The organism is Brenneria tiliae (assembly GCF_023347575.1).
Classification (GTDB): domain Bacteria; phylum Pseudomonadota; class Gammaproteobacteria; order Enterobacterales; family Enterobacteriaceae; genus Brenneria; species Brenneria corticis.
The window spans coordinates 57453-114455 of sequence record NZ_JAKPCB010000095.1 but is presented as its reverse complement, the minus strand read 5'-3'; the positions used below and the strand labels follow the sequence as shown (position 1 = coordinate 114455).

Annotated in this window: 55 protein-coding genes and 1 pseudogene (2 of these 56 running past the window's edge); 14 read left to right on the top strand and 42 right to left on the bottom strand. The window is 57.8% G+C overall.

The window, feature by feature from the left end; translation table 11 throughout:
- From MFP24_RS09170 to MFP24_RS09160, 3 genes are all read right to left on the bottom strand, one after another.
- Positions 1-223, bottom strand: the start of a protein-coding gene (locus tag MFP24_RS09170; protein ID WP_249230093.1) for an AAA family ATPase. It extends 869 nt beyond the left edge of the window; the window shows 223 of its 1092 coding nt (coding positions 1-223); it begins with the start codon at positions 221-223; the stop codon falls past the left edge of the window.
- A 225-nt stretch (positions 224-448) separates the two neighbouring features.
- Positions 449-916 carry a thioredoxin-dependent thiol peroxidase gene (gene bcp, locus MFP24_RS09165; RefSeq protein ID WP_249230094.1) on the bottom strand — a complete coding sequence of 156 codons (468 nt, stop codon included), beginning with the start codon at positions 914-916 and terminating at the stop codon, positions 449-451.
- Positions 894-1487, bottom strand: coding sequence for a glycine cleavage system transcriptional repressor (locus tag MFP24_RS09160; protein WP_249230095.1), 594 nt, complete (start codon positions 1485-1487; stop codon positions 894-896). The genes bcp and MFP24_RS09160 overlap by 23 nt, the downstream gene beginning before the upstream one ends.
- A 331-nt stretch (positions 1488-1818) precedes the next feature.
- On the opposite strand from MFP24_RS09160, the gene dapA reads away from it, so the two are divergent.
- The 5 genes from dapA (at position 1819) to MFP24_RS09135 (ending at position 7275) form a co-directional block, all read left to right on the top strand.
- Positions 1819-2697 (top strand): 4-hydroxy-tetrahydrodipicolinate synthase, encoded by an 879-nt coding sequence (gene dapA, locus MFP24_RS09155; RefSeq protein WP_136165324.1) that lies wholly within the window; start codon positions 1819-1821, stop codon positions 2695-2697.
- A gap of 16 nt (positions 2698-2713) precedes the next feature.
- Positions 2714-3751, top strand: a complete 1038-nt coding sequence (gene bamC, locus MFP24_RS09150) for an outer membrane protein assembly factor BamC (RefSeq protein WP_249230096.1) — start codon at positions 2714-2716, stop codon at positions 3749-3751.
- Between the two features lie 101 nt (positions 3752-3852).
- On the top strand, positions 3853-4566 hold the full coding sequence (purC, locus tag MFP24_RS09145) for a phosphoribosylaminoimidazolesuccinocarboxamide synthase (protein WP_249230097.1): 714 nt from the start codon (positions 3853-3855) through the stop codon (positions 4564-4566).
- Positions 4567-4735: 169 nt separating this feature from the next.
- Positions 4736-5188: a DUF441 domain-containing protein gene (locus MFP24_RS09140; RefSeq protein ID WP_136165327.1), complete on the top strand. Its 453-nt coding sequence runs from the start codon at positions 4736-4738 to the stop codon at positions 5186-5188.
- A gap of 11 nt (positions 5189-5199) precedes the next feature.
- On the top strand, positions 5200-7275 hold the full coding sequence (locus MFP24_RS09135) for a tRNA(Met) cytidine acetyltransferase TmcA (protein WP_249230098.1): 2076 nt from the start codon (positions 5200-5202) through the stop codon (positions 7273-7275).
- A gap of 1 nt (position 7276) precedes the next feature.
- On the opposite strand, the gene trxA is transcribed toward MFP24_RS09135, so the two are convergent.
- The 8 genes from trxA to MFP24_RS09095 all read right to left on the bottom strand — a co-directional run bounded on the left by trxA (position 7277) and on the right by MFP24_RS09095 (position 15813).
- Entirely contained in the window at positions 7277-8542 is a 1266-nt protein-coding gene (gene trxA / locus MFP24_RS09130) for a thioredoxin (protein ID WP_249230099.1), read from the bottom strand.
- 52 nt (positions 8543-8594) lie between these two features.
- Positions 8595-10040, bottom strand: a complete 1446-nt coding sequence (gene tldD / locus MFP24_RS09125) for a metalloprotease TldD (protein ID WP_249230100.1) — start codon at positions 10038-10040, stop codon at positions 8595-8597.
- Between the two features lie 32 nt (positions 10041-10072).
- Positions 10073-11440, bottom strand: coding sequence for a TldD/PmbA family protein (locus MFP24_RS09120; protein ID WP_249230101.1), 1368 nt, complete (start codon positions 11438-11440; stop codon positions 10073-10075).
- 626 nt (positions 11441-12066) lie between these two features.
- Complete coding sequence (locus tag MFP24_RS09115) at positions 12067-12489, bottom strand: ExbD/TolR family protein (RefSeq protein WP_249230102.1); 423 nt, start codon at positions 12487-12489, stop codon at positions 12067-12069.
- 13 nt (positions 12490-12502) lie between these two features.
- Complete coding sequence (locus tag MFP24_RS09110; RefSeq protein WP_249230103.1) at positions 12503-13243, bottom strand: MotA/TolQ/ExbB proton channel family protein; 741 nt, start codon at positions 13241-13243, stop codon at positions 12503-12505.
- An 87-nt stretch (positions 13244-13330) separates the two neighbouring features.
- Positions 13331-14188 carry an energy transducer TonB gene (locus tag MFP24_RS09105; protein WP_249230104.1) on the bottom strand — a complete coding sequence of 286 codons (858 nt, stop codon included), beginning with the start codon at positions 14186-14188 and terminating at the stop codon, positions 13331-13333.
- Positions 14189-14316: 128 nt separating this feature from the next.
- On the bottom strand, positions 14317-15282 hold the full coding sequence (locus MFP24_RS09100) for a FecR family protein (RefSeq protein WP_249230105.1): 966 nt from the start codon (positions 15280-15282) through the stop codon (positions 14317-14319).
- 12 nt (positions 15283-15294) lie between these two features.
- Positions 15295-15813, bottom strand: a complete 519-nt coding sequence (locus MFP24_RS09095) for a sigma-70 family RNA polymerase sigma factor (protein WP_249230106.1) — start codon at positions 15811-15813, stop codon at positions 15295-15297.
- A 449-nt stretch (positions 15814-16262) separates the two neighbouring features.
- Here MFP24_RS09095 and MFP24_RS09090 point away from each other — a divergent pair, with 449 nt between their 5' ends.
- The 3 genes from MFP24_RS09090 (at position 16263) to MFP24_RS09080 (ending at position 22953) form a co-directional block, all read left to right on the top strand.
- Positions 16263-18650, top strand: a complete 2388-nt coding sequence (locus MFP24_RS09090) for a TonB-dependent siderophore receptor (protein ID WP_249230107.1) — start codon at positions 16263-16265, stop codon at positions 18648-18650.
- Positions 18651-18893: 243 nt separating this feature from the next.
- Positions 18894-20705 (top strand): ABC transporter ATP-binding protein/permease, encoded by a 1812-nt coding sequence (locus MFP24_RS09085; RefSeq protein ID WP_249230108.1) that lies wholly within the window; start codon positions 18894-18896, stop codon positions 20703-20705.
- Positions 20617-22953, top strand: coding sequence for a S9 family peptidase (locus tag MFP24_RS09080; RefSeq protein WP_249230109.1), 2337 nt, complete (start codon positions 20617-20619; stop codon positions 22951-22953). The genes MFP24_RS09085 and MFP24_RS09080 overlap by 89 nt, the downstream gene beginning before the upstream one ends.
- Before the next feature lie 684 nt (positions 22954-23637).
- On the opposite strand, the gene MFP24_RS09075 is transcribed toward MFP24_RS09080, so the two are convergent.
- Complete coding sequence (locus MFP24_RS09075; RefSeq protein ID WP_249230110.1) at positions 23638-23994, bottom strand: hypothetical protein; 357 nt, start codon at positions 23992-23994, stop codon at positions 23638-23640.
- 252 nt (positions 23995-24246) lie between these two features.
- Positions 24247-27228 (bottom strand): autotransporter domain-containing protein, encoded by a 2982-nt coding sequence (locus MFP24_RS09070; RefSeq protein ID WP_249230111.1) that lies wholly within the window; start codon positions 27226-27228, stop codon positions 24247-24249.
- Between the two features lie 376 nt (positions 27229-27604).
- Between MFP24_RS09070 and ypfH the strand changes: the two genes are divergently transcribed.
- Positions 27605-28234, top strand: coding sequence for an esterase (gene ypfH / locus MFP24_RS09065; RefSeq protein WP_249230112.1), 630 nt, complete (start codon positions 27605-27607; stop codon positions 28232-28234).
- A gap of 62 nt (positions 28235-28296) precedes the next feature.
- Here ypfH and MFP24_RS09060 read toward each other — a convergent pair whose 3' ends face one another.
- The 6 genes from MFP24_RS09060 to MFP24_RS09035 form a co-directional block, all read right to left on the bottom strand.
- Complete coding sequence (locus MFP24_RS09060) at positions 28297-29475, bottom strand: acetyl-CoA C-acetyltransferase (RefSeq protein ID WP_249230113.1); 1179 nt, start codon at positions 29473-29475, stop codon at positions 28297-28299.
- 11 nt (positions 29476-29486) lie between these two features.
- Entirely contained in the window at positions 29487-30134 is a 648-nt protein-coding gene (locus MFP24_RS09055) for a 3-oxoacid CoA-transferase subunit B (protein WP_249230114.1), read from the bottom strand.
- On the bottom strand, positions 30134-30790 hold the full coding sequence (atoD, locus tag MFP24_RS09050; protein WP_249230115.1) for an acetate CoA-transferase subunit alpha: 657 nt from the start codon (positions 30788-30790) through the stop codon (positions 30134-30136). The genes MFP24_RS09055 and atoD overlap by 1 nt, the downstream gene beginning before the upstream one ends.
- A gap of 85 nt (positions 30791-30875) precedes the next feature.
- A complete protein-coding gene (locus tag MFP24_RS09045; protein ID WP_249230116.1) occupies positions 30876-31175 on the bottom strand; it encodes an AtuA-related protein in 300 nt (99 codons plus the stop codon).
- On the bottom strand, positions 31175-32515 hold the full coding sequence (locus tag MFP24_RS09040; RefSeq protein WP_249230117.1) for an acyclic terpene utilization AtuA family protein: 1341 nt from the start codon (positions 32513-32515) through the stop codon (positions 31175-31177). Before MFP24_RS09040 ends, MFP24_RS09045 begins: the two co-directional genes overlap by 1 nt.
- Before the next feature lie 67 nt (positions 32516-32582).
- On the bottom strand, positions 32583-33905 hold the full coding sequence (locus tag MFP24_RS09035) for a CitMHS family transporter (protein ID WP_249230118.1): 1323 nt from the start codon (positions 33903-33905) through the stop codon (positions 32583-32585).
- A 473-nt stretch (positions 33906-34378) separates the two neighbouring features.
- On the opposite strand from MFP24_RS09035, the gene MFP24_RS09030 reads away from it, so the two are divergent.
- Positions 34379-35278 (top strand): LysR family transcriptional regulator, encoded by a 900-nt coding sequence (locus MFP24_RS09030; RefSeq protein WP_249230119.1) that lies wholly within the window; start codon positions 34379-34381, stop codon positions 35276-35278.
- A gap of 36 nt (positions 35279-35314) precedes the next feature.
- On the opposite strand, the gene MFP24_RS09025 is transcribed toward MFP24_RS09030, so the two are convergent.
- From MFP24_RS09025 to MFP24_RS09010, 4 genes are read right to left on the bottom strand one after another with little or no spacing between them, the layout of a single operon-like run.
- Entirely contained in the window at positions 35315-35503 is a 189-nt protein-coding gene (locus tag MFP24_RS09025) for a YpfN family protein (RefSeq protein ID WP_249230120.1), read from the bottom strand.
- A 2-nt stretch (positions 35504-35505) separates the two neighbouring features.
- Positions 35506-36180 (bottom strand): M15 family metallopeptidase, encoded by a 675-nt coding sequence (locus MFP24_RS09020; protein ID WP_249230121.1) that lies wholly within the window; start codon positions 36178-36180, stop codon positions 35506-35508.
- Positions 36177-37304: a succinyl-diaminopimelate desuccinylase gene (gene dapE, locus MFP24_RS09015; protein ID WP_249230122.1), complete on the bottom strand. Its 1128-nt coding sequence runs from the start codon at positions 37302-37304 to the stop codon at positions 36177-36179. The genes MFP24_RS09020 and dapE overlap by 4 nt, the downstream gene beginning before the upstream one ends.
- A 1-nt stretch (position 37305) precedes the next feature.
- On the bottom strand, positions 37306-37668 hold the full coding sequence (locus MFP24_RS09010) for an ArsC family reductase (RefSeq protein WP_249230123.1): 363 nt from the start codon (positions 37666-37668) through the stop codon (positions 37306-37308).
- 233 nt (positions 37669-37901) lie between these two features.
- Between MFP24_RS09010 and ypfM the strand changes: the two genes are divergently transcribed.
- Positions 37902-37961, top strand: coding sequence for a protein YpfM (ypfM, locus tag MFP24_RS24240; protein WP_137739240.1), 60 nt, complete (start codon positions 37902-37904; stop codon positions 37959-37961).
- Positions 37962-38139: 178 nt separating this feature from the next.
- Here ypfM and MFP24_RS09005 read toward each other — a convergent pair.
- Positions 38140-38490, bottom strand: a pseudogene (locus MFP24_RS09005) (amino acid racemase); the annotation flags it as partial.
- Positions 38491-38715: 225 nt separating this feature from the next.
- Between MFP24_RS09005 and cspE the strand changes: the two are divergent.
- Complete coding sequence (gene cspE / locus MFP24_RS09000) at positions 38716-38925, top strand: transcription antiterminator/RNA stability regulator CspE (RefSeq protein WP_009113827.1); 210 nt, start codon at positions 38716-38718, stop codon at positions 38923-38925.
- An 86-nt stretch (positions 38926-39011) separates the two neighbouring features.
- Here cspE and crcB read toward each other — a convergent pair whose 3' ends face one another.
- Positions 39012-39395: a fluoride efflux transporter CrcB gene (gene crcB, locus MFP24_RS08995; protein WP_249230124.1), complete on the bottom strand. Its 384-nt coding sequence runs from the start codon at positions 39393-39395 to the stop codon at positions 39012-39014.
- Positions 39396-39606: 211 nt separating this feature from the next.
- Here crcB and tatE point away from each other — a divergent pair, with 211 nt between their 5' ends.
- On the top strand, positions 39607-39813 hold the full coding sequence (tatE, locus tag MFP24_RS08990) for a twin-arginine translocase subunit TatE (protein ID WP_249230125.1): 207 nt from the start codon (positions 39607-39609) through the stop codon (positions 39811-39813).
- Positions 39814-39890: 77 nt separating this feature from the next.
- Here the strand turns inward: tatE and lipA are convergent, their stop codons facing one another.
- The 13 genes from lipA to leuS form a co-directional block, all read right to left on the bottom strand.
- Positions 39891-40856, bottom strand: coding sequence for a lipoyl synthase (gene lipA / locus MFP24_RS08985; RefSeq protein ID WP_249230126.1), 966 nt, complete (start codon positions 40854-40856; stop codon positions 39891-39893).
- A 257-nt stretch (positions 40857-41113) separates the two neighbouring features.
- Entirely contained in the window at positions 41114-41794 is a 681-nt protein-coding gene (lipB, locus tag MFP24_RS08980) for a lipoyl(octanoyl) transferase LipB (protein ID WP_249230127.1), read from the bottom strand.
- A gap of 27 nt (positions 41795-41821) precedes the next feature.
- The gene (ybeD, locus tag MFP24_RS08975; RefSeq protein WP_136165356.1) at positions 41822-42085 is read right to left on the bottom strand and encodes a DUF493 family protein YbeD; all 264 of its coding nucleotides are present in this window, start codon (positions 42083-42085) and stop codon (positions 41822-41824) included.
- Between the two features lie 71 nt (positions 42086-42156).
- Positions 42157-43368, bottom strand: coding sequence for a D-alanyl-D-alanine carboxypeptidase DacA (gene dacA, locus MFP24_RS08970; protein ID WP_249230128.1), 1212 nt, complete (start codon positions 43366-43368; stop codon positions 42157-42159).
- 218 nt (positions 43369-43586) lie between these two features.
- Positions 43587-44648 (bottom strand): endolytic peptidoglycan transglycosylase RlpA, encoded by a 1062-nt coding sequence (rlpA, locus tag MFP24_RS08965; protein WP_249230129.1) that lies wholly within the window; start codon positions 44646-44648, stop codon positions 43587-43589.
- Positions 44649-44661: 13 nt separating this feature from the next.
- Positions 44662-45774 carry a peptidoglycan glycosyltransferase MrdB gene (gene mrdB / locus MFP24_RS08960; protein ID WP_249230130.1) on the bottom strand — a complete coding sequence of 371 codons (1113 nt, stop codon included), beginning with the start codon at positions 45772-45774 and terminating at the stop codon, positions 44662-44664.
- A 9-nt stretch (positions 45775-45783) separates the two neighbouring features.
- Positions 45784-47688, bottom strand: a complete 1905-nt coding sequence (gene mrdA / locus MFP24_RS08955; RefSeq protein WP_249230131.1) for a peptidoglycan DD-transpeptidase MrdA — start codon at positions 47686-47688, stop codon at positions 45784-45786.
- Positions 47689-47723: 35 nt separating this feature from the next.
- A complete protein-coding gene (gene rlmH / locus MFP24_RS08950) occupies positions 47724-48194 on the bottom strand; it encodes a 23S rRNA (pseudouridine(1915)-N(3))-methyltransferase RlmH (protein ID WP_249230132.1) in 471 nt (156 codons plus the stop codon).
- Between the two features lies 1 nt (position 48195).
- Entirely contained in the window at positions 48196-48513 is a 318-nt protein-coding gene (gene rsfS, locus MFP24_RS08945; RefSeq protein ID WP_249230133.1) for a ribosome silencing factor, read from the bottom strand.
- Positions 48514-48689: 176 nt separating this feature from the next.
- Positions 48690-49379 carry a nicotinate-nucleotide adenylyltransferase gene (gene nadD, locus MFP24_RS08940; protein ID WP_249230134.1) on the bottom strand — a complete coding sequence of 230 codons (690 nt, stop codon included), beginning with the start codon at positions 49377-49379 and terminating at the stop codon, positions 48690-48692.
- Positions 49369-50403: a DNA polymerase III subunit delta gene (gene holA / locus MFP24_RS08935; RefSeq protein WP_249230135.1), complete on the bottom strand. Its 1035-nt coding sequence runs from the start codon at positions 50401-50403 to the stop codon at positions 49369-49371. Before holA ends, nadD begins: the two co-directional genes overlap by 11 nt.
- The gene (gene lptE, locus MFP24_RS08930; RefSeq protein ID WP_249230136.1) at positions 50400-50957 is read right to left on the bottom strand and encodes an LPS assembly lipoprotein LptE; all 558 of its coding nucleotides are present in this window, start codon (positions 50955-50957) and stop codon (positions 50400-50402) included. The genes holA and lptE overlap by 4 nt, the downstream gene beginning before the upstream one ends.
- 14 nt (positions 50958-50971) lie before the next feature.
- Positions 50972-53554, bottom strand: a complete 2583-nt coding sequence (leuS, locus tag MFP24_RS08925) for a leucine--tRNA ligase (protein ID WP_249230137.1) — start codon at positions 53552-53554, stop codon at positions 50972-50974.
- Between the two features lie 332 nt (positions 53555-53886).
- Here leuS and MFP24_RS08920 point away from each other — a divergent pair, with 332 nt between their 5' ends.
- On the top strand, positions 53887-54369 hold the full coding sequence (locus tag MFP24_RS08920; protein WP_249230138.1) for a zinc ribbon-containing protein: 483 nt from the start codon (positions 53887-53889) through the stop codon (positions 54367-54369).
- Between the two features lie 44 nt (positions 54370-54413).
- Here the strand turns inward: MFP24_RS08920 and MFP24_RS08915 are convergent, their stop codons facing one another.
- The 4 genes from MFP24_RS08915 to MFP24_RS08900 all read right to left on the bottom strand — a co-directional run.
- Positions 54414-55139, bottom strand: coding sequence for an amino acid ABC transporter ATP-binding protein (locus MFP24_RS08915; RefSeq protein ID WP_009113811.1), 726 nt, complete (start codon positions 55137-55139; stop codon positions 54414-54416).
- Positions 55139-55813: a glutamate/aspartate ABC transporter permease GltK gene (gene gltK / locus MFP24_RS08910; protein ID WP_249230139.1), complete on the bottom strand. Its 675-nt coding sequence runs from the start codon at positions 55811-55813 to the stop codon at positions 55139-55141. The genes MFP24_RS08915 and gltK overlap by 1 nt, the downstream gene beginning before the upstream one ends.
- A 3-nt stretch (positions 55814-55816) precedes the next feature.
- Positions 55817-56557 carry an amino acid ABC transporter permease gene (locus tag MFP24_RS08905; protein ID WP_009113809.1) on the bottom strand — a complete coding sequence of 247 codons (741 nt, stop codon included), beginning with the start codon at positions 56555-56557 and terminating at the stop codon, positions 55817-55819.
- Positions 56558-56835: 278 nt separating this feature from the next.
- A protein-coding gene (locus tag MFP24_RS08900) for an amino acid ABC transporter substrate-binding protein (protein WP_249230140.1) crosses the window boundary here: on the bottom strand, positions 56836-57003 show its end. Its footprint extends 732 nt past the window's final position; only the last 168 of its 900 coding nucleotides appear in the window; its start codon lies beyond the right edge, outside the window — the gene reads right to left on this strand; it ends in the stop codon at positions 56836-56838.

Here is a 57003-nt window from a genome sequence, read left to right as displayed (position 1 = left end):
GCAACAGGACGTCTGGTCCTCCTGCTTTGCTGACCAGCGTTTGCAGACGGTGATCCAGTAAGGTTGCAATAAGGCGAAAGAAACTGATGAAATTGGATTTACCCGCACCGTTGGCCCCAATCAGCACGTTCAGACAACCCATTTGTAGATCACAGCTAGCAATTGATTTATAACCACTAATTATGATGTGGCTTAGGTGGTCGCTATTGGTTACCGTTTTCATAATCTGCGTTAGCTACCTTACTCTTGGTTGGGCCTTGTCATGTTTTTTGGGCTTAACAGATACCATTCAGTGTCGGTGATATCATCTTAAATGGACGATCGATTAAATTCATTCTAATCGATGTATAAATGCGTGCATTCTTCCATAAATGAATCAAGAAAATCGATTGGTTTGCAGAACCGGCGCCTTATGCAAGGCGCCGGTATATCGCCGGAACGGGAGCGTTCAGGCGGTTTTCAGGTAGTCCAGCACGATGTCATGGTGGTTGCTGGTTTTGAAATCGTCAAAGACCTTTTCCACCTTGCCGTTTTCATCAAGCAGGAAGCTGATGCGGTGAATGCCGTCATAGGTTTTGCCCATAAAGGTTTTTTCGCCCCAGACGCCGAAGGCTTGCGAAACCTGATGATCTTCGTCGGACAGCAGGGTGAAATTCAATAACTCTTTTTCGACGAAGCGGGACAGTTTCTCCGGTTTGTCGGTGCTGATCCCCAGAACCTCAACGCCATATTGTTTCAGATCGTCCATGTTATCGCGCAGACCGCAGGCCTGAACGGTACACCCTGGCGTCATGGCTTTGGGGTAGAAATAGACCAACACCTTCTGTCCCTGGAAGTCGGTTAAATTTATCTGCTCGCCGTCCTGGTCGGGCAAGCTAAATTTCGGCGCGATATCACCGGCTTTCAGTGTATTCATCACTACTCTCCGTCTTTTCTTCATGCTGTGGATAGTTCACGACGCTAATACTGCCTTGTGCGCGCAGTTCTGTACATAGCTGATAAAAGGCTGGCTCAATAACTGAACCATCCAACGCGGCGGGACTGTGCGCGGTGATTTGAATATACAGCTGCGGCGGTTGCCCTCCCTCGGCGGGCCGGGTCTTCGAGACCAGTTCGGCAATGTTCATCTGATGGGAGTCAAACAGATCGGTAAAGCGCTCGATGATGTGCGGCGAATCCGCCACATCCACTTTGACCCAAACGGTGGACGGCATGGGCGGCCGCGCCTGCGATTCCGTTCGTTTCATCACGATCAGCAAATCCATCTCCGCCCCCTTCAGCGGTAGGGTGGATTCAATCTGCGCAATGGCGTTCCAGCTTCCGGAAAGCAACATGATAAAGGTAAATTCTTCGCCCAGCATGGCAAGACGGCTATCTTCGATATTACAGCCGCAACTGCTGACGTGGCGGGTGATGGCGTTAACAATGCCTGAGCGGTCGGCCCCCACGGCGGTGATAACCAGATAGTGTTCTTGTGGACTCGGCAAAATGATGCTTCCTGTGCGTTTTCCGGATATTCACATGGTAACCATAAAAAATTGCCGGGAGCAATTTTTAACGCCGCTTGCGGCGGCCCGCAGGGTGGCGTGCAGGGACAGCCCGCCATAAAAAAGCCGGGAGCAATTTTTAACGCCGCTTGCGGCGGCCCGCAGGGTGGCGTGCAGGGACAGCCCGCCGTAAAAAACTCAGAAGCGTTGTTAATGCTGCTGGCGGTATCATAAAAAAACCTGTGCCGGACGCCTACAATGCCGTTGCGCGCTTGCTTTTGCATAGAACTCAAAAGTACCATGAGGCACTTGTTTGTGGAGGGGACGGCCAATGTTTACGGGAAGTATTGTTGCGCTGGTTACGCCGATGGACGCCAAAGGCGCCGTCGACCGCGCCAGCCTGAAAAAACTGATTGATTATCATGTCGCCAGCGGCACATCGGCGATTGTCTCTGTTGGAACGACCGGGGAGTCCGCCACGCTGAGCCATGAGGAACACGGCGACGTGGTGATGAGCACCCTGGAGCTGAGCGACGGCCGCATCCCGGTGATCGCCGGAACCGGCGCCAACGCCACCGCGGAAGCCGTTTCTCTGACCAAACGCTTTCACGGCACCGGGGTCGCCGGCTGCCTGTCGGTTACGCCGTACTACAATCGGCCGACGCAGGAAGGGCTGTATCAGCACTTCAAAGCCATCGCCGAGCATACCGACCTGCCGCAAATCCTGTATAACGTTCCCTCGCGCACCGGTTGCGATCTGCTGCCGGAAACCGTGGCGCGGCTGTCCGAAATTAAAAATATTGTCGCGATTAAAGAGGCGACGGGGAACTTAAGCCGGGTAAGTCAGATCCAAGAGCTGGTTAGTGAAGACTTCATCCTGCTGAGCGGCAATGACGATATCGGGCTGGACTTTATGCAGCTCGGCGGCAAAGGGGTGATTTCCGTGACGGCGAACGTGGCCGCGCGTGAAATGGCGGAGCTTTGCCGGCTGGCGGCGCAGGGCAACTTTGTTGAAGCGCGCCGTTTAAATCAGCGCCTGATGCCGTTGCATCAGAAATTATTTATTGAACCCAATCCGATTCCGGTGAAGTGGGCCTGTAAGGAGTTGGGACTTGTGGCGACCGATACGCTTCGCCTGCCCATGACGCCGCTGACCGATTCAGGTCGCACGGCGGTGGCGCGCGCATTGAAGCATGCGGGTTTGCTGTAACCGTTAGGGAGATTGAATGACTGATTCACTGCAAAAGTCGATGGTGGCGAAAGTTGTCGGCGTATCTTTAGTGATGCTGTTGGCGGCTTGTTCCAGCGACCAGCGCTATAAGCGGCAGGTTAGCGGCGATGAATCCTATCTGCAGACGCCGACGCAAAAAGCGCTGAACACGCCGGCCGGTATGATTTTACCGTTGCAGAACGGAGAATATGATATCCCGCCGGTAACGCAGAATGGCGCGGTAGGCAAAGAACTGGACATTCGTCCGCCGGTGCAGCCGTTGGCTTTGCTGAGTGGTTCGCGCACCCAGATCTCGGGGGAGACGGCGACGCTGTTATTGGAAAACAGCGCGCAAAACAGCCAGCTTTGGTCCCAGGTGGTGCGTATTCTACAGGATAAAAATTTCACCATCGCCAGCCGCCAGGACGCTCAGCAGACGCTGACCACGGACTGGATCACCTGGACGCGCCAGGATGAAGATCTGCAATATCAGGGCCGCTATCAGATAACCGTTCAGCAGCAAGGGTATCAGATAGCGCTGGTGGTTAAACTGCTGGCATTGCAGCAGCAGAACAATCCGGTCGCCGAGCCGGCGCAAATCCAACGCTACGCGGGCTTGATGCTGAATACCATCAGCGAGTCCTTGGACAGCCAGGCCACCGCGCGTGAAAACGCGCTGGCGCAGCGAACCAGCGGTTCGCTGGACGTGCAGAGCGGAGCGGACGATACCGGCCTGCCGCTGCTGGTGGTGCGCGGGCCTTATACCCTGGTATGGGATCGTTTGCCGGCGGCCCTGGACAGCATAGGGATGAAGGTTAGCGATCGCAGCCGTCCTCAGGGTTCGGTTTCCGTCACCTACCGTGCGCCGGGCAGCAGCGCCTGGGAGGCGTTAGGGGCGAAAGATCCTGAACTGCCCAACGGCGATTACAAATTGCAGGTCGGCGATCTCGGTAACCGCAGCAGTTTGCAATTTATCGACTCCAAAGGACATACGCTGAGTCAGTCGCAAAACGATGCGCTGGTGGCGGTATTCCAGGCGGCATTCAGTAAGTAACTCGCAAGGGTCGGATTATCCGGCCCTTCTTCATTAAACAATCTAGGCGTTAAATTCTCGGGCCCGGTGCGCCTGGCCCTCACTGTGTGGAGTAATTAAAGATGCAAAAGCTAGCTGAGTTGTATCGTGGGAAGGCGAAAACCGTCTACACCACCGAAGATCCCGACCTGCTGGTGCTGGAGTTTCGCAATGATACGTCAGCAGGGGATGGCGCTCGCATTGAGCAGTTTGATCGCAAAGGGATGGTGAACAACAAGTTCAATCATTTCATTATGAGCAAACTGGAACAAGCCGGGATCCCGACGCAAATGGTGAGCCTGCTTTCCGATACCGAAGTGCTGGTGAAAAAGCTGGATATGGTGCCGGTGGAGTGCGTGGTGCGTAACCGCGCCGCCGGGTCGCTGGTAAAACGTCTGGGCGTAGAAGAGGGTATCGAACTGAACCCGCCGCTGTTTGACCTGTTTCTGAAAAACGACGCCCTTCACGACCCCATGGTGAACGAGTCTTACTGCAAGACCTTTGGCTGGGTGAGCGAAGAGAACCTGGCGCGCATGAAAGAACTGAGCTACCAGGCGAATGAGGTGCTGAGCAAACTGTTCGGCGACGCCGGTCTGATTCTGGTGGATTTCAAACTGGAGTTCGGCTTGTTTAAAGGCGACGTGGTGCTGGGCGATGAGTTCTCTCCGGACGGCAGCCGCCTGTGGGATAAGGCCACGCTGAACAAAATGGACAAAGACCGTTTCCGCCAGAGCCTCGGCGGCCTGATTGAAGCCTATGAAGAAGTCGCCCACCGTATCGGCGTAAAATTGGACTAGCTGCGCAATCGTTTCCGTTCCGGGTTGTCGGATGCCGGTCAGGTCTGACAACCTTGCTGAACCCTTGGCCTTTCATCCTGCGCCGACGATTTATTAGTGCTATTATTGCCCGCCTTGGCGCAAGCCGCTCACTCATCATTTTTTTCTGTTATGCGGGCAAGGATTTTTCATGGCCTATTTTGATCCCACGCTGTTGATCCTGCTGGTTCTGGCCGGACTGGGTATTATCAGTCACAACATGACCGTTACGCTGGCTATTCTGATTTTATTGGCCGTTCGCATTACCCCGCTGAATAATTATTTCCCGTGGATAGAAAAGTACGGTCTGACGATTGGGATTGTCATTCTCACTATTGGCGTGATGACGCCGATCGCCAGCGGGAAAATTACCGCGGCGGACGTCATTAACTCTTTTCTGAGCTGGAAATCGCTGCTGGCGATTGTCATCGGCGTCGTCGTGTCCTGGCTGGGGGGGCGAGGAGTTTCCCTGATGAGCAGCCAGCCTTCGGTGGTCGCCGGGCTGCTGGTCGGTACGGTTCTGGGGGTAGCGCTGTTCCGCGGCGTGCCTGTCGGGCCGTTGATTGCCGCCGGCATCCTCTCTTTACTGATCGGCAAAACCTGATCGTCTTTGTCATGACCGGCCTCTTCTCCGCTTTCGTCAACGGCCAGCGCCGACAGCGGCACAGCCGCGTGCGGCGCCTGATGGTGCTGAGCGGGGAACCTGACTGGTGTGAAATCCAGGCGTTGACGCTGCGCCGTCAACTGGAGGGCGACTGGCTGTGGATCGGTGCGCATGCGCCGCCGGGCGTGACGTCGTTAGCCGCCGCTAAGGTGCGAACTTTGCTCGGGCGGGAGTTCACCCATGCGATATTTGATGCCCGCCAGGGGCTGGACGTGGAAGCCTGGGCGATGCTGGCGGGCACGCTGCGCGCCGGCAGCTGGCTGATCCTGCTGGCGCCGGAATGGCAGTCGTGGGTGAATCAGCCGGATGAAGACAGCCTGCGCTGGAGTGAGCTTCTCCAGCCGATCCCCACGCCCCATTTTGTTCGCCATCTTCAGCGGCATTTACTGGCGGATGATGAAGTCGTCGTCTGGCGTCAGGGTGAGACGCCGGCAATCCGCCCGCTGCATTCGCGGCCTGAGCGACAGCCCGCCGACGGCGAACCGACGGCGCAGCAGCGGCATATCTTGCAGCAGCTCGGCGCGGCGTCGCCGGGCGTCTATGTGGTCATAGCGCCGCGCGGCCGGGGCAAGTCGGCGCTGGCCGGCATGTTGGCCCGAGGCCGCGCGGGAGCGTGCTGGGCTACCGCGCCTTCCCGCTCGGCCACCGACGTCCTGCAACGGCATGCCCGCGACGATACCCGCTTCTGGGCGCCCGATGCGCTGCTGGAGCATTGCCGCCTCAATCCGCGCCCCGCGGTTGATTGGTTATTGATCGATGAAGCGGCGGCGATCCCCTCTTCGGTGCTGACGGCGCTGCTGCCCTATTTCCCGCGTATTTTGATGACCACCACCGTGCAGGGATATGAAGGCACCGGACGCGGTTTCCTGCTCAAGTTTTGCGCCTCGCTGCCGCACTGCCGGGTTTTTACCCTAGGTGAACCGCTGCGCTGGGCCGACGACGATCCGCTGGAACGCCTGTTGGATAATGCGCTGCTGTTTGCGGAACCCGTCCTGATAGCGAACGAGGGCCAGTCGGCGCCGGCAGGCGCCGCCCCCGAGCCGCGTGAAGAAAGCGCCGCCGACTGGCTGCGGCGGCCGCAGCGTTTACAGCAATGCTATGCGTTGTTATGCAGCGCGCACTACCGCACCTCGCCCCTTGATTTGCGTCGTCTGCTGGATGCGCCCGGCATGCACATCTACAGCGCCGATATCTCCGGCGAGCCGTGCGGCGTGCTGTGGATGGTGGATGAAGGGGGCTTGTCCCGTGAACTGGCGCATCAGGTCTGGGCCGGGCGGCGCCGTCCGCGCGGCAATCTGGTGGCGCAATCGCTGGCCGCGCACGGCGGGCAATGGAGCGCGCCGACGCTGCGTTCGCGCCGAGTCAGCCGTATCGCCGTCGCCGCCGCTCGCCGGCGCGGGGGCATCGGCCGGGCGTTGGTCGACTATCAGCAGGGCGAGGCGCAGTCTCAGGGATTGGATTATCTGTCGGTCAGTTTCGGCTACCAGCCGGATCTGTGGGCCTTCTGGCGTTCATGCGGTTTTCAACTGGCGCGAATCGGCAGCCATCTTGAGGCCAGCAGCGGCTGTTACAGCGCCATGGCGTTATTGCCCCTGAGTGCCGCAGGCCGTTTACTGGTCGAGCAGGCGACCCGGCAACTGGCGCGGGATTGGTTCTGGCTACGCCGTCTTATTCCGCTGGCTTTGCCTGTAGCGCTGAACGACGATAACGAACTGGACCAGGAAGACTGGCGCGCGCTGGCGGGGTTTGCGTTCGCCAGCCGGCCGATGGAGGCCAGTTTCGCCGCGCTGTCCCGGCTGGTTTCCCGTTCATCCCTGGCGCTGCCGGCATTGCGTTTGCTGGTGGAACAAGCGCTCGATCCGGCATCGGCGGTGAAAACTCTCGGCCTGGCGGGGAAAAAGGCGCTGCTGCAACGGTGGCGCGAGGAGACGGCGGCGGCATTGCATAACCAGGATCCGCTCGCCTGCCTGCATTGGCGCAACTGGGCGCAGGCGGGCGATGGCATTGAATTCCCCACATCGGCGTGATTCACTCCAGCGGGGCGCGAAAGCGCGGCGCGTTATGGAGCAGCGACCACCATTGCTCCTCCAGCGGCGCCCTGAGCGTCGCCATATGTGACGGGTAGCGGCGATAGAACTCATCTTCTTTGGCGGAAAATTGCGGATTCTCCTCCAGCCACCGGGCGCGTAACTCGACGAGTTGCTGATCCGTCAGCTGGTTTCCTGCGGCGGCGGCTTCCTGTGCTTTGAACCATGCGTTGCGTTGCGCGGGGATTGCCCGCTCCGCATGGCTCCAGCCCGCCTGAATTTGCACCAGCTGCGCCAGCGCAAAGTTGAGCTGTATGCTAATGGCGCGCCAGCTTTGGGCGTCGGCGGCATCCGGCGGCGGCGAGAGCAGGGCGATCAGGGCGGCGATATATTTTTCCAGTTCCTGACCGTCGTCGGCGCTTTGCAGCAGTGCCGTCGCCTGCTGATGCAGCGCCGCCCAGGCGGTTTCCTCTACCGGCGCGCCGGCAAGATGCCGGCCGGCGTGCTCCAGCCACTGACGGCGCAAACCGTCCAGCGCCGGTTCCGCCAGCCACTCCGTCCACGGATAAAACCTGTCGCCCAGCCACATGTGCAGCCACCGTAACGGCACGTCTCCGACGTCCTTGCCGGGAAGCAGGGCGTTCGCCAGCGCATCCACCTGCGTCGGCGTGGCGGCGGGTAAATTTTCCAGCAGACAGGCGACGGCGGCGGGCAGGCCGGTAACCCGTTCGAAGACTTCAATCTGCGCGCTGTGCGCCAGCGCCGCCGAGGTCGTGCCTTTATTATCCTGCCAGTAGGGGGAGAATGCCTTTTCGATGCGGCCGTCCGCGGCATGGCGCCTCAGGCGCTGAAACAGGAATTCGTGCAGCGACGGGTCGCCATAGAATGATCCCCAGCGCCGGGAAGCGTTGGCGGGCAGCGGCGCATGCTGCTCCAGGGCGATCTGGTATGACGCCAGCCAGCCCCGCAGTTGAGCCAGGGTTTTCATGCCGATTTGCCGCGAGATTTCCTCTCCGTTGCGGAACAGCAGCAGGGTGGGGATGCTGCGCACGCTAAAACGCCGCATCACCGCCGGGTATTGTTCGACGTCCAGTTTCGCCACGGTCAACTGCTGGTCGGCGTTTTCAGCCAGCGTTTCCAGCAGCGGCGACAGCGCTTTGCAGGGCTGGCACCAGGGCGCCCACAGATCGAGCAATATCGGCGTGTCGCTATTATTGAGCAAGCTATCCAGCGAGGCGTCGCTGGCGGTGATAATGACGTCGGACATGGTATCTCCATAACAGAAAAAGGGAGCTAAAAGCGCTGACGCGGCGCGGGCATTATTGCGAGCCGCCCACCGTCATATTGTCGATGCGCAGCGTCGGCTGGCCGACGCTGACCGGCAGGGTCTGGCCTTCCTTGCTGCAGGTGATATTGCCCTCGTCCAACGCCAGATTATCGCCGACCATCGAAACGTGCAGCAGCGCCTCCGGCCCGTGGCCGATCAGCGTCGCCCCCTTGACCGGGCGGGTAATTTTCCCATTTTCAATCAGATAGGCTTCGGTGGTTGCAAACACATACTTGCCGCTGCTGATATCGACCTGTCCGCCGCCAAAGCCGGCGGCATACAGCCCGTTTTTTACCGAGGCGATAATCTCGTCGGCGGGATACTGCCCCGCCAGCATATAGGTGTTGGTCATGCGCGGCAGCGGCAGCGAGGCGTAGGAAGCCCGGCGGGCGTTGCCCGTCAGTGCGGCGTTCATCAGCCGGGCGTTCAGGCTGTCCTGCAGGTAGCCGCGCAGCAGGCCGTTTTCAATTAGCGTGGTGGCCTGGGTGGGGGTGCCTTCGTCATCCATATGGAGCGAGCCGCGGCGTGCGGCCAGCGTGCCGTCATCCACCACGGTAATGCCTTTGGCCGCAACGCGTTCTCCCAGCAGGTTGGAAAATGCCGAGCTGCCTTTACGGTTGAAATCCCCTTCCAGTCCGTGCCCGATGGCTTCATGCAGCAGGATGCCGGGAGATCCGGCCCCCAGCACCACGCTGTAGGTTCCGGCGGGAGCGGGAACGGCGTCCAGATTATTCAGCGCCTGATCGACGGCCTGACGCACCCACAGCGCCACGCTTTCGTCGTCGAAGAAACGGTAGTCGAGGCGTCTGCCCCCGCCGCTGGAGCCGGTTTCTCTGCGGCCTTGCTGTTCCACCATCACGCTGATAAACAGATTGACCAGCGGACGCGCATCGGCGGCCAGTTTGCCGTCGTGACGGGCGACGATCACGGTTTCGTACGCGGCGTTAAGATAGGCGGAGACCTGCGTTACGCGCGGATCGCGGGCTCTGGCCTGACGATCGATTGAGGTCAGCAATTGGTGCTTTTGCTTTTCGGAGAGGGAGGTCAGCGGATTATCCGCCGGATAAAGCGGCGCGGCGCCGTGCGGCAGCGCCGCGGGCAGCGCAACGCTGGCGTGTTGCCCCTGTCGGGTAATGTCCCTGACCGTATCGGCCGCCTGCAATAAGGCGCCGGCGGAAATGTCATTGCTATAGGAGAAAGCGGTTTTTTCGCCGCTGACGGCGCGAACGCCCACGCCGCGATCGCGGCTGAAGCCGGTCGGACGGACAATGCCGTTTTCCAATTGCCAGCTCTCCTGCAGGCGGCTCTGGAAATAGAGGTCGGCGTAGTCCACCCGGCGCTGCATAATATGGCTCAAGGCGCGGCTGAGGGCGGTTGTCTCCAGTGAAAACTCGCTCAGCGCGGGAGAAAGCGAAGCATCCGTAGCGTGCGTTACCATTCTGATTATCCTGTTACTGTAAAGAGGCGGCGTTACCGGCCGGCGATCTGCATGTCTGCAATCAGCAGCGATCCGCACGTCAGGTAGCCCTGGGTATGCGCATCGGCGCCCAGCGCAACGCACTGCCGCAGCATGGTTTTCAGGTTGCCGGCGATGGTTATCTCCTCCACCGGGTACTGAATTTCGCCGTTTTCCACCCAGAAGCCGGACACCCCCTGCGAGTAGTCGCCGGTCATCGGATTCAGGCCCTGTCCCAGCAGCGCGGTGACCAGCAGCCCGTTATGCATGTTGCGCAGCAGGCCGGGCAGGATATCGTCGGGACGGCTCAGGCTGCTGGCGACGGTGAGGTTGCAGGCGCCGCCGGCGTTGCCGGTGGTGTCCAGCCCCAGCCGACGCGCGCTATAGCTGGAGAGAAAGTAGCCCTGCGCCACCCCGTCCTCAATCACATGGCGCGCCGAGGCCGCCACGCCTTCCGCGTCGAAACGGGCGCTGGCCGGCGCGCCGGGAATAAACGGGTCTTCATACAGGCTCAGATGGGGGGCGATAATGCTTTCCCCCGCGCACAGTCCCAAAAAGGAGGCGGAGCGGTACAGCGAGCCGCCGCTCAGCGCGTTAACCAGATGATGAATCAGACTGTGCGCCGCCGGCGCTTCAAACAGCACCGGGCAGCGCCGGGTGGCGAGTTTTTGCGCCCCCAACTGCGCCAGCGCCCGCTCGGCGGCGATACGGCCGATGGTTTCCGGCTGGTCCAGTTGGACGAGGGCGCGCCGGGTCAGGCTCCAGTGGCCCCGTTGCCGCTGGCCGGCGTTGCGCGCCAGCGCCTGGCTCCACAGCGTATGGCTGGAGGAGGGATAGCCCGCACAGAATCCGCTGGAGTTAGCCAGAATAAACCGCCCCTGATACGACGCGATCGCCGCGCTTTCGCTGTGACAGCCTCCGGGATCGGCTTCATTGGCCGCCTGCTCGGCCCGCAGCGCCAGTGCCAGCGCCTGTTCGACGCTTAGCGCTGAGGCGTCATACAGCTCGAGATCGCGGATATCGGTCGCCAGCCGGTGTTGGTCCGGCAGTCCGCCGTAGGGATCTTCATCGCCATATTTTGCCAGCGTACAGGCGGACTCCACCGCTTCCCGCAGCGCATCCGGGCTGAACTGGGTAGACGAGACGGAGCCTGACCGCTGACCGAAATAGACCGTGACCGACAGATGCCGGCCGTGATTTTGCGTCAGGGTGTCGATATCGCCGTTTCTGACCTTGATAGTGCGGCGGTTGCCCTGGGAGACGTTGACCGCGGTTTGCGTCGCGCCTTTGGCGCAGGCCAGCGTCAGAACCTGCTCGGCCACTGATTGCAGCGCGTCGCTCTGAGGTAGATCAGCCGCGGGCGTTGGGTGAAGAGAAAACATCGTTCGATATCCGCATAAGACAGGGTTCTAACGGGTATGTGCAATCCGGCGGATAAAGTGTCACCCGCGGATGGGGTTTTCTTTGCCGGCGGGGTGGAAGAAAGCACGGAGAGCTAAAAGGGGGAGGTTTTCGCGGGGGAAACGACCCCCTCCCGGCCTCCCCCTTGTCACTGTCTCTTATACACAAATCCAAGGAACCTCTAGAGGCCATGTGTATTCTGGTCTTGGGTTCATTCTTGGTTCTTTGTTTTTTGCTTTTCGTCGGCGTAAGAAATCACGCTGAGGTGGACGCCCCCGCGAATGCGCCGCAGGGAAGCGGCGCAAGCCAGTGCCGCGTCGGGAACGCGTCACTGGCGGTTCGGGAAAGGGGGCGACCGCCGAAGGCATCGCGTCAGCGACGTGATTTCAGCCACAGCCCGGGTCCGGAGGGTGGTGGCGCTTGAACCACCCTGCGTCGGGCGCGTGCTGCGATATAGCAGAGAAATGACGGCCTTCTAGCGCACGAAATAGCGCTGAACTCACATATACCGTTAACAGTATATATGTGACTAAGAGACAGCCCTTGTCAGGGGGAGGATCTAAACTCCCTCCCCTGCGAAGGGGAGGGTTGGGGTGGGGTTGCAGCCTCAGGGATTTTTAACCGGCTGCAGCACAAAATCAATTTTGCTCAGGCCGCGCTGCTGGGCGCTGGTCATCACGTAGGCCACCCGTCCGTACTCCACCGCCTGGTCGGCGGACAGCCGGATATTGGGACGGATTTCCTGCGCGGCGGCGCTGTCCAGCCGCTCGGCGAGCTGGGCGTCGTCCACGGCTTCCTTATTCCAGTTGATCTGCCCGCTGGCGGTAATCGCGATATCCACCGCCTGCGGATCTTTCTTGATTTTCTCAACGTTGGCCCGCGGCAATTCCACTTTTACCGCGTGATTGATCACCGGCAGGGTGATCATAAACACAATCAGCAGCACCAGCATCACGTCGATAAACGGCGTCATATTGATGTCGTTGAGCAGCGCGTCGTCCTGATTTTCAAACGGAGATGACATACTCATGGCAATTTCCTCGTCAGGCGGAGCGTTCAACCGCGACCGGGCGATCCTGACCGTCCGGCGTATGGGCGTCGGCGCTCGCCGTGTCGACGCGGGCGCCGGTAAGCAAATAGGCGTGGAGATCGTGGGCGAACCGATTCATGGCGTGCAGCACCACGCGGTTGCGGCGGTTGATGGCGTTAAATCCCAATACGGCGGGGATGGCGACAAACAGGCCGAAGGCGGTCATGATCAGCGCTTCGCCCACCGGGCCCGCCACCTGCGCCAGGTCGGGCTGGCCGATGGAACTGATGGTTTGCAGCGCATGGAAGATGCCCCATACCGTCCCCAGCAGGCCGATAAACGGCGCCGTGCTGCCGATGGACGCCAGCGTACCCAATCCTGACTGCAATTTCTCGGCGTTGGTATCTCGCGTATTGCTCAATCCCCGGACCAGCCAGTCGCTGAGATCGACGTGGCCGCCGAGCGTCGAAGAGAACTTGTGCGGGTGCTTCAGCAGGGCGTGCCCCTCGATAACCAGGTCGCGAAACGGGTTAAAGCCGGCGCGGCCGAACGGTACCAGGCTCTCCTGCAGCGTCGACGCCTGCCAGAAAGCGTGTCTGCTGTAATTCACGCTTTTGTTCAGCGCCAGTAATTGCAGCGCCTTCAAAAGCATAACGGTCCAGGAAAGCAGGGACATCGCCAGCAGGATAATGGCCACGGAATGGGTTACCGCATCGCCCTGTTGCCAAAAATGGTAAATATCTAACGTGTTCATGTGTTACCTCTTATCAATAACCCTGTTCAGACGCCGTCGGACGGAGGGCGAACGTTTTGCCGCCGACGCGCGTCAGTCTGTTGACTGTTAACGCGATAGCTTGAAATTCACCGGCTGCAGCGTCATCACGCTAATCGCCTGGCCGTTTTCACGGTACGGGGTACAGCGCGCCTGCGCCACCGCGGACATCGCCGCCTGATCCAGCGCCTCATATCCGCTGCCGCGGGCGATTTCATGTTTTAATAAACGGCCATCCGGACCGATCACCAGACGAATCAGCACTTCTCCTTCCTGTTGCAGCCGCCGGGCGCGGCGCGGGTATTCCGGCTGCGGTACGGCGCATCCCACCGAGGCGACATTTTTGGGTATCGCCCCCGGATTGTTCTGCATCATATCGCCTCTGCTATTGCCGGGCGTCAGCTCGGTGGCGGTCGCCGGTGAGGCCGAGGCCGGCGCCGACGGACGCTCTATACGGGCGACCGGCTGCGGTGGCGTAACGGTTTTCGGCTGTACCGGTCGCGGTTTAACCTGCGGTTTGGGCGGCGCTTTTACTTCGCGCTTAACCGGCGGCGGCAAGGGTTCGGGCGGCGTCGGCTGTTTTTCCACGATGGGCGCAATCTCGCGTTCGCCCTGATCTGAGGTCAGCACCGGCGGTTCGGGTTCTATTTCAGCCACCGGTTCCGGCTCAGGTTCTTCAACCATGGTGGCCTGAATGGTGACGCTTTCCGCGGGATTAACCAGATTAAGCGGCGTATATTCCGTGGTCCGGGTGATAAGCAACGCCACCGCCGCCGTATGCAGCAATACCACCGCCAGGAAACTGATGACGGTTTTTCTGCCTTCTCCCCGAAGCGGCGTCTTTATGCCGTGGCGCGGCGCGGGCTTGTCGTACTGCCATGAGGGGTGACCGGCCCCGACGCGCTGTTTCAATAATGCCTGTTGCACCTACTACCCCTGCTGTTGCTGCTCTGTCGGTTATCGATTAAGCGAGAACGCTATGCCCTCTAACAGTTATGTGCGGCGAAACGGAAAAAGCGTCACCAGCGGCGGTGAATTTTTTCTCCGCCCTACCGTCACAGGCTGGCGGCCCGGATATGTATCCAGTAATCGGTGGTGTGCACGATGGCGATAGGCATGGTTTGCGCCAGTGAGTCCAGCGTGTAGTTGATATCGTCCAGCGGGAAGTTTCCGCTGACGCGCAAATCGGCGACGGCGGGGTCCAGGCGGATCACGCCGGGCGTGTAGTCGCGTAGTGAACGGACGACGGAAGCCAGCGAACGATCGCGAACTTCCAGCCGGCCTTGCAGCCAGGCGGTTTCCGCTTGCGGGGTGATGGCGGTGTTATAGAGCGTGGTGTTATCGAACCAGACGCCGTGGCCGGCGTTAATCCGTACGCTTTGGCCGAGCCGGTTGGTGATCTTGGCGATATTGTCCAGCACCCCGACGTGTACGCCGCCGTCCTCATAGCGCACGTTGACGTTGGCCTGCAACGCCACGATGTCGCCCATGGCGGTGGAAATCATAAACGGGCGTTGGGGATCCTGAGCGATATTGGCCAGCACGCCGCCGCTGTGCAGCGCAATCCGCCGCACCGCTGCTTCGGGGCGCACATTGATATCCACGGCGGTGCGGGCGTTCAGGGTCAGCGTGCTGCCGTCGTTCAGCGGAATGACTTTCCGCTGCGCGGTGGCGGTTTTCGCATCGGACAAGAGCGGCGACAGCGGATAGTGCTGGTTTAACAGCAGGCTGCTCAGGGTGACGATGGAGACCATCCCCAGGCCGTATTGCAGCACTTTGCGGCGGCCGGAGGGCGCCAGCAACGCCTGGCGGATCGGTTCATTGGGAAGCGCCTGGAGCAACGGCTGGAACTGTCCCAGCGTCTGTTCGATACGCCGGCAGGCGTGCTCATGCCGCGCATTTTCCCGCCGCCAGCGCTGGTAGTCGTCATAGTCGCTCTGAGTGGCTTCACCCGAGCGCAGCACCACCATCCATTCGATCGCCTGCCGGGCGATCGGGTCATTGATATGTTGTCTGGCCATGATGCTCATCGCTTAATTCCCGTCGTCCTGCGTCGCCAGATAGCAGTTGGTCAACGCTTTGGCGATATATTTTCTCACCATGCTGACGGAAACCCCCAGTTTTTCGGCAATGTCGGCGTAAGTCATGCCGTCCAACTGGCTATAGAGAAAGGCCTGTCTTGCCTTGATGGACAACCCTTCCAGCGCCTGGTCGATGGTGAGCAGCGCCTCCATCAGCAGCTGCTGTTCTTCCGGGGAGGGATGGTGAAGCTCCGGCTTATTGGCCAGGGCGGCGAAATAGGCTTTTTCCAGATCGCGCTTGCGCCAGTTTTCATACAGCACGCGTTTGGCCAGGGTGGTCAGCATGGCGCGCGGCTCTTGCACGCTGGCCAGATCGGGCAGCGAAGCCAGCCTTAAAAACGCCTCCGAGGCAACGTCTTCCGCTTCGCAGCCATAGGCGATACGACGGCGGAGCCGGTCGGTAAGCCAACGATAATCGCTGCGAAAAATCAACGAAAGTAAATCAGGTTTTTTACCAGCCTCAGTGAACATGGGCATCCTCAAGCGCGTGAACCATAACCAAAAGCAATTCTGTTTGAGCCGGGATAACCCAAGAGCACAAAACAAAGAATCCGACATTCGTAAGGAATGCAAAGATTCTGTCCGCTTTTTGTAAGGCAAAACGACGGTGAGTTAAACGACGATTTTCTTATATGTTTATTTGTAATTGTTATTTTGATAATCGAACGATAAAGAAAAATACACTGTTCATCTTGTTATTAGTTACCGCGCCGCTGACGAAAATCGGGGCGATAACGATCAGGGTTTACCGCAATATGAAAATAAAAATATTGAGAATCAAATAAATAATCAGGGAATAATATCTTATGCCAAAAAAACTTTATTTTTATTGTCGCTTTTCTTCCGTCATTGCACAAAACAGATGAAGACCAAAAAAAACATGCGGTAGCTAGCAACTGTAACAATTGACGAGGATTAACATGAGCAAGCAGCAAAACTATTTCAATACATCGGGGCTGGGCTTTAAGAAACGCTTATTCTTCACCAGACTGTTTACCCTTAATGCCGCCACCGCATTGATATTAAGTACCGCGGCGATTCCCATAACGGCGCAGGCCGCGGACCAAGCCATCACGTTTTCCATCCCGGCGGGGGATTTACAAAAAGGGCTGTTGGCCGTCGCCAATCAAAGCAATCAGACCATCTCTTTTAATCCGGCGTTGGTGACGAATTATCAGGCTCCTGCGCTGAACGGCCGCTATACCACGCGCCAGGCGATATTACGCCTGTTGCAGGGCAGCCCGCTGTTATTGACCTCGACGGATAACGGCACGCTGACCATTGTTTCGTCGCAGGGCAACAGCGTTGCGGCGGCCCGGGCCAATGATAAAACCTTGCCGGCCATTACCGTAACCGGCGCCGGCGAAGATGAATTGGTCCTTAATCCCGGCGACTCTTCTTCCGCGCTGCGCGTTAATACGCCGTTGCAGCAGACGGCGCAGTCGGTGCAGGTGATCAGCAGCAAGCTGATCAATGACCGCCAGGCCGCCTCGCTGGAGGATGCGTTGAAAAACTCCGCCGGCGTTAATGCGATTCGCAACAACCGCGGAACGCTGACCTACTGGATGCGCGGCTACGGTGTGACCTCCGGCCTGACCGACGGGGTGGCCGGCTCCGGCAACGCGGGGGTGGGGCAAGGCACGTCCATTGAAGGCGTCGAGCGTATCGAGGTGCTGAAGGGGCCCCAGTCCGTACTGTCGGGCAGCAGTTCGCCCGCCGGGACCATCAACCTGGTGCGCAAGAAGCCGGTTACCGAGCCGCTGCGCCGGGTGAAAGTGGAGGCGGCGCGCTACGGGGAGTTCAAGACGGCTATCGATCTGGGGGGCGCGCTCACCGACGATAAAGCCTTTAGCTATCGCCTTAATGCGTCCACCATGAAATCCAATTCCGCTTTCCCGGACTTTAACGGCAGTCATGGCGACTATCTGGCGCCGGCGCTGGCGTGGAAAGGGGAGTCGACGCGCATTCTTATCGGCGCCGAAGTCAATAAGGAGAGAATCTCCGGCCCGGCCGGCACCTTCTACAGCAACGGAAGGGTGCAGAAACTACCGGTATATCGTCTGGGCGATAAGGACGACCACTTCAGGATCAAAACCACCAACGCCTATTACGACTTGCAGCAGGATCTGGTCGGTAGCTGGACCTTTAACAGCAAGGCCAATTTCCAGAGCACCTCCGGCCAGGCGAAAATGAATGAAACGCTGATCATCGAGTCCAACGGCGACAAACTCAGCCATCCTCTGGCCAATAAGTACACCGACCAGTCCTGGAACCTGCAAAACGACTTCCGCGGCGTGATCGAAACCGGTCCGGTGAAGCAGACGCTGTTGATTGGACACGACTATCAGTATGAGCGCTATAACAGCTATGACGGCCGGTTTATCCTGTTAAGCAACGGCAACGTCTTCGATCCGGGGTCGCTGGTGTACGACGGCATCGGCGAACCGGACTCGCGGACCAGCCGCAGCAAGATGATTCAGAGCGGGATACTGTTGCAGGACTCGATCGATTTATGGGATCGGCTGCACGTTCAGGTCTCCTTAAAACGTTCCAGCTGGAATAACACCTACCTGACCACCAGCGGCGTGGTTAGCTACACCACCGACAAATGGATCCCCAACTACGGCGTCAGCTTCGATATCACGCCGGATGTGACGGTGTACGCCAACTATCTCAACAGCTTCAGCGGCAACGCGCAGGTTAACCGTCAGACCGGGGAAGTTCTGCCGCCGGCCACCGGCAAGTCGAAGGAGATCGGGCTAAAGGTAAACCTGCTGGACGATAACCTGACGCTGACCACCGCGCTGTTCGACATCCGCCAGAATAACGTGGTTGTTTTCAACAACGGGATTGCGGTCGGGGCCGAGGGGCGTCAAAGCAAGGGGTTCGATATCGACCTGAACGGCGTCCTGCTGCCGGGCTGGGAGCTGAGCGCCAGCTACACCTATTCGGAAAAGAAAACGCCGGACAGCAGCTTCTGGAATACCTTCAACGATACGCCGCGCCACACCGGCAATCTGTGGACCTCCTATGAGATCCAGAACGGCCTGCTGCAAGGGGCGGGGGCATCCGTCGGCATCAGCGGCACCTCGAAAACCTCCAGGAACGGCACCAGAAGCAACTACTTCACCATCGGCAGTCAGGCGCAGACCGACGTGGCGGTATTTTATCGCCAGCCCGACTGGTCGCTGCGGCTCGGGGTGGATAACGTCTTCGATCGCGATCTCTATTACTCCACCTCCACCGATAGCTATGTTGGGGTGAAGGAGGGACGGACCTGGCGCCTGACCGGCACCTACTCGTTCTGATCGCCGCGCAGGGTTGCCGACAAACCCGCTTCGGAATAGTCATCCCCGCGCAGGCGGGGATCTACTTTCAGGTAGTGCGTTGATATCAGGAAGATTCCTCCTCGCGAAAGCGGGGACCTACAGGAATGACGGACTCGCTATTACGTATTACATCGATTAAAAGCCATGCCGCACCGGGCGGCTACATCAGGCGCGTCGGCGAATTTTTGACCGACGCGCGATCGGATACGGGTATCAAAGTCATTGAAACAACGTGATGAAAGTCATCTGCGGCCGGGCATCTGGCAGATTTTGCTGCCCTACTGGCGCTCATCGGACAACTATCTGGCGCTGATTTTGCTGGCGGTAATCATCGCCATCACGCTGGGCAACGCCTACCTCCACGTGGAAGTAAACCGTATCACCGGCAGATTCACCGATGCGCTGATAGCGCTGGACTGGCAGCAGATAAAGCCGCTGTTCGTGCTCAATTTCATTTTCGGGCTGGGGGTGATGCTGCTGCCGGAAATCGGCGTCATCTTTAACCACTATCTGGCGCTGCGCTGGCGCACCTGGCTAACCTTACGCTATCTCCGGCGCTGGACGGGAACGCCGGCGTATTACCGGCTGGAGCGGGACGGCATGCTGACCAATACCGATCAGCGTATCGCCGACGACGTCAACGAACTGGTGGGGGCGTCGCTGAATTTTTTCCTCAGCCTGGTATCGGTGGTTATCAACACGGCGACCTATACCGTACTGCTGTGGTCGGTGGCCGGCACCCTGCGCTTCAGCGCGCTGGGCGTCGATTGGGCGATCTCCGGCTATATGGTTTATACCGCGTTTATCTGCGCCTTTCTGCAACTGTATATTTCCCACTGGCTTGGCAAGTCGTTGATCGGTTTGAATATGCAGCAACAGAACGCGGAGGGCGACTTCCGTTTTCTGGCGATGCAGGTAAGGGAAAACGCGGAGCAGATCGCGTTTTATCAGGGCGGCGGCCGCGAAGGGCAGCGTCTGGCGCGGCGTTTCCATCTGCTGCGGGAAAACGCGCTGGCCATTATCCGCCGCAGCTTCAAGGTGTCGCTGGGGCAGGGCACCTTTTCCCATTTCGTTTCGCCGTTGCCGACGCTGCTGGCGTTGCCGCAGCTGCTGCGCGGCGAGATCAGCTTCGGCGATCTGACGCGCATCCAAATGGCCTACGGCTCTCTGCGCGCCACGCTGAGCTATTTTATGCAGGCCTATGAAGCCTTTACCCGCTGGCTGGCGCTGACCAACCGGCTGCGCGATTTGGAACAGGCGCTGAATCAATCCGACCACGCGGTATCGGATATTCGTCTGCGGGAGAGCGACGCGCCGGGGTTCGACTGCCGGCGGCTGCGCCTGACCACACCGGAAGGCAAGGAACTGACCACGGTGGAACGCTGGCGGGTATTGCCCGGCGAACGCTGGCTGATTGACGGGCCTTCGGGCGTGGGGAAAAGCACCCTGCTGCGCGCCTGCGCCGGGCTGTGGTCGTACGGCGAGGGCGAGATCGTCCGTGCGGCCGCCGGCCGTTTCCTGTTCCTGCCGCAGAAAAGCTATATCCCGAGCGGTACGCTGAAGGCGGCGCTCTGCTATCCCCATAATGAAGCCGATTTTAGCGACGAGCAGTGCCGGCAGGCGCTGACGCAGAGCTGTTTGCCGCAGGCGATTGCCCTGTTGAGCGTCAGCGATCGCTGGCAACAGCGGCTATCCGGCGGCGAACAGCAGCGGCTGGCGCTGGCCAGAGCGCTATTGCATCGGCCGGACTTTATTTTTCTGGATGAGGCGACCAGCGCGCTTGATGCGGACACCGAACGGCAGGTTTATCAGGCGCTGCTGACCGCTCTGCCGGACAGCGCTATCGTCAGCGTGGCGCACCGCGACGCGCTGGCGGTCTTTCATTCCCATCGGTTGCATTTGACATCCGGCATGGTTACACGGCAAGAACAGGATGAGGTAGAGCGTGATAGGAGCGAACCGTTACCCGAAGGGGAGCCGCATCGGGACGATCGTCGCCCTGATGGGATTGGCGATGTCTGCCGCAGCGAATGACGCGGCGCCCGGCCCGGAAGATTATCGGCGCGCGCAGGGGCTGGCGGAACATTACCGCCAGCTGGTGCAGCACTATCCGGGGCGGATGAGCTGGCAGCCCGATAGTCAGGGATTGTTTTATCGCCGCAGCGTGGCGGCCGGCAACGGGCGGCCCGCCGGGCATGAGTTTATGTGGGTGGATGCGGCGAACCTGCGGCAGCGTCCCGCTTTCGATCATCCTCGTCTGGCGCGGGCCTTGAGTCCGCTGCTGGCGACGCCGGTGACCGCCACCTCGCTGCCTTTGGCGCAGGTGGACTATTCGGCGGCGGAAAATGCGCTGTTTATCCCTCAGGGAAGGCGATTGCTGCGCTGCGATCTGGATCATTACCGCTGCGGCGTGCAGGCGGATCTGTCCGCTTCCCAGGTCGAAAAGTACGCCAGGCCCGGCCCGCAGGGACAGATCTCGCCCGACGGCGAGTGGGAGGCATTGATTGAAAATCACAATCTGATCTTGATTGCCAGAGCGCGCGGACAACGGATATCGCTCACGCGCGACGGTACGGCGCAAGAGGGCTATGCGCAGGAGACGCTGAGCTGGTCGCCGGATAGCGCAAAGCTGGCGCTGTACCGCATTCGACGGGCGGAAAAACGCCGGGTGCATTACGTTGAATCTGCGCCCGCCGACCAGGTGCAGCCCAAATACCGTTCCATTTCCTATCCCAAGCCCGGCGATGCGCTGGATATTCCCGAGCCGGTGCTGGTGGATATTGCCTCGCGCAGCATAACGCCCATCGATCCGGCGCTGTTCCCGCAGCCTTTTATGCTCACCTCGCCGGTGTGGCGACAGGACAGCCGGGCGTTTACCTTCGAATACAACCAGCGCGGGCATCAGCTATACCGGGTTATTGAAGTGGATGCCGAAACGGCGAAAGCCCGCCCGCTTATCGATGAAACCTCGGAAACCTTTATTGATTACGCGGAGCTGACCGGTGTGGCAACCGGCAGCGGTAAGCGTTTTCGCCGTGATTTATCAGACGGCAAAGAGATTATCTGGGCGTCCGAACGCAGCGGATGGCAGCATCTTTATTTATATGACGGGGTGACGGGGAAAGTGAAAAACCCCATCACCCAGGGCGACTGGGTGGTGCGCGCCGTTCACTGGGTGGATGAAAAGCAGCGGGTGATTTACTTCAGCGCGTCGGGTATGACGCAAGATGACGATCCCTACTATATGTACGGCTACAAAATCGGCTTCGACGGCGGCGGGCTGACCAGGCTGAGCGCGGAAACGGCGAATCACAGGCTGAACTTCTCGCCTGACGGCAAATTTTATGTCGATACCTATTCCCGCTACGATCTTCCGCCGGTCACCGTGCTCTACCGCAGCGCCGATAATCGCCGGCTTATGGAGGTGAACCGCGCCGATATCGGCCGTCTGAAAATGGCGGGCTGGCGTGCGCCCATTCCGTTCCGCGCGGCGGGGCGGGATGGCGAAACGGCGATTTGGGGATTGATTTACCCGCCGCGTTATCTTAAAGCCGCCAATAAATATCCGGTGGTGGAGAGTATCTATGCCGGGCCGCACGGTTCCTTCGTACCCAAGGATTTCTCCTTTCTCCCGGAGCCGTTGACCGAGCTGGGGTTTGCGGTGGCGAAAATCGACGGCATGGGCACCAATAACCGTTCGCGCGCCTTTCATGATGTGGCCTGGCGCAATCTGCAAGACGCGGGATTTCCCGACCGTATTTTGTGGCACCGGGCGGCGGCGCAACGTCTGCCCTGGTACGATATTTCCCGCGGCGTGGGGATTATCGGCGTATCCGCCGGCGGTCAGAGCGCCTTGGCCGCGCTGCTGTTTCATCCCGAATTCTATAAGGTGGCGGTAGCCGACTCCGGCAGCCATGATAACCGGATGGATAAAAACTGGTGGAACGAGCAGTGGATGGGCTGGCCGCTGGGGCCGTGGTATGCGGCGGCGTCCAATGTCGACAACGCCTGGCGCCTACAGGGCAAGCTGCTGCTGATGGCGGGGGAGCTGGATGATAACGTCGACCCGTCGAGCACCTTGCAGGTGGCGGACCGGCTGATTAAAGCCGGTAAGGAGTTCGATCTGTTCTACGTGCCGGGCGGCGGTCACGGCGTCAGCGCCAGCGTCTATGGGCAGCGCAAGGCGCTGGATTTTTTCGTGCGCCATCTGGCGGGCCGCAAAACGCCGGACTGGAATGTTCCCATGAAGGCGCCTGCGGCGCCTGGGGCTGTTGCTCATTAGGTAGGACTGTGGGTTGCCCGCAAATTTGGGGGAGGAATTTCTGTAAGCGCAGTGAGGGTTTCGTGCGCACTAACCCCAGTCGATTTCTGCGACCGTCGCAGCACGCGCCCGACACGAGGCGGCTCAGTCGCCGCCGCCCCGTGACCCCGGGCTTTTCGCGAAATGATGAACCCCGTTGGGGTTCACCCTACGGGCCAACGCAAGCGTTGTTCCATTTTACGTTGCAAAATGGTGTCGTCGCTACGCGATGCCTTCGGCGTTCGTGACCGCTGGTCGGGCCGCCATTGACTCGGAATACTCGCCCCATCCATGGGGCTCGCCCTAACGGGCCAGCGCAAGCGCTGTTCAAAAACGCTCCCGGCGTTTTTGTCCGGCGCGGCACTGGCTTTCGCGGCGTCCGTGCCGCTCACCCGGCGGTCACGCCCACCTCAGCGCGATTTTTTACGCGAAGGAAAACCTTTAAAAGACAGCGTCCTGCGATCTAAGACAATCTATCAAATAATGCTTAATTATTTTCCAGGGATCCCTCACACATTAGAAATTGCACTGAGCTTACATATATCGTTAACAGTAAATGTGACTAAGAGACAGCATCCATTAGGGGGCAATATCGGCGTTGCCGGCGATTTGCGCCGGCAATGTTTACTCACTGTGGGGGCTTTCTTGAAATTGGCATAGCCAACATCACCGGTTCGGTTGTACCGGCCGTCTTTTCAACGTCGTCAGGGCGATCGCGACGCCTGCCAGGGTGACGCCGCCGACGATGATGGCCTTTAGGTAAACCGCGGACTCATGGAATAGGGTGGCGGTAAGGGTGGTGCCGATAAAGGATGAAATAACGAAGGCGACGGCCACATATAAACTGGATTTATCGATTTTTCTTTTAAGGATAAATTTTATAACGGCGAAAATAATGATGACGCCCGCCAGCGAACCCATAATTTGCGCGGCGATGGCATACTGATTGGCGTTAGAAGCAAGGTATATAACCGCTAAAACGATAACGGCGGCAACGGCGATTAACGGTATGGTTTTTTTCATGGCTCGATTCCCTTTTTCAGCTGCGCACGGTATTTCCCTGGTGCTATGGGATAATGATTTTTAATGCCTGAAACGGCTTTATTTCTATCATATCGGCGAAAGGTAAACTATTTCATCCGGCAAAATAAAACGTCTTAGAATATATAAAAAGATGATATGCCCAATAAAGCGGACTCCCCGTAGCGGGATAAAAAACACGCGGGGGAAAATATTATCCCCTCGCGTGCGTTAGTCCCGTCGGCGTCTGCGCTATCAGAAGGAGACGTCGACGCCGCCGCGCAGCACTTCCTCGTTGCCGCGATCGGCGAAGTGTTTATCGGCGCGCAGGAAGATGCGCGCATCCGCGGCTTTGCCCACGTCCAGCCTGACGCCCGCCCACTGGGAGTCTTTATCCAGACGCATGCCCGGAATGTCAAGGCGTTCGCCTTCACGGCCCAGGCCGCTCCAGCGGGCGGTCACGTCCAGCGATGGGTTGGTGAAGGCGTGCTGATATTCGCCGTTGACGCTCAAGGCGCTCCACCATCCCCGATTCCATTGCTGCCGGGCGCTCAGGTTAATCCCGGTCAGGCCCACCGTGCGGGAATAGTCGTTGCCTTCTCCGGTCAGGCCGAATTCGCTGCCGGTGTCGGTAAAGCCGCCGGTGGACAGGTAGCTGTATTTTACCCCGGCATAGGGTTGCACGCTGAAGACATCGTTAAGCGCCAACTCATAGCCGGTTTTGAGCAGTCCCTGCCAGCCATCGCTTGTCGTGCTGCTGGATACCGCCTGAACGTCGTCCAGCAGAATGGAGCGCTGTAACTTGTCGCGACCGCGCTGATAGCTCAGGTTGCCCTGAACGTACCATTCGGGGGAGAGCTGGTAGCGGGCATAGGTCATCACCCCGTGCAGCTCGTTCTCGCTGCCGCCGCCGCTGCCGGCATACTCGGCCTTGATGCGGCTATTGGTGTAGGCGATCCCGGCGCGCAGCCCCGGCGTACCGAAGTCGCTATCGGTACCGATGGCCGTCAGGTTGATATCGTAGCTGCTGCCCAGATAGCCGGACTGGTTCAGGTCGCCGCGCAGTTTGCCGGTTTCGATCCACAGCCCGTAGTTTTTGCCGTTCCCCAGTTGGTCCAGCCGGTTGTTCAGCAGCTGGTTCTGGTAATCCAGGCTGTTGAACAGGATGGCGTTGCTGGAGGCATGGGCCTGCCCGGAGAGCGAATCCAAGGAGGCCGCCGCCGCGCTGGCGCTCGCCAACTGCTGGAACGCGGCGGCTTTGGCCAGCAGAGCGGACTGCCGCTCGGTGGTCGAGGCGGCGCCGGCCCAGCGATCGGCGACCTGCAAGGCGGACTCCACGTTGGCGGCGGTCTGCAACAGCGCCGTGCCCTGTAATCCGCTGTTGGCGACGGCCTCTACGGTATTGACGCGGCTGAAGGCGCCGGTGACGTCATTGGCGCCGTAGGTCAGATTTCCGGTCAGGAACAGGCCGAGATCGGTGGCGGCGAAGCTGCCGCTGATCCCCTGATTGCTATGCAGCAAGGTTTCCTGGGTCTGAACGATATAGGTACTGCTGGGTAAGCCGACGCGTAAGGTGCCGTCCAGCGTCGCGCTGCCCTCAACGGTGAACGGATTGGACAGGGTTACGTTCAGCAGGCCATTGCTGCCCTGGGTATAATCGCCGGCGACGGTCAGACCGCCTTCCGCGGTGGTGGCGACGATCCCCGTATTGCTGACGTCGCCGCCGATACGGCCTTTCCCCGCCAGCGTTCCGCTTCCCGATACCGTTGCGTTGCCGGCGATGGAACCGTCGACGTACAGGCTATTGGCGGTGATTTGCGTGTCGCCTTTATAGGTGTTGTTGCCGGTAAGGCGCAGGATGCCGCCGGCGTTGGCGGCGCCGTTAACCAACAGACCGTAATCGCCGCTGATATCATTGGAGAAAGTATAGTCGCCGGCGGTCAGGCGTGCGGTGAAATCATCGGCATAAAACATCGCCGGTCCTTTCAGCGCCTTTTCCACGTTCAGATCGCCCCAGCCGAAGGTATCGTTGAAGGGGCGGCCGTTGGACGTGTCGGCAACCTGAATTTCACCGCTATGGAAAATGATTTCCTTAACGGTGCCGTCCTCGTTATAGACAGTCTCATAGTATGCCAGATCCGCATCGTACCCCGTATAGGCGTCGGAGTGGTAGGTAGCGGTGGTGAGCAGCGTTTGTTGCAGGTTATAGCCGGTCATCCAGGGGAAGGCGCTCTTGACCAGCGCGGCGCCTCCCGCCACGCGCGGCGCGGAATAAGAGGTGCCGTAGGAGGTTACGGATTCCCATTCGCCATCCGCCGAACTGCTCTGGCTGGGGTATTTTGTGGAGCCGAGCGCGCTCATGCAGTATGCGGCGGCGGCGCCGCAGGCGTCAAAGCCCCACAGCTCAGGGGGACGATCGGGAACGGGAACCAGATAGCCTTCGACGAATCCGGTCACGGCCAGGACGCCTTTCTGCAACTCCGGTTCGTTGAATATCGTGGGGATCAGCGTATCGGGCGCCGGCGCGGAGGTGTTCTCATTGCCGGTCGACATGATGGCCAGCGCTTCGGCACTGACGATTTCGCGCAGCGAGTTGCGCAATAGCTGATAGGCGTATCGCTCTCTGGCGTTTGACAACTCTGCGGGCGTGGTCAGTCGTTCGGTCATGCCATAGGACATGTTGATGATTTTGACGTCGTTATCCAACAGCCAGCTGACGGCTTTGGTGGAAGTGAGAACATCGAAATTATTGTCTTTCGATGCCTGGGCGATATACAGCAGGCTGTCAGGCGCCACGCCGGCGGACCATTGTCGCCACTCCTGTCCGGCCAGCACCATGGCCACCGTGGTTCCGTGTCCGTCGTCGCCGGCGTTATCGTTTAACGTGCTGCTTCCGCCCACAAAGGAAGCAAAACCGCCGATATTGTCGTAGTTGATATAGGGGCGGTCCGGGGAAAGCCCGGAGTCGATAATGCCTACTTTGGCCCGCGTGTCGGCGGGTTCCGTCGGCGTCTCCGGCTCGGTCGGATTGGTCGGCGTCTCCGGCTCGGTCGGGGTTTCGGGGTCGGTCGGCGTGGTCGGGGTTTCCGGCGCCGGCGTCACGCTGGTGGAGGAGCCGCCGCCGCCTCCGCCGCCGCTGCACCCTGCCAGCAGTAAAGCGAGGCTGATATTGGCTGCCAGCATGGATTGCCTGAAGGCGCGTTTTTTCGGTGATAATAAGGACGTTGTTATCGCCATTCTATTTTCCTGCATGTATTTGGGACGTCGAGCCGCCTCCCGGAAAAATTGGGATTTGGATAAAGTGCGTTATCCGTTAATAGGGCGAGTGAATCCAACGAATAAAAGTCGCCTCCTATTACGTATTGGGTAAAAGGTTTATTGCCTCTTCATTAATCTCTGTGCAATAACCTGAAAAAAGTGACACCGATTGGCGGCTTTTATTATTTTTCCGGCGTGGCGCGTGGAAAGCGCAGGCGCCGTTTGCTGCAAAAAAATGAACATCTTGTTCAGGAATTCCCGATTTCACCTGTAATAACGCGGCGTATAGTGGTGCTCAATGGTTATATGAACCGGCTGCGGGAATACCGGGCCGGTTATTTGCAGGAGAAACAGAATGAATCAGCAGAATATCCTGGTACAAAACCCCGCCGCGCCGCAGCGGCTGGTGTTACTTTTTCATGGCGTGGGCGATACCCCGGCGGGCATGGCGCCGATCGGCCGCTATTTCGCCGCCGCGTTGCCGCAGGCGCTGGTGGTAAGTATCGGCGGGCCGTTCGGCAGCGGATACGGCGATGGGCGTCAGTGGTTTTCCGTGCAGGGCGTGACGGAAGAGAATCGCTTAGCGCGTATTGAGGAGGCGATACCGCGCTTTGTCGCCACCGTGCGTGACTGGCAGCGGAAAAGCGGCGTTGATTTTCAGCACACGACGCTGGTGGGATTCTCTCAGGGTTCCATCATGTCGCTGGAAGCGCTGAAAGCGGAACCACATTTGGCCGGACAGATTATCGCCTTTAGCGGCCGTTTCGCCGCCCTGCCGGAAAAACCGTTCAGCGATGTGGCGGTGCATTTGATTCATGGCGACGCCGATGGGGTGATCGCCGTCGATCATGCCCGCGCCGCCGCGCAGCGTTTTCAGCAGTTGGGAACGGCTTGCTCGCTGGATATAGCGCCGGGCGCTGGACATGGCATTGATGAACGCATGCTGAACCAGGCGCTGGCGCGTCTGCGTCAATCCGACGAGTAATCGGGGAAAATGCCGGAGGCAGGCGGGATATCGCCTGACCCCGGCGTGAACGGGATGGGTAATCAGATACGTTCAATAATCATGGCGATGCCTTGCCCGCCGCCGATGCACAGCGTGGCCAGCCCCAGCGTTTTATCATGGCCGCGCAGGGCATGAACCAGGGTGACCAGAATACGCGCGCCGCTGGCGCCGATAGGGTGACCCAGCGCAATGGCGCCGCCATTGACGTTCACTTTGTCGGGATCAAGCCGCAAGTCCCGCTGTACCGCCAGATATTGCGCGGCAAAGGCTTCATTGGCTTCGATTAAATCGATGTCGCCAATGGTTAATCCCGCTTTGCCGAGCGCTTTTTGCGTCGCCGGGATCGGCCCCAGCCCCATGACTTCGCTCGGCACGCCGGCGGAAGCCCAACTGCGGATACGCGCCAGCGGCTGAATGCCTTGTTTTCTGGCCGTTGATTCGCGCATCAGCACCAGCGCGGCGGCGGCATCGTTAATCCCGGAGGCGTTCCCGGCGGTGACGGTGCCGTCGGCGGAGAAGGCCGGACGGAGCTTGGCCAGTGATGCCAGCGTCGCATCGGCGCGCGGGAATTCATCCTGTGCGAAAATACGGATTTCTTTCTTGCCGCGCAGGGATATCGGGGTGATTTCGGCCTTGAAGCGACCGCTTTCAATCGCGGCAACCGCTTTTTGCTGCGATGCCAGCGCCACCCGATCCTGCTCTTCTTGCGTCAGGTGGTAGCGTGCGGCGATATTTTCCGCCGTGGCGCCCATATGGTAGTCATTAAAGGCGCACCACAGGCCGTCCTGAATCATGATGTCCACCAGCTTTCCGTGCCCCATGCGGTAACCATGGCGCGCTTTTTCCAGCAGAAAAGGGGCGGCGCTCATGTTTTCCATACCGCCGACGACGCACGCCTGGTTATCGCCGGATAGAATGGACTGCGCGCCGAGCGCGACGGCTTTCAGGCCGGAGCCGCATACCTTGCTGACGGTGAGCGACGGGGTTTCAATCCCGATGCCGGCGGCGATGCTGGCCTGATGCGCCGGATTTTGCCCCAGCCCGGCCTGGAGCACGTTGCCCAGAATTACTTCATCAATGGTCAGATCGCCCGGCAACGTCGACAGACAATCACCAATGACGGCGGCGGCCATATCAATGGCGGAGGTGTTGGCCAGGCTGCCGCCGAACTTGCCGATAGCGGTTCTTTTGGCGTTAACAATAACAACGGAATCGTTCATGGTCGCCCCGATTAATTGATTTTCATGGGTTGTAGGTCGGCGGAGACAATGAAGTTTGCCTCGGTTTTCTGGCGTAACGCCTGCACGGTGATGCCAGGGCTGATTTCACTCAGCACCATTTGCCGGTCGACAAAATGAAATACCGCCAGTTCGGTCACCACCATGCTGACTTTATTCACCGCGGTGAGCGGGTAGGTGCAGCGGCGCAATAATTTGGCGTCGCCGTTTTTGGCGCAGTGCTCGAGCGCGATAATCACTTTCTTCGCCCCCACCACCAGGTCCATGGCGCCGCCCATGCCGGGCACCATTTTCCCCGGCACCATCCAGTTGGCCAGGCTGCCCTGTTCGTCGACCTGCAAGCCGCCCAGCACGCAGACATCAACGTGGCCGCCGCGAATCAGGGCGAAGGAGAAGGCGCTGTCGAACATCGCGGCGCCGGGCACCATGCCGCACGGCTGTCCGCCGGCGTTGACCAGATTAACGTCCGCTTCGGTGGTGGCGCCCAGTCCCAGAAAGCCGTTTTCCGACTGAAAGGTGACCTCAATCCCTTGCGGCAGGTAATTCGCCACTTTGGTCGGCAGCCCAATGCCTAAATTAACCACGTCGCCGTTTTTCAGTTCTCTTGCCACCCGGCGGGCAATGAATTCTTTCGCATCCATTATTTCTCTCCCAGATAAAGGTGATCGACCAGCGCGGCGGGGGTGACGATAGATTCCGGCGCCAGCTGTCCGAGCGGCACGATCTGTTCGCACTGGGCGACGACGCGATCGGCGGCGAGGGCAATCAGCGGGTTGAAATTACGGGCGGTGAGGTTATAAATCAGGTTGCCGCTGGCGTCGGCGACACCGGCCTGTAACAGGGCCAAATCCGCTTTTAGCGGCAGCTCTAATAAATAGGTAATATTATCGAGGGTTATTTTCTGTTTATTCTCTTCGACAACCGTACCCACGCCGGTCGGGGTTAAAAAACCGCCTAGACCCGCGCCGCCGCTGCGGATGCGTTCGGCCAGCGTGCCTTGCGGCACCAGTTCAACCTCCATTTCGCCGGCGATCATCCGGCGGCCGGTTTCCGGGTTGGTGCCGATGTGCGAGGCGATGACTTTTCTGACCTGACCGTTGGCAATTAACGGGCCGACGCCGGTATCGATAAAACCGGTATCATTGCCGATAATGGTTAAATCAACGACGCCGGATTTAATAATTTCATCCACCAAGAGTTTCGGTGTTCCGACGCCCATAAAACCGCCGAACATAATCGTCATTCCGTCAGATAAAAATGAGCGGAAATAGTCGGCATCAATGATTTTGTTATTCATTGTATAAAAACTCCGTGAAAATAATGACCGCGGACGGCCACGGCGGGTAATTTATTACCCGCCGGTAAACAGCCAGACGCGACGATTAAATATCCATATCCAATATTGCCGAGCTTAATCCTTTACCGTGCATATCCAGCGCCAGCGAACGGGTGACGCCGCCGCCCAGTGCGCCGTACATCACAAAATTCAGCGCGCCGATAGCCGGTAATTCATAGCGCACCACCTCGCCGGTGACGATATCGGCAAACCAGGCTTTGACTTTTTCCGCGGTGATGGTTTCTTTCAGCAAGGGATAATCTTCCGCACGATAGGCAATCAGGGAAATATTGGAGGTATTTCCTTTATCTCCGGTGCGGGAATGGGCAATTTCACGCAGTTTCATTATTTAATCTCCAGATAGGCGACGGCGGGCGTTACGCTGTCGCGGGGCAGCAGGGTGGAATCCATCGCCAGAATTTCTTTGACGGCTTTGTTGACGCCGCCGCCGCCGGCGGGGCCGTTGGTGTAGAGCGTTTCCACTTCATTACCGATCTTGACCGCCTGCGATCTGGCGCTGCACCGCGCCGCGACACGTACACGGACTTCATAGGGCTGGCTCTGCTGCGAACGCTGCGGGCCATGCAGGGAATCGACGCCGATCAGGTCGTAGCGCACTTCCTGCGGGGTTAGCTGACACAGGGCGAAACGTTGTTTAACGATCTCCAGCGCCAGGCGTCCGCGGGCAACCGCGCCGGGGCCGGCGTAGGAGATTTCGCCTTCGCCGATAAAACCGTCCTGATAACCGACGGAGACTTTTAAGGTATCGGTTTTCGCGCTCCCGCTCGCTCCCGCGACGCGCACGCGATTTTCGCCCTCCTGCGTGAAGGTCACGCGGCTGAAATCGGCAATCACATCGGGGGTGATGTAGCGATCCGGGCGGTGGATTTCATACAGCAGCTGTTCTTTACAGGTATTGACGCAGACGCGCCCGCCGGATCCGTCGACCTTGGTGATCGTCGCGTTGCCGTCTTCAGTGACTTCGGCGAGAGGAAAACCGAGGCGCGCCAGGTGCGGAACGTCCTTGAAGCCGGGATCGGCGTAATAGCCGCCGGTGATCTGGCCGGCGCATTCCAGCAGGTGGCCGATGCAGGTGCCTTTGCCCAATCGTTCCCAGTCGTCCGCCGCCCAGTTGAATTCATACATCATGGCCGACAGGAACAGGGAGGGGTCGGAAACGCGTCCTGCGATGATGATATCCGCCCCCTGACGCAGCGCTTCGACCAGCGCGTCCGCCCCCAGGTAAGCATTGGCGGAAATAATATCTTTGCCGCAGGCGGAAATGGGCTTGCCGATTTCGTCCAGCCGGGCATCGTGGCTAATCAGCGTGGCATGCGCGTCGTCGCCGGTGACGACGGCGATTTTCAGGCGTTTCGCCCCCAGCGTTTTGGCGATCTCCAGCACGCGCTGTCCCGCCGCAACCGGGTTGGCCGACCCCATGTTGGTGATGATTTTGATCCCTTTCTCCAGGCAGATGGGCAACACGGCGTGCATTCTGTCCGCCAGCAGTTCGTTATAGCCTTTCTCGGGATCCTGCTGTTTCTGTTTTTGGCCGATGGCGATAGTGCGCTCCGCCAGACATTCAAAAACCAGATAGTGAATGTCGCCTTTTTGCGCCAGCTCTACCGCCGGTTCGATACGATCGCCGGCGTAGCCGGCCCCGGAGCCAATACGAATTGTCTTCATGGAAATACCTTTTAGTAATCAAACGTGTTGGTGACCGCCGCTGGTTGGTTCTGCGGCGGCGATGTCTCTAAAGCGGAAAGACCCCGAAGATGACGCAGGCGAACGTCATAATGACGCTGGCGGCCCACAGCACCGGGATCGAGAACTTCTGGTGGTCGGCGAGATCCACGCCCGCCAGGCTGACCAGCAGAAACGTGGCCGGCGTCAGCGGGCTGACCGGGAAGCCGGTGGTCATTTGTCCGAGAACGGAGGCCTGAGCAACCTGAATCGGCGGTACGCCCAGCATGTCCACGGTATGGGCGATGACCGGCATAATGCCGAAGTAGTAAGAGTCGGGATCGAACACCATGCTGAGCGGCATGGAGATCAGGCCGACGATAAACGGAATGTGGCTGGCGAACGACTCGGGCACCACGCTGACGGCGGACAATGACATGGCCTTCAGCATGCCGGTGCCGCTCATAATGCCGGTAAACGCCCCGGCGGCGAACAGTATGCTGGCCATCATCAGCGCCGCCTTGGCGTGGGCGTTGATGCGCTCTTTCTGCATTTCGACGTTCGGATAGTTGAACATCAGCGCCAGCGTCAGGGCGATCATAAAGGCCACGGTCGGGGAGATTTTGGTAAACACCATGGTACCGATGACGGCCACCACCAGCGCAATATTGACCCAGAACATATGCGGACGACGCAGCGCTTTTTCGGCATCGGTGAGTTCTTTCACATGCTGCGTGTCGCCGAGATGCTGCGCGCCGCCGGCCAGCGGGTTGCCGGACGCCTGGCCCAGGCGTTTTTCCTCTTTTTTACCCCAGTAATAGCCCATCAGCACCATAAAGGTCAGACCGCAGAGCTGCGCCGGGATCAGGGGAATAAACAGCTCGTGGGTGGTGATGTTTAACGCCGCCGCCGCCCGGATCATCGGTCCGGTCCACGGCAGGAAATTGACGCCGGCGCTGAGCGCGGTAATGCCCACCAGAATCCGTTTATCCATTCCGAGTTTGTTAAACAGCGGCAACATGGCCGGTATGGTGATCAGGAATGTCACCGCGCCGTTGCCGTCCAGATGGGCGATCAGCGCCAGTACGCCGGTGCCGATGATAATTTTGACCGGACTGGTGCCGACAAGGCGTAAAATTCCCCGGATGATGGGATCAAACATGCCGGCATCGGTAACCACGCCGAAAAAGGCGATGGCAAAGACGAACATCGCCGCCATCGGCGCCAGTTTGGTTATTCCGTCGACCACGTATTTGGCGGTATCGGTACCGCTTCCCGCCGCCAGCGCACCGATGACCGGAATAACGATTAATGCCACCAGAGGAGACATTCGCTTCGTCATGATAAAAAATAACAGGGTGGCAATAGTCAGCACCCCGATTAGGGCTAGCATAAAGAACTCCTCTCTCTATTTATTATATGTTGCGTATATGTTTTATTTGTTGTGAATAAATAATCCCAATCAAATGTTATTGCATACGTCAGTTACATAACGCGAAGTGGTTTGTTTTTGTCTGCGTCATTTTTATCACGCCGCCGAATTCAGTACTAACTGATAATCGGAATGGTGTTATTCATAAAGACGATTAATTTATTTTATTTGCCGATTGAATAACTGGTTTTGCTTTGTTTGTATATTTTTAACTTTATGTTTTTTAATACTATTTAAACTTATCCTGTGTGATTGTTATGTTTTTGGTTGTGATGTCGATCGAAATTGGATTGTGCGGTGGTAAAATAGCAGGAGAAAGAGAAAGTAAATAATTGCGGGGCGGATCATAAAAATAAAAAAATGGTGTTGTTTTACGTTGAGTTCGCCCTTTTTTTACATAACACTCTTTTTTTATTTTGCATTTAAGGCCGCTTATGAACTTGTCCATAAAACAACTAAGGGCGTTTATCGCGTTGACGGAAACCGATAATTTCACGCGCGCCGCGCAGAAAATAAATCTTTCCCAGCCGGCGTTTAGCGCGTTAATTGCCAGTCTGGAGGAAGAGGTCGGCTACCGGCTTTTTGATCGAGATACGCGTAAGGTGCAATTGAACGCGGGCGGCATTCATTTTATCGATATCGCCCGCCGGCTGATTCAAACCCATGACGACGCCGTGGGGGAAATTAAATCCTATGCTACGGGTTATAAAGGGAAAATTGTGCTGGCGGTGTTGCCGTCAATGGCGGTGGAGTGGCTGCCGCAGGTGCTGGCGCAGTACCATCACGCCTATCCCGACATCAAGGTGGAATTGCTCGATACCCAGTGGGATCGCTGTTTAAAAGCGGTATTGGACGGGCGAGCCGATTTCGCGCTGAGCGCCGGACAGCCGTCGCCGGGAACCTTCAGCTCCAAGATGTTGTTTGCGGATAATTTCTATCTGATTTGCCATCGGGATCATCCGCTGGCCGGGCAGGCGGCCGTGGAGGTGGCGGAAGTGGCGCAACATGCGTTTGTCGGCTTTTGTCAGGGCACCAGCATTCGGCAATATACCGATCAGCTGATGGAGCCGCATGGCTTTAACTACGTGTTGGAAGTGCGTCAGTTGACCACGATGATGGGGCTGGTGGCGGCGAATTACGGCGTCAGCATCGTGACCGGTTTGACGCTGTTTCAGTTTCAGCACAAAGACATCGCCATCGTGCCTTTCCGGGATTTGTCGTTGCAGCGGGGGATTTATCTGGTCACCGATAAAGAGCGGCAGCTTTCCGTTTGCGCCAAAGAATTCTATGATTTTCTTCAGAAACGGGCGGAAAGCTTTGTACCTAAAGCCTGAATGGACGCGCGCCGCCCAAGCTAGGCACGCAGGCTTTCACGGCTTTTTCTGCGGCCAGTCGTCTTCCTTATCCCATTTATCGTTGTTGTCCCGATGCGGGGGAAGTTTCGGCTTGTGGAGCAGAAAGCGTTTGTGGTCGACATTACGCAGTTCTTTAATGCCGTTTAACAACATTCCGAACAGGACAATCAGGATTATCCACCAGTAATCAGCCAGCCATGCCATGATTAGGCTCCATCAACGTTGTGTATAAAACGGGTAAACAACTGCGGCAGATGTTCGCATAGCCAGTGGTAACCGGCGATCTCCTCACCTTGCCATGCCGATAGAATAATACCGGAGGTAAGCTGCTTTTCCGCATACTGTGCCAATGGATAATAGCTGATATGCCAGGGTTCCGCTGCGACGCCGCCGAGATCGTGCTCATAAGGGCGATAAAACCCGAATTCGTGCATATGCTCGCTTAGCCAGTCGTTCAGGTCGGCAAAGTAACCGCCCTGTTGGTATTCCCAGGGTTCCAACTGTAGCTTTTGTCCCGACGGCAGCCGGTCCGGGTCATAGATATCCAGATCGCTGCCCCAGTGATGGCGGCTGGCGCCCGGCATGGCCGACCAGCGTAAAATCGCCTTGCAGCGATCGCCCTCATCCAGCGATAAGATATCCAGCGGCCGGCCCTGTTTGTCCATCACCGGGCGTTCTCCACTGAATTTGCCGTTCCAGATCAAACGCTGGCGGTTAAAGTCGCGGAAGGTGCTGGCGGGTTGAAGATTAAATCCGTCTTTTTCCGCCGCGCGCTGCAAAGCCTGAAAGGCGATGACCGCTTCAGGCTGAAGGCGATGATGGCCGCTGAGCGTGACCAGATGACTGTCGTTTTTTCCGGTTAGCATGGCATGAGTAATCATGCGATTAATTGCTCCATAACCCGCTGGTACATGCGGCTTAACAGCTGCAGGTCCGCCGCGCTGACGCACTCGTCCACTTTGTGTATCGTGGCGTTGACCGGGCCGAGTTCCACCACCTGGGCGCCCATGCGGGCGATAAAGCGTCCGTCGGAGGTGCCGCCGTTGGTCAGCAGCGCCGGGGTGATTTCGTTGTAATGCTTGACGGCGTTCACCACGGCATCAACCAGTTCGCCCCGTGCGGTCAGGAACGGCTGTCCGGAGAGCCGCCAGTCAATGCTGTAGTTTAGCTGATGGCGGTCCAGCAGTTCCGCCACCCGCTGTTTGATGAGTTCATCGGTCAATTCGGTGCTGAAGCGGAAATTGAACTGTACGAACAGTTCGCCGGGAATAACGTTATTACTGCCGGTGCCGGCCTGAATATTGGCGATTTGCATGCTGGTCGGCGGGAAAAAGTCATTTCCCCGATCCCATTCCGTCGCCGCCAGCTCATTGAGCGCCGGCAGGGCCCGGTGTACCGGGTTGTCTGCCAGGTGCGGGTAGGCGACGTGACCCTGAACGCCATGTACGCGCAGGTCGGCGGTGATGGAGCCGCGGCGGCCGTTTTTCACCACGTCGCCGACGATAGCGGTGCTGGACGGCTCGCCCACCAGGCAATAATCCAGCCGCTCATCGCGCGCCATCAGGGCTTCAACCACTTTAACGGTGCCGTTAACGGCGCTGGCTTCCTCATCCGAGGTGATCAGGAAAGCCAGCCGGCCCTGATGATCGGGATGGGCGGCGACGAAACGCTCGGCGGCGACCACCATCGCCGCCAGCGAGCCTTTCATATCGGCCGCGCCGCGACCGTAGAGCATGCCGTCGCGAATGGTGGGTTCAAAAGGCGGATGCTGCCAGCGGCTTTTATCGCCGCTCGGCACCACGTCGGTATGCCCGGCAAAGGCCAGCGTTTTTCCGGCGCCGCGCCATGCCCAGACGTTTTGGGTATCGCCGAAATTCATCGGTTCAATGGTGAAGCCGATGGCTTTCAGGCGTTCGATCAGTAATGCCTGGCAGCCTTCATCATTCGGGCTGAGGGAAGGGCGCTTAATCAACTGTTGGGCGAGTTCGATAACCGGACAAGACACGTTATTTGTTCTCCGCAATAAATTCCTGATAGCCCTGCGCGCTGAAGCCAAGCAGCGCTTTTCCAGCGTCTGTCGCCAGCAGCGGTCGCTTGATGACCGCGGGCTGTTCCAGCATCAGGGCGATGGCTGCGGCTTCGCCGTCGATGGCGTTGCGCTGTTGTTCGCTCAGTTTACGCCAGGTGGTGCCGCGCGTGTTGATTAATGGCTGCCAGCCCAGCTGGTCGATAAAGCGCCGCAGCAGCGGTTCGTCGAGACCGTCGGCGCGATAATCATGAAAGCGGTAATCGATCTGTTGTTCTTCCAGCCAGCGGCGCGCTTTTTTTATGGTATCGCAGTTCTTGATGCCATACATGGTCAGCGTCATTGTTAGTAAAGTCCTTTCTGCTTATTGAGTTACGTGATGATCATTGAACGGCGCAGCGCGGGGGATGAGCCTGACATCGTTGATGGCCCAGCATGCCGAAAAAAAACGCTGAGATCCACCGTCAATGGAGAAATAGGAATGAGTGCTTGCTCGCTTTTTATACTTGTAAAAGTATTTCACCTGGTTAAAAAGTGTGCGTATAATGCGTCGCCGTTAATCATCAAGAGGTTCTCATGATAGAAGTAGAAGTCGGTCATTGGAAAGATTTTATCGAAGCAATGTTACGCAGATAATAATTAGAAGTTACATTTTGCATTGTATACCAGGAAGATCTAACGATAAAAGCAGTAGTCCAGCGGCTACTGCTTATTTTTTGCTAGAAATGAGGAAACCTGAGTAAATAAAAGAGGCTATTATTTTCTGTAGATAACTACGTGATTTTTTTAGTTTAATTTACTGTTATTCAATCTTTAATGCGTATCTCGCCGCCGCCAGCGCGTGCAGGGTGCTGGTGTGTAAAAGGGGAAGCTGGCTGGCATGCTCAACGGCATCCGCCACCTTGTGCATGGTGTTGGTGCAGATGACGATGGCTTCCGCCCCCGCTTTTCTTAAATCGACGGCGATATCCGATAACGTCCGGGCGGCCTGTTGCCAATCGCCCTGCGACTGGCAGCGTTCTATATCGTGGAAATCGACGCTGTACAATATCAGCCTGGCCGAATGCAGTCCGCCGAGCTGGTTTTTTACGTATTCATTGATGGTGCGGTAGTAGGGAACCGTTGATTCCCAGCTCATGCCTCCAATCAGGCCCAGTGTCTTCATCGCCGTTTTCCGTGCACGTTGATACCATAAAAAATGGTGGATCGGGGGTAACATACCAAACCAAGATATTAATCTTGTTAAATTTTGTCCGTGCGCACGTTCGGCATACTTTTTTAGCGATTTTTATCACTTTTACCCATCTTCAACTGGACAAACGAGCTATCTATTGCTGTACTGTACGCGACACAGATTTTGTGTCTTTCATTCATGTTAAAGGTAAGTTTGATGTCTAAGATTAAAGGTAGCGTTAAGTGGTTTAATGAGTCCAAAGGATTCGGTTTCATTACTCCTGAAGATGGTAGCAAAGATGTATTCGTACATTTCTCTGCCATTCAGAGCAATGGATTCAAAACTCTGGCTGAAGGTCAACGCGTAGAGTTTGAAATCACTAGCGGAGCGAAAGGTCCGTCTGCTGCTAACGTTATCGCTATTTAATTATACCGATTTCTTGAAAAACCCGCCTTATGGCGGGTTTTTTTTATGGTGGACATCCCTGGCGTTTAAAATCGCTCCCGGCGCGGTTAAGGCGTTGCCATCCAGGTTACCAGTGCGAAGCCCAATGCCGTCAGCAACAGCGATCCCGCCAGATTCAGCAGCAGGTGCAGGCCGGCCGCCGCCAACTGGCCGCTTTGCAGAAACGTCACCACTTCCGCCGAAAACGTCGAGAACGTGGTTAAGCCGCCGCATAGCCCGGTGGTAATCAGGGTTTTCCAATGCTGATCGAGGTGGGGGTGGCGCGTAAAGTAGGCCAATGCGCCGCCGATGATCAATGCGCCAATCAGGTTGGCGAGCAGGGTGCCTAGCGGCATTGACGGACTGGCGCCGTTAAACTTTACGCCCAACTGCCAGCGCGCAACGCTTCCTACGCCGCCGCCGATAAATACCACCAGTAACGTACTAAACATAGCTGCCTTCTATCTGATGTTTATCAGAAGTCTACCCTTTCGCGTGGCGCTTTTACAGGTGCCGGCGGTGAAAGCGCTAGGCCGAAGGGATGCTGATGCCGGGTCTTACTTTGTTACAGATGGCGATTGTGTTGCCGCCGATAAGGTTTTACATAGGGGGAATGTAATCCGTTCGCTGGTTTATCCGGCATCTGCAATCAGGTAGGTAAGTATGGAAGGTATCAGTATCGCCAAACTATTGGTCATCGGTGCATTGATCGTTTTACTGTTCGGAACCAATAAATTGCGCAGCCTGGGGGGCGATTTGGGCGCCGCGATTAAAGGCTTCAAGAAAGCGATGAATGACGATCAATCGTCCAAGCCGTCCGCTGCCGACGACGCCGCGGCGTTGCACGACACGCACCGCAAAGAGTCATAATCCGCGGATGAAAAACGGACGGCGCCGGCCGTCCGTTAACGCTGAATCTGTAACCAAATATAAGCCCTTGGCGGCGCTTATTTCACCTCTATCCCTTTCGCCTGCAAATCCGCATGGTAGGAAGAGCGCACGAACGGGCCGCAGGCCGCATGGGTAAAGCCCATCGCCATGGCTTCGGCTTTCATCTCATCAAACTCGTCCGGGCTGACATAGCGCTGTACCGGCAGGTGATGGCGGCTGGGCTGCAGGTATTGTCCCAGCGTCAGCATGGTGACGCCGTGGCGGCGCAGATCGCGCATGACTTCCACGATCTCGGCGTTGGTTTCGCCCAGGCCTACCATCAGCCCGGATTTTGTCGGGATATCCGGATGGGCGTTTTTGAAGTTTTCCAGCAGCTTCAGCGACCACTCATAGTTGGCGCCGGGACGGACCTGACGATAAACGCGCGGTACGTTTTCCAGGTTATGGTTGAAAACATCCGGCGGGGTCGCCGTCAGAATATCCAATGCCCGATCCATACGGCCGCGGAAGTCCGGCACCAGGGTTTCGATGCGGATTTGCGGACTCTTGCGGCGAATGGCGCTGATGCAATCAGCGAAATGCTGGGCGCCGCCGTCGCGCAGGTCGTCGCGGTCAACCGAGGTGATCACCACATAGCGTAGCCCCATATCATGGATGGTTTGCGCCAGCTTTTCCGGTTCGTTGGCGTCCGGCGTCAGCGGCCGGCCATGAGCGACGTCGCAAAACGGGCAGCGACGGGTACAAATCGCCCCCAGGATCATAAAGGTGGCGGTGCCGTGGTTAAAACATTCCGCCAGATTTGGGCAGGAGGCTTCTTCGCAAACCGAGTGCAGTCCGTTTTTACGCATCGCGGCCTTGATGCCTTGAATACGGCTGGAGTCAGCGGGCAGTTTGATTCTCATCCATTCTGGCTTGCGTAGCATTTCCTGCCGTTCAGCGACGACGGTACGCACCGGGATTAGCGCCATTTTATCGGCATCGCGGTATTTTACGCCGCGCTCGATCTGAATCGGTTTACTCATGTTCGCGTAAGTTCCAGTTCTGAATATACTCGTCATACTTCAAGTCGCGGATGCGCTGGCCTTTTCGCCGCTCGAATTACGTAGAGTATGGCTTTTGAATTTGTTAACAAAATTCAATGGATTAACCGTTTTGTTAAAATTTTTTTTAAAAAACTCTCAAAATTATATCATCTTTGCCGCCACAGATTCAGCTATTGTGTCGGCAAATGGAGAAATTATGTAAATAGAATGTGATTGGCTGTCATTTGAGCCGGCGGCTACGGCAGCGGCTCGCCGTTCTCTGCCAGATCCCAGTTAATCACTTCGTAGTGCCGATAGCCCAATAGTTGGCGGAATGATTCGACCAACACCGCAGCCGTATCCTCCAGCGTAACGCCCGGCGCATAGTCGCTTACCTGCGTCATCTGCATACCGGCATAACCGCAGGGGTTGATGCGCTGGAAAGGGGAGAGGTCCATGGCGATATTCAGCGCCAGCCCATGAAAGGAACAGCCCCTGCGGATACGCAGTCCCAGCGAGCAGATTTTACGCTCGCCGACATACACGCCCGGCGCGTCGGCGCGGGCGCGGGCCGCGATATGAAAATGGGCCAGCGTGTTCACCACCGTCTGTTCAATCGCGGTGACGAGCTGGCGCACGCCCAATTTGCGCCGTTTTAAATCCACCAGCACGTACATCACCTGCTGGCCCGGACCGTGGTAGGTCACCTGGCCGCCTCTGTCGCTCTGTATCACCGGGATATCGCCGGGGGTTAAAACGTGTTCGGCCTTGCCGGCCTGACCCTGGGTGAACACCGGGGGATGCTGCACCAGCCAGATTTCATCCGGCGTTTTATCGTCGCGCAGATCGGTGAATTGGTGCATCGCCAGTGAAATCGCCTGGTAAGGCTGTACGCTGAACTGACGTACTATGATCTTATCCTGTAGCAAAAGTGTCATCTTCAGGTTAAGGAAGGATGGCGGGAATTATAACACCATCCGCACGATTTCAATATTGCCCAGCTCTTCATACAACGCTTCCACCTGCTCAATATGGGTCGCGTTAATGGTAATGGAAACGGAGTGATAATTGCCTTTGCTGCTGGGTTTAACCTGCGGCGTGTAATCACCGGGCGCATGACGTTGCACCACTTCAACGACCAGATCGACCAACTCTGGTTTTGCCTGTCCCATCACCTTGTAAGTAAACGGGCAGGGGAATTCGAGCAGTTCGTTTAATTTGGTTTTCATCTGCGCTCCAGCATCAATTGGGATGGTATAAATGGCTATATGGGGATAATTTATCCCCATACAAGGGGAGATTAGCCGAACCAGCGGTGGAACATCAGTTTGATGTAGTCGACCAGGCGGCCGAAAATACCGCCTTCTTTGACTTCATTCATCACCACCAGCGGGCGCTGGTCGATGGTTTTGCCGTCCAGCTGGAAGTTGATGGAACCCACCACCTGATTCTTGCCCAGCGGGGCGTGCAGTTCGCCGCTGGTCAGCACGTAGCTGGCTTTCAGATCTTTCATCCGGCCGCGCGGAATGGTCAGGTAAACGTCTTTTTCCACCCCCAGCGCCACGCGGTCGCTGTCGCCGAACCACACCGGCTCCGAGGCGAACTCTTTACCGGTTTTCAGCGGCGCCACGGTTTCAAAGAAGCGGAAGCCCCAGGTGAGCAGCTTTTTGCTTTCGGCTTCGCGCCCTTTAAACGTCCGTCCGCCCATCACCGTTGAAATCAGGCGCATCTGGCCTTCGGTCGCGGAGGCCACCAGGTTATAGCCGGCGGCGGACGTATGGCCGGTTTTGATGCCGTCAACGTTCAGGCTGCTGTCCCACAGCAAACCGTTGCGGTTGGTCTGGCGGATATTGTTAAAGGTAAATTCTTTTTCTTTATAGGTGGCGTATTCTTCCGGAACGTCGCGGATTAAAGCCTGGCCGATCAGCGCCATATCGCGCGCCGAACTGAACTGACCCGGCGCATCCAGACCGTGTACGGTTTCGAAGTGGGTATTTTGCAGCCCCAGTGCTTTTACGTAGCCGTTCATCAGGTTAACGAACGAATCCTGACTGCCGGCGACATAGTCGGCCATGGCCACGCAGGCATCGTTACCGGATTGCAGAATAATGCCGCGGTTCAACTGGGAAACCGGAACGCGATCGCCCGGCTTGAGAAACATCAGCGAAGAACCCTGAAACACCGGATTGCCGGTCGCCCAGGCGTCCTTACTGATGGTGACGATATCGTTAGGGGTGATTTTCCCTGACTTGATCGCCTGGCCGATGACATAGCTGGTCATCATTTTGGTCAGGCTGGCCGGATCGCGGCGTGCATCGGCATTCATTTCAGCCAGCACTTTCCCGGAGTTGTAATCAATCAGGATGTATGATTCTGCATCAATTTGCGGTACGCCGGGGATCATCGTTTTAAGATTGATGTCATCGGCATAGGCAAAGGAGGTCGCACTAAGGGCGAGCAAAGCGCCAAGCACAGTACGTTTAGTAAAACGAGACGTGTTTACAGTATTCATGATTGGAACAACAACATCCGTGGGTATAAGTTAAAAAACGAGCCACACTATAGCAGATGAGAAATAGGCAGGCACCAGACATTAGGTTACGCGATTTTGCCAAAAGGGCGCTGTGGCTGATGTCACACCCGTCCCTTTATCCGCCGTCGCTTATGGCTGCCAATCGCCGTTATTCCGCCACCTGAACCCTCGCCCCCGACCGGGGGCGTCTCACCTTGCTAGCGCGCGCCGGGCGCCGCAGTAATAAAGGATTGCTGCTGAGCTTCGACTGACAAACGTTGTTGAAGTTCAGCCGCCTGCTGACGATTCTGGAACGGCCCCAGCTGGACGCGGTACAGCCCGCCGCTGCTGGCGACATCGCCGGCTACGTGAAAGCGCTCGCGCAGAGTGCGTAACCACTCCTGCGCCCGCTGCCGATCGCTCAGCGCGCCGACCTGAACCACGTAGCGCCCGTCCGCCGTTGGGGCGGCGCTGGCCGCCGCGGGAGATGCCGCGCCGGCCGCCGGCGCGGTTTCGATCACCCCGGCCGGCAGCGCGGAAGGCGCGCCGAGGAAACCGCCGCCCGATGAGGCGCCGCCCTGCGGTGCGGCGTTATCGGCCGGCGTGCTGGCCGAATTATTGCCGATGGCGGGCTGCGCAGTCGGCGTGTCGGCGCCTGCCGCCGTTGGCGTGTCGAGCGCGCCGGCGCCGAGGCTGGGGCGATCGGGCAGGGCGAAACTCTGTTTGGCGACGCTGGTGCCGATGGTGCCGGGGCCGGAAAGGGTGCCGTCCGGCGCGACGTTGATGAAGTCGACCTTGACCCTGGTATTGTTGGAGATGTTTAACCTGTCGCCGGCGGCTTTGGACAGATCGATGATCCTGCCCGGCGTGTAGGGGCCGCGGTCGTTCACTCTGACCACCAGACGGCGGCCGTTGCTGAGGTTGGTGACGCGAACGTAGCTGGGCAGCGGCAGCGTCGGGTGCGCGGCGGTCAAGCCATTGGGATCGAAGACTTCGCCAATGGCGGTCTGGTTGCCGCTGGCCTCCTCGCCGTACCAGGTCGCCAGGCCGGTTTCACTGAAGTTTTGCGGGTTTTTTATCACCCTGTAGGTCTTGCCCTTGACGGTGTAGTCTTGCAGCGTGCCCTGATTATAGGGTTCATAGCGCGGCTCGACCCCGCCAATCTCATCGACCGGGCCGCTATATACGCTCTCCGCGGGCGGCGCAGGCTGCTGTTCCGTGACGGTACAGGCTGAAAGCGCCAGGCTAACGGCGCCGATCCAAAGCCAATCCTTACGCATTGCTCACCTCGGTTTATAAGTTTTTGGATAGCATCTTGCGGTGAGTATGTATCGACATAACGATACCGAATCCCGCCATCAGGACGATAAGGGCCGAGCCGCCGTAGCTGACCAGCGGCAGCGGCACGCCGACGACCGGCAGGATACCGCTGACCATCCCGATATTAACGAAAACGTAGACGAACAGAATCAGCATCAGCCCGCCGACCATCACCCGCCCGAATGACGTCTGCGCGTTGGCGGCGATGACCAGGCCGCGCATAATCAAAAACAGATACATCGCCAGCAGCACCAGCACGCCGATTAATCCCAGCTCTTCCGCCAGCACCGCGAAGATAAAGTCGGTATGACGCTCCGGTAGAAACTCTAGCTGAGATTGCGTGCCGTGCAACCAGCCTTTGCCGGAAAGGCCGCCGGAACCGATGGCGATTTTCGACTGAATAATATGATAGCCCGCCCCCAGCGGATCGCTCTCCGGATCGAGCAGCATCATCACCCGCGCCTGCTGATAGTCGTGCATCAGAAAGAACCACAGAATGGGGATAAAGGCGGCCAGCAACAGTACCGCGATGCCGATCAGCCGCCAACTCATTCCGGCGAGGAACAGCACAAACAGCCCGGAGGCGGCGATAAGGATGGAGGTGCCCAGGTCCGGCTGCGCCGCGACCAGCAGCGTCGGGGTAAAAATAATCACCAGCGCGATGGCGGTATTTTTGAGCGAGGGCGGACACATATCACGGTTGATAAAACGGGCCACCATCAGCGGAACGGCGATTTTGGCGATTTCGGAGGGCTGGAAGCGCACAAATCCCAGGTCCAGCCAGCGCTGGGCGCCTTTACTGATCTGGCCGAAAATATCCACCAGCATCAACAGGATAACGCAGACGATGTACAGGTAAGGCGCCCAGCCCTCGTAAACCCGCGGCGGGATTTGCGCCATAATCACCATGACGATCAGCCCCAGCACGATCTGCACGATTTTGCGCTCCATCATGGCGATATCCTGCCCGCTGGCGCTCCACATCACCAATAGGCTATAGCCCAGCAAGGCCAGGATGCAGAGAAGGAAAGGAAAGTCGATATGGATCTTGGTCCAGATCGAGCCTTTTTGTTGGCTATCCGTCATGAATGTCTGTCACTCGCTTTCGATGCCGGGGGGCGCCGGAGGCGCGCTCGGTAATTCTGTATTGTTATCGCCCAACATGATGTGGTCAAGGATCTGCCGGGTGATGGTGCCGACCGTCGGGCCTGCGCCGCCGTTTTCCAGGATGATCGACATCGCCACCTTGGGACTGCCGTAGGGCGCGAAAGCCACCATCAGCTTATGGTCGCGCAGGTGTTCGGCGATCTTGTGGGCGTTGTAGGTTTCATTCTCTTTCAGACCGTACACCTGCGCGGTGCCGGATTTGGCCGCAATCTTGTAAGGCGCATCGTCAAAGCTTTTATGGGCGGTGCCGTTCGGGCGGTTGGCCACGCCGTACATGCCGTCTTTGGCGATTTCCCAGAAGCCGGAATGAATATCGCCGATTTGCTGATGCTCCGTTTGACGGTACGGAATAATGGTCCCGTTCTCTCTGGTGCTATGGAGCAGATGGGGCGTCTTTACCTGCCCGTCGTTAATCAGGGTGACCAGCGACTTGTTCATCTGAATCGGCGTTGCCGTCCAATAGCCTTGCCCGATGCCGACCGGAATGGTGTCGCCCTGATACCAGGGTTTCTTGAAGCGCTTGAGTTTCCATTCGCGCGTCGGCATATTGCCGGCGCTCTCTTCGGAGATATCGATGCCGCTCTTCTCGCCGTAACCGAATTTGCTCATCCATTCGGATAAACGATCGATACCCATGTCGTAGGCGACCTGATAGAAAAAGGTATCCGCCGACTCTTCCAGCGCCTTGGTCAGATTAAGACGGCCGTGGCCCCATTTTTTCCAGTCGCGAAAACGCTTCTCCGAGCCCGGCAATTGCCACCACCCCGGATCGAACAGGGTGGTGTTGGTGGTGATGACGCCGGCGGTGAGGGCCGACACGGCGATATAGGGTTTGACCGTCGAGGCCGGAGGATAAATCCCCTGGGTCGCCCGATTGATCAGCGGGCGGTTGGCGTCATTGCGCAGCCGGTTATACTCTTTGCTGGAGATGCCGTCGACGAACAGGTTGGGGTCGTAGCTGGGGGTGGAGACCAGCGCCAGAATGCCGCCGTCGCGCGGGGCGGTGACGATCACCGCCGCGCGGCTGCCTTCCAGCAGTTTTTCGATATAAATCTGCAGGTTCAGGTCGAGCGTCAGATAAATATCTCTTCCCGCCTGCGGCGGCTGCTCATGGAGCTGGCGAATCACCCGCCCGCGGTTATTGACCTCGACTTCTTCATAGCCGGGTTTGCCGTGCAGCAAATCCTCATAATGGCGTTCGATCCCCAGTTTGCCGATATCATGGGTGGCGGCGTAATCGGCGATTTTCTCTTCTTTGTTCAGCCGTTCGATATCTTTATCGTTAATTTTCGACACATAGCCGATAACGTGGGTCAGCGCGGAGCCGTAAGGGTAATAGCGCCGCTGATAGCCTTTGACCTCCACGCCGGGGAAACGGTATTGGTTAACGGCGAAGCGGGCGACCTGGGTATCGTCCAGACCGGTTTTGACCGGAATAGAAGTAAAGCGGCGCGAGCGCTTGCGCTCTTTTTCAAAGCTTTCCAGATCGTCATCGGTCAGATCGATAATGGGTTTCAGCGCCGTCAGCGTTTCCTGCAGGTTATCCACTTTTTCCGGCACCAGTTCCAGCTGATAGATCGTCCGGTTCAGCGCCAGCGGGATACCGTTGCGGTCGTAGATAATGCCGCGGCTGGGGGCGATGGGCACCAGTTTGATACGGTTTTCATTGGAACGGGTGCGATAGTCATCGTAGCGTAAAATTTGCAGATGATAGAGATTGCCGATCAACACGCCGGAAAGCAGCAAAATGCCCAAAAACGCCACTAAGGCGCGACGCACGAACAGGGCGGACTCGGCCGTATAATCACGGAAGGGTTTGCGTTCTATTTTCATCCAGCGATTTATTTCACGTGTTTCATCGTATCGGCTTACTCCCGATGGTAAGGATGATTAGTGGTAATGCTCCAGGCGCGGTACAGGCTTTCCGCCACCAGCACGCGCACCAGCGGATGAGGCAGCGTCAAAGGCGAGAGCGACCAGCTCTGTTCCGCCGCGGCTTTGCACTCCGGCGCCAGGCCTTCCGGGCCGCCGATCAGCAGGCTGACGTCGCGTCCGTCCTGTTTCCAGCGTTCCAGCTGCTGCGCCAGCTGCGGCGTTTCCCACCGCGTGCCGGGAATATCCAGCGTAACGATCCGGTTGCCTTTTCCCACGGCCGCCAGCATCTGTTCGCCTTCACGTTCAAGAATGCGTTTGATATCCGCGTTCTTGCCCCGCTTGCCGGCGGGGATTTCCGTCAGCTCGAATGGCATATCCTTGGGAAAGCGGCGCAGATAATCGGTGAAGCCCGTCTGCACCCAGTCAGGCATTTTGGTGCCTACGGCGACCAGTTGCAGTCTCATGCTAGCCCCAAAGCTTTTCCAGTTCGTATAGCTGGCGGCTCTCTTCCTGCATTACATGGACCATCACCTCGCCCAGATCGACCACCACCCAGTCGGCGACGTTTTCGCCTTCCACGCCGAATGGAATCAGTCCGGCGGCGCGCGACGCCTGTACCACATGGTCGGCGATAGAGGCGACGTGGCGGGTGGAGGTGCCGGTACAGATAATCATATAGTCGGTGATGCTGGATTTACCCTGCACGTTCAGCGCAACGATATCCTGACCTTTTAAATCGTCTATCTTGTCAATAACGAAATCTTGGAGTATTTGGCCTTGCAAAGGTTCCCCCCTCGGTAGTTTCCATCAGCGGTTGATGGGCGCTAATTGCGCTAAACGCTAAAGATGTAGAAAGGCCGTTTTTCGCCGCCTAATTGCAGATATTAACGGTTTTTCCGGTAATTGAAACCAGCGGCGGAGTATATCACGCGCTTGTGATGAGTGGTATAAAGCTGTGGCTAGCGGTATAGCCCGCGCTCGTCGATATAGCGCAGCACCGCCGCGGGCAGCAAATCATCGCAGTCGAGGCCCTGTTGCCGCCGTTGGCGTATATCCGTTGCTGAAATGGTCACCTGCGGGGTATCGGCTAAGAAGATCAGCCCCTGGGGCCGTTGATGCAGGGCGCGGGCGTCCCGCGTCAGGTGGGCGTCCAGCCACTTTTGTAACGCCGGGGTGGAAAGGGCGGAGCCGTAGCCCGGACGGGCGCAAACCAGCAGGTGACAGACGCCGAGAATATCTTGCCAGCGGTGCCATTGGTGCAGCGTCTGCAGCGAATCCTGGCCGATAATAAACGCCAGCGGCGCGGCGCCGCCCTTTTCGGCGCGCAGCGCTTCCAGCGTATCGATGGTATACGACGGTTGCCGGCGCCGTAGCTCCCGGTCGTCCACGGTGAACAGGGGCTGGCCTTCAATCGCCAGTTGCGCCATCCGCAGCCGCTGTTGCGGGCTGGCTTCGGGCTGCGGCCGATGGGGCGGAACATTGTTCGGCAGTAAAACGATGCGCTTTAATCCGACGATTTTCGCCAGCGCGCTAACGGGCCGCAGGTGCCCGTAATGGATGGGATCAAAGGTCCCGCCGAAAAACGCGGTCAGCGACGCGGGGCCGGCGGGGGGGATGGCATCGGTCGGCGTGGTCGAACTACTCAACATCTAACAGGCTCTCTGGCAGGTTTTTACCGCACAATATCATGGCGAGCGTCTCCAGCTCCGACCAGACTGACTGACCATAGTTCTGTTTCAGGGTAATTTCCAGCTTCGCCAGCAGGCTGATGGCCTGGTGCAACTGCGTCATGGTTAACCGTTGCAGCGCCTGGGTTAACAGGTCGCGGCGGTTTTGCCAGACTTTATGCTGATCGAAGAGCGTACGCAACGGCGCGTTGGCCATTTTCCGCTTCAGCGTCAGCAGCAACAGCAGTTCGCGCTGTAGGGTGCGCAGTAGAATAATGGGTTCGCAATCTTCCTGCCTGAGCTGGTGCAGAATATGCCAGGCGCGTTTGCTTTTGCCCGCCAGTAAGGCGTCCAGCCAGTGAAACGGGGTAAAGTGCGCGGCGTCGCTGACCGCCTGCTCAACCCGGGGCAGGGTGAGCTTGCCGTCGGGGTAAAGCAGCGCCAGCCGTTCCAGCGCCTGGGTTAAGGCCAGCAGGTTGCCCTCATAGCAGTAGCAGATAAGCTGGCCCGCCGGTTCGTCCAGCGTCAGTTTCATCGCTTTGGCGCGGTTGGCCACCCAGCGCGGCAGCTGCGCCTGCTCCGGGGTCAGGCAGTTCACATAGGCGCCGTCCTGCGGCAGCGCCTTGAACCAGGCGCTGTTTTCCTGCGCCTTGCTCAGCTTGTTGCCGCGCAGCATCAGTAAAATATCGGGATGCAGTAAACCGGAAAGCTTGACCAGATTTTCTGCCATCGCCGCATTCGGGCCGTTTTCAGGCAGTATCAGCAATAGGGTCTGGCGGGTGGCGAACAGGCTAAGCGCCTGACAGGTGCCGAAGATCGCATCCCAGTCGGTGTGAACATCCAGCGTGAAGCTGAAGTGTTCGCTGAATGACTGCTGCTGAGCCGCATGGCGAACAGCGTCCAGGCTTTCCTGCAGCAGCAGGGGGTCGTTACCGCAGATCAGATAACAGGCGCGCAGCCCCTCATGGAGCTGCGCGGCGAGCTGTTCCGGGTAAAGCCGTATCATGGACGCGCGGACGGCGGAGTAACGACGGCCGCGGCGCTCTGCTGCCGCTCGGCGGCCTCTTTGCCGTTGACGGTAAGCAGTTTACGCACCAGTTGCTGCGCCGCCTGCTCGCGCATTTCCTGGCGGATAATATCCTGCTCGGCGTCTTTCGCCAGCGCGGTTAACGGGTTATCGAAGAAGGTGCGGAATACCGTCACGCTGAGCGGATAGATATCATCATCCGGCATCAGCACCTGCGCCCTGAGCGTCAATACCATTTGGTATTCGGCGGTTTTCCCGTCCTGGAAAATCGAGACGGTATCTTTCGTTTCCGATGTGTTCAGCAGCCGCAATGACGGAATATCCTGCCGGGCGGCGTCATCAACGATTTCCACGTCGCTGAGACGCAGCTGCTCGCGCACCGCGCGGGTTAGCGGGCCGTAAGGGTCGCTGCTGTCCAGCACCAGCTTCTGTAGCTGCTCAGGCACCTGTGTGGTGCCGCGCAGATGATAACCGCAGCCGGCGGTGAGTAACACCGCCAGCCCCAGCAACAACGTGAATAGACGATGTCGCACAGATCCTCCTTGCCTTAACCCACAACCAGGTTAAGCAGTTTGCCAGGGACATAAATCACTTTACGCACAGTGACGCCGTCCAGGTATTTCGCCACCAGAGGTTCCTGGGCGGCGCGCTCGCGCACTTGATCCTGATCGGCATCGGCGGCGACGGTGATTTTACCGCGTACCTTGCCGTTAACCTGAATCACCACCAGTTTGGAGTCTTCCACCATGGCGCTTTCATCGGCGACCGGCCACGGCGCGGTATCGATATCGCCTTCGCCCTGCAATGCCTGCCACAGTATAAAGCAAACGTGCGGGGTGAACGGATAAAGCATACGCACCACCGCCAGCAGGGTTTCCTGCGTCAGGGCGCGATCCTGCGCGCTTTCCTGCGGCGCCTTGGCCAGTTTGTTCATCAGCTCCATGATGGCGGCGATGGCGGTGTTAAAGGTCTGGCGACGGCCGATATCATCGGTCACCTTGGCGATGGTTTTATGCAGATCGCGACGCAGCGCTTTCTGATCTTCCGTCAGGGACGCCACGTCCAGCGCCGCAACCGGGCCTTTCGCCGTATGGTCGAAGGCCTGTTTCCAGACGCGCTTCAGGAAGCGGTTCGCCCCCTCAACCCCGGACTCCTGCCATTCCAGCGTCATTTCCGCCGGGGAGGCGAACATCATAAACAGCCGGACGGTATCCGCGCCATATTTTTCAACCATCACCTGCGGGTCGATGCCGTTGTTCTTGGACTTCGACATTTTACTCATGCCCGCATAGACAACCTCGCGGCCTGCGTTGTCGATAGCCTTGACGATGCGGCCTTTCTCATCGCGCTCGACGGTGACGTCCGCCGGGGAAACCCAGATGCGCTCGCCGTTATCGCCGAGGTAATAGAAGGCGTCCGCCAGCACCATGCCCTGGCACAGCAGGCGTTTGGCAGGCTCGTCGGAGTTGACCAGGCCGGCGTCGCGCAGCAGCTTGTGGAAGAAGCGGAAGTACATCAGGTGCATGATGGCGTGTTCGATGCCGCCGACATACTGATCCACCGGCAGCCAGTAGTTGGCGGCGGCGGGGTCCAGCATGCCCTTGTCGTACTGCGGGCAGGTGTAGCGCGCGTAGTACCAGGACGACTCCATAAAGGTGTCGAAGGTATCGGTTTCACGCAGCGCCGGCCGGCCGTTCACCGTGGTTTTCGCCCACTCGGGGTTGGCCTTCAGCGGGCTGGTGATGCCGTCCATCACCACGTCTTCCGGCAGCACCACCGGCAGCTGATCTTCCGGCGTCGGAATAACGGTGCCGTCTTCCAGCGTAATCATGGGAATGGGCGCGCCCCAGTAGCGCTGACGGGAAACGCCCCAGTCGCGCAGGCGGTAGTTGACCTTACGCTCGCCGATGCCCAGCGCCACCAGCTTGTCGGCAATGGCGTTGAAGGCGGTTTCAAAATCCATGCCGTCGAACTCGCCGGAGTTGAACAGACGGCCTTTTTCGGTCATCGCCTGCGCCGACAGGTCGGGTTCGCTGCCGTCGCCGTTGAGGATCACCGGTTTGATGGTCAGGCCGTACTTGCTGGCGAACTCCCAGTCGCGCTGATCGTGTCCCGGTACCGCCATCACGGCGCCGGTGCCGTAATCCATCAGCACGAAATTCGCCGCCCAGATCGCCACCTTTTCGCCGTTCAGCGGATGAATGGCATATAGGCCGGTGGCCATGCCCTTCTTCTCCATGGTGGCCATATCGGCTTCGGCCACTTTGGTATTGCGGCATTCTTCGATAAAGTCGGCCAGCGCCGGGTTATTGGCGGCGGCCTGCTGCGCCAGCGGGTGGCCGGCGGCGACGGCGACGTAGGTCACGCCCATAAAGGTATCGGGGCGGGTGGTATAGACGCTCAGTTTCTCCTGGCTGTCGGCCAGGTCAAAGGTGATTTCAACCCCTTCGGAACGGCCAATCCAGTTGCGCTGCATGGTTTTGACCTGTTCGGGCCAGCTTTCCAGCGTATCCAGATCGTTGAGCAGTTGATCGGCATAGGCGGTGATTTTGATAAACCACTGCGGAATTTCCTTGCGCTCGACTTTGCTGTCGCAGCGCCAGCAGCAGCCGTCGATAACCTGTTCGTTGGCCAGCACGGTCTGATCGTTCGGACACCAGTTCACCGCGGAGGTTTTTTTGTAAACCAGGCCATTTTCATACAGTTTGGTGAAGAACCACTGTTCCCAGCGATAGTAGTCGGGTTTACAGGTGGCGACTTCGCGATCCCAGTCATAGCCGAAGCCCAGCAGCTTCAACTGGTTTTTCATATATTCGATATTGGCGTAAGTCCAGGGGGCGGGGGCGGTGTTGTTTTTAACCGCCGCGCCTTCGGCGGGCAGACCGAACGCATCCCAGCCGATCGGTTGCAGCACGTTTTTCCCCAGCATGCGCTGATAGCGGGAGATCACGTCGCCGATGGTGTAATTACGCACGTGTCCCATATGTAGACGGCCAGAAGGGTAGGGCAGCATGGAAAGGCAGTAATACTTTTCCTTGCCAGGTTCTTCGGTCACTTTGAATGTCTGCTTTTCTTGCCAGTGAAGCTGGACGTGCGCTTCTATCTCTTCTGGGCGGTATTGCTCTTGCATGGCTGCCAGGGGTCCTATTAAGTCAAAGAAGAGCGACGCCGGTAGCGTGCTCCGATTCATAACAAAAGATCCGCATAGCATAGCTGATAAGCGAGTAAGGCAACAACACCCTGTTCCCGACGGAGGAATATTTCTGATCCCTGGGGCGCAAACGGATGAAAATTACTCAAATATGGCGTCCATCCCGGTAGCGGGGGAAAAATGGTCTAAAATAGAGGGAGATATAACCAATGGATTGTAAGGCGCGGGAAAGCTGTCCGAGCCGTCGGATGCAGTCAGACACCGAAAAAGCAGTGCGCATCGCATTTCAACCGGCATAGGCAGGAGGAAGCATGAGTAAAGTAGCCCGCTACTACCGCGAGTTAATGGCTTTGGTGACGGCCCGGCTGAACAATGGCGAACGGGATATTGACGCTCTGGTGCAGAGGGCGCGGCAGACGTTGCAGGAAAGCTCGGAGCTGACGCAAAAAGAGATCGAGCAGGTGATTCAGGCCGTACGGCGCGACCTGGAGGAGTTCGCCCGCAGCTACGGCGAGAGCAAGGATGAATTTACCGATGGCGTCTTTATGCGGGTTATCAAGGAGAGCCTGTGGCAGGAACTGGCGGATATCACCGATAAAACCCAGCTGGAGTGGCGGGAAATCTTTAAGGACGTCAGCCGTCACGGGGTTTATCACAGCGGCGAGGTGGTGGGATTAGGCGATCTGGTGTGCGAAAACTGCCATCACCATATCGCCTTTTATACGCCGGAAATTTTGCCGCTTTGCCCCAAATGCTCGCACGACCAGTTCCACCGCCAGCCGTTCCAGCCATAGGGGGTTGATGAAACAAGCGTGCCCGCAGGCACGCTTGCCGTACATCAGTGCAGGATCTTGGCCAGAAAGTCTTTGGCGCGATCGGACTGCGGATTATTGAAGAAATCGTCTTTCGGGGTATCTTCAATAATTTTCCCTTCATCCATAAAAATGACCCGGTGCGCCACCTTGCGGGCAAAGCCCATTTCATGGGTCACCACCATCATGGTCATCCCTTCCTGCGCCAGCTCCACCATCACGTCCAGGACTTCGTTGATCATCTCCGGATCGAGCGCCGAGGTGGGTTCATCGAACAGCATGGCGATGGGGTCCATACAGAGCGCGCGGGCGATGGCGACGCGCTGCTGCTGGCCGCCGGAAAGCTGACCGGGGTATTTATTGGCCTGTACCGACAGACCGACGCGCTCCAGCAGCTTTTGCGCTTTTACCTTCGCTTCCTGACGATCCCGTTTCAGCACTTTTACCTGCGCCAGCGTCAGGTTTTCGATGATCGACAGATGCGGAAACAGTTCAAAATGCTGGAATACCATGCCGACTTTTGAACGCAGCTGGGCCAGATTGGTTTTTTTATCGTTAACGATAATGCCGTTGACTTCGATTTCGCCTTTCTGGATCGGTTCCAGGCCGTTAACGGTTTTAATTAAGGTCGATTTACCGGAGCCTGAAGGGCCGCAAACCACGACTACTTCACCTTTTTTCACTTCCGTGGAGCAGTCGGTTAGCACCTGAAATTGGCCATACCATTTAGAAACATTTTTCAGGAAAATCATCAAACCGTCCTTTTTTTCAGGTAACTGACCAGCATTGATGCGCTAATGCTGATGATAAAATAGATAAATCCGGCAAACAGGATCATTTCAACCTGGGTTCCGTCGCGTTCTCCGATGGAGGAGGCGGTGCGGAAGAAATCAGCCAGACTGAGTACATAAACCAGCGACGTATCCTGAAACAGGACGATACCCTGCGTCAGCAGCAGGGGAACCATGGCGCGGAACGCCTGCGGCAGGACCACCAGTTTCATCGACTGCCAGTTCGTCATGCCCAGCGCCAATGCGGCCGATGCCTGCCCGCGTGCCACGCTGAGTATGCCGGCGCGGATAATTTCAGAATAATAGGCCGCCTCGAACAGGGAGAAGGCTACCATAGCCGAAATCAGGCGAATATCGGTTTTCGGCGAAAGGCCGAGCACATTTTGCAATAAGCTGGGCACCACCAGATAGAACCACAGCAGCACCATCACCAAGGGCACGGAGCGGAATACGTTCACGTACAGCTTGGCGAACCAACTGATGGGTTTTATCGGGGAGAGGCGCATAACCGCCAGAATCGTTCCCCAGATAATACCGACAATCACCGCGGTAATGGTGATTTTAAGCGTTACCGCCATGCCCTGCAGCAGGTAGGGCAGACTCGGCCCGATTGAACTCCAGTCAAATTCATACATGGCTTATTTGCTCCCCATATTGCCCGGCAAACGGGTTTTCTGCTCTACCACCTGCATGATCAGCATAATGATGGCGTTAATACCGACATAGGCCAGCGTGATCGCGGTGAAAGACTCATAGGCATGAGCGGAGTAATCCAGCAGTTTGCCGGCCTGCGCCGCCATATCCACCAGCCCGATGGTAGAGGCGATGGCGGAGTTTTTGACCAGGTTAAGCATTTCCGAGGTTAACGGCGGAACGATAACGCGATAGGCGTTGGGCAATAACACGTAGCGATAGGTCTGCGGCAGCGTGAGTCCCATCGCCAGCCCCGCGGCCTGCTGGCCGCGCGGCAACGACTGGATGCCGGCCCGCACCTGTTCGCATACCCGGGCCGCGGTAAATAACCCCAGACATACCATTGAAGACACGAAGAACTGGATATTGGGATCGAGCTCGGCTTTAAACCACATACCGATATCGACCGGCAACAGTTCCGGCACCACCAGATACCAGGTAAAAAATTGCACGATCAGCGGTACGTTGCGGAATAATTCAACGTAGCAAGTACCAATTCCCGCCAGAAAGCGATTAGGGACGGTACGTAAAATACCAAACAGGGATCCAAGGAAAAATGCGATGAGCCAAGCGCATATGGATAATGCGATCGTCACTTGCAGGCCGGACAATATCCACCCGAGATAGGTGGTATTACCGAAAGGGGCCGCTTGCAGAAATATGCCCCAGTTCCAATCTATTGACATAACAAACTCCGGTAAAAAAAGGTAGCGAGGCTACCCTGAAGATTGATGAGCGGCAATGAACATGCGGTGGGGAACGACCACCGCATGCCTATCTGTCCTGCCGTTAATCAGCAATCATAGGGCAGGTATTTCTGCCCTTATACTCGTCATACTTCAAGTTGCAGATGCGTTGGCTGCGCTCAGTCACCCGAATCACTTACTTGAGTAAGCTCATCGGGATTCCTTCACTTGCCGCCTTCCTGCAACTCGAATTATTTAGAGTAACTTTTCATTATTAATTAGTTTAAAGCCTTATCATTCGGCGCCTTGAACAGGGCTTTCATTTCGTCGGAAAGCTCGAAGCTCAGATTGAGATCTCTTGGCGGGATCGGTTGTTTGAACCAGCGATCAAACCATTTTTCGGCTTCGCCGGAGGTCTGTACTTCAGCGATGGTGTCATCAACCAG

Excerpts from the sequence above, each read along its gene's own strand:
- tldD (WP_249230100.1), bottom strand. The coding sequence starts at position 10,040 with ATGGTAACGCACGCTACGGATGCTTCGCTTTCTCCCGCGCTGAGCGAG.
- ybeD (WP_136165356.1), bottom strand. The coding sequence starts at position 42,085 with ATGAAAACCAAATTAAACGAACTGCTCGAATTCCCCTGCCCGTTTACT.
- mrdB (WP_249230130.1), bottom strand. The coding sequence starts at position 45,774 with ATGACGGATAGCCAACAAAAAGGCTCGATCTGGACCAAGATCCATATC.
- MFP24_RS09040 (WP_249230117.1), bottom strand. The coding sequence starts at position 32,515 with ATGAAGACAATTCGTATTGGCTCCGGGGCCGGCTACGCCGGCGATCGT.
- MFP24_RS09035 (WP_249230118.1), bottom strand. The coding sequence starts at position 33,905 with ATGCTAGCCCTAATCGGGGTGCTGACTATTGCCACCCTGTTATTTTTT.
- MFP24_RS09115 (WP_249230102.1), bottom strand. The coding sequence starts at position 12,489 with ATGAGTATGTCATCTCCGTTTGAAAATCAGGACGACGCGCTGCTCAAC.
- purC (WP_249230097.1), top strand. The coding sequence starts at position 3,853 with ATGCAAAAGCTAGCTGAGTTGTATCGTGGGAAGGCGAAAACCGTCTAC.
- MFP24_RS09120 (WP_249230101.1), bottom strand. The coding sequence starts at position 11,440 with ATGTTTTCTCTTCACCCAACGCCCGCGGCTGATCTACCTCAGAGCGAC.
- MFP24_RS09010 (WP_249230123.1), bottom strand. The coding sequence starts at position 37,668 with ATGACGCTGACCATGTATGGCATCAAGAACTGCGATACCATAAAAAAA.
- MFP24_RS09075 (WP_249230110.1), bottom strand. The coding sequence starts at position 23,994 with ATGAAAAAAACCATACCGTTAATCGCCGTTGCCGCCGTTATCGTTTTA.
- MFP24_RS09020 (WP_249230121.1), bottom strand. The coding sequence starts at position 36,180 with ATGATTACTCATGCCATGCTAACCGGAAAAAACGACAGTCATCTGGTC.
- MFP24_RS09140 (WP_136165327.1), top strand. The coding sequence starts at position 4,736 with ATGGCCTATTTTGATCCCACGCTGTTGATCCTGCTGGTTCTGGCCGGA.
- MFP24_RS09095 (WP_249230106.1), bottom strand. The coding sequence starts at position 15,813 with ATGTTCACTGAGGCTGGTAAAAAACCTGATTTACTTTCGTTGATTTTT.
- MFP24_RS09060 (WP_249230113.1), bottom strand. The coding sequence starts at position 29,475 with ATGAACGATTCCGTTGTTATTGTTAACGCCAAAAGAACCGCTATCGGC.
- trxA (WP_249230099.1), bottom strand. The coding sequence starts at position 8,542 with ATGTCCGACGTCATTATCACCGCCAGCGACGCCTCGCTGGATAGCTTG.
- MFP24_RS09070 (WP_249230111.1), bottom strand. The coding sequence starts at position 27,228 with ATGGCGATAACAACGTCCTTATTATCACCGAAAAAACGCGCCTTCAGG.
- atoD (WP_249230115.1), bottom strand. The coding sequence starts at position 30,790 with ATGAATAACAAAATCATTGATGCCGACTATTTCCGCTCATTTTTATCT.
- rlmH (WP_249230132.1), bottom strand. The coding sequence starts at position 48,194 with ATGAGACTGCAACTGGTCGCCGTAGGCACCAAAATGCCTGACTGGGTG.
- holA (WP_249230135.1), bottom strand. The coding sequence starts at position 50,403 with ATGATACGGCTTTACCCGGAACAGCTCGCCGCGCAGCTCCATGAGGGG.
- MFP24_RS09110 (WP_249230103.1), bottom strand. The coding sequence starts at position 13,243 with ATGAACACGTTAGATATTTACCATTTTTGGCAACAGGGCGATGCGGTA.
- rlpA (WP_249230129.1), bottom strand. The coding sequence starts at position 44,648 with ATGCGTAAGGATTGGCTTTGGATCGGCGCCGTTAGCCTGGCGCTTTCA.
- MFP24_RS08905 (WP_009113809.1), bottom strand. The coding sequence starts at position 56,557 with ATGTCAATAGATTGGAACTGGGGCATATTTCTGCAAGCGGCCCCTTTC.
- MFP24_RS08920 (WP_249230138.1), top strand. The coding sequence starts at position 53,887 with ATGAGTAAAGTAGCCCGCTACTACCGCGAGTTAATGGCTTTGGTGACG.
- cspE (WP_009113827.1), top strand. The coding sequence starts at position 38,716 with ATGTCTAAGATTAAAGGTAGCGTTAAGTGGTTTAATGAGTCCAAAGGA.
- gltK (WP_249230139.1), bottom strand. The coding sequence starts at position 55,813 with ATGTATGAATTTGACTGGAGTTCAATCGGGCCGAGTCTGCCCTACCTG.
- dapA (WP_136165324.1), top strand. The coding sequence starts at position 1,819 with ATGTTTACGGGAAGTATTGTTGCGCTGGTTACGCCGATGGACGCCAAA.
- leuS (WP_249230137.1), bottom strand. The coding sequence starts at position 53,554 with ATGCAAGAGCAATACCGCCCAGAAGAGATAGAAGCGCACGTCCAGCTT.
- crcB (WP_249230124.1), bottom strand. The coding sequence starts at position 39,395 with ATGTTTAGTACGTTACTGGTGGTATTTATCGGCGGCGGCGTAGGAAGC.
- bcp (WP_249230094.1), bottom strand. The coding sequence starts at position 916 with ATGAATACACTGAAAGCCGGTGATATCGCGCCGAAATTTAGCTTGCCC.
- bamC (WP_249230096.1), top strand. The coding sequence starts at position 2,714 with ATGACTGATTCACTGCAAAAGTCGATGGTGGCGAAAGTTGTCGGCGTA.
- MFP24_RS09030 (WP_249230119.1), top strand. The coding sequence starts at position 34,379 with ATGAACTTGTCCATAAAACAACTAAGGGCGTTTATCGCGTTGACGGAA.
- MFP24_RS09025 (WP_249230120.1), bottom strand. The coding sequence starts at position 35,503 with ATGGCATGGCTGGCTGATTACTGGTGGATAATCCTGATTGTCCTGTTC.
- tatE (WP_249230125.1), top strand. The coding sequence starts at position 39,607 with ATGGAAGGTATCAGTATCGCCAAACTATTGGTCATCGGTGCATTGATC.
- ypfH (WP_249230112.1), top strand. The coding sequence starts at position 27,605 with ATGAATCAGCAGAATATCCTGGTACAAAACCCCGCCGCGCCGCAGCGG.
- MFP24_RS09055 (WP_249230114.1), bottom strand. The coding sequence starts at position 30,134 with ATGGATGCGAAAGAATTCATTGCCCGCCGGGTGGCAAGAGAACTGAAA.
- mrdA (WP_249230131.1), bottom strand. The coding sequence starts at position 47,688 with ATGAAAATAGAACGCAAACCCTTCCGTGATTATACGGCCGAGTCCGCC.
- lipB (WP_249230127.1), bottom strand. The coding sequence starts at position 41,794 with ATGACACTTTTGCTACAGGATAAGATCATAGTACGTCAGTTCAGCGTA.
- nadD (WP_249230134.1), bottom strand. The coding sequence starts at position 49,379 with ATGTTGAGTAGTTCGACCACGCCGACCGATGCCATCCCCCCCGCCGGC.
- MFP24_RS09090 (WP_249230107.1), top strand. The coding sequence starts at position 16,263 with ATGAGCAAGCAGCAAAACTATTTCAATACATCGGGGCTGGGCTTTAAG.
- MFP24_RS09045 (WP_249230116.1), bottom strand. The coding sequence starts at position 31,175 with ATGAAACTGCGTGAAATTGCCCATTCCCGCACCGGAGATAAAGGAAAT.
- MFP24_RS09135 (WP_249230098.1), top strand. The coding sequence starts at position 5,200 with ATGACCGGCCTCTTCTCCGCTTTCGTCAACGGCCAGCGCCGACAGCGG.
- MFP24_RS08915 (WP_009113811.1), bottom strand. The coding sequence starts at position 55,139 with ATGATTTTCCTGAAAAATGTTTCTAAATGGTATGGCCAATTTCAGGTG.
- MFP24_RS09100 (WP_249230105.1), bottom strand. The coding sequence starts at position 15,282 with ATGGCCAGACAACATATCAATGACCCGATCGCCCGGCAGGCGATCGAA.
- lipA (WP_249230126.1), bottom strand. The coding sequence starts at position 40,856 with ATGAGTAAACCGATTCAGATCGAGCGCGGCGTAAAATACCGCGATGCC.
- dacA (WP_249230128.1), bottom strand. The coding sequence starts at position 43,368 with ATGAATACTGTAAACACGTCTCGTTTTACTAAACGTACTGTGCTTGGC.